At 65.1% G+C, this 56,437-nt stretch carries 49 protein-coding genes and 1 pseudogene (2 of these 50 cut by a window edge); 23 read left to right on the forward strand and 27 right to left on the reverse strand.

Going from position 1 to position 56,437, the window contains the following annotated elements; genetic code table 11:
- The 10 genes from SFA35_RS06385 to SFA35_RS06430 all read right to left on the reverse strand — a co-directional run.
- Positions 1 to 326, reverse strand: the start of a protein-coding gene (locus SFA35_RS06385; protein WP_320576360.1) for a glucan biosynthesis protein D. It extends 1,300 nt beyond the left edge of the window; 326 of the gene's 1,626 nt are visible here — the first part of the coding sequence; it begins with the start codon at positions 324 to 326; its stop codon lies beyond the left edge, outside the window.
- Between the two features lie 239 nt (positions 327 to 565).
- Positions 566 to 796: a type II toxin-antitoxin system VapB family antitoxin gene (locus tag SFA35_RS06390; protein ID WP_320576361.1), complete on the reverse strand. Its 231-nt coding sequence runs from the start codon at positions 794 to 796 to the stop codon at positions 566 to 568.
- Positions 797 to 865: 69 nt separating this feature from the next.
- The gene (locus SFA35_RS06395; protein WP_320576363.1) at positions 866 to 2,332 is read right to left on the reverse strand and encodes an APC family permease; all 1,467 of its coding nucleotides are present in this window, start codon (positions 2,330 to 2,332) and stop codon (positions 866 to 868) included.
- 164 nt (positions 2,333 to 2,496) lie between these two features.
- Positions 2,497 to 3,921: a gamma-aminobutyraldehyde dehydrogenase gene (locus SFA35_RS06400; RefSeq protein WP_320576364.1), complete on the reverse strand. Its 1,425-nt coding sequence runs from the start codon at positions 3,919 to 3,921 to the stop codon at positions 2,497 to 2,499.
- 13 nt (positions 3,922 to 3,934) lie between these two features.
- The gene (locus SFA35_RS06405) at positions 3,935 to 4,741 is read right to left on the reverse strand and encodes an ABC transporter permease (protein WP_320576366.1); all 807 of its coding nucleotides are present in this window, start codon (positions 4,739 to 4,741) and stop codon (positions 3,935 to 3,937) included.
- Positions 4,731 to 5,675: an ABC transporter permease gene (locus tag SFA35_RS06410; protein ID WP_320578875.1), complete on the reverse strand. Its 945-nt coding sequence runs from the start codon at positions 5,673 to 5,675 to the stop codon at positions 4,731 to 4,733. Before SFA35_RS06410 ends, SFA35_RS06405 begins: the two co-directional genes overlap by 11 nt.
- Positions 5,676 to 5,680: 5 nt before the next feature.
- The gene (locus tag SFA35_RS06415; protein ID WP_320576368.1) at positions 5,681 to 6,724 is read right to left on the reverse strand and encodes an ABC transporter ATP-binding protein; all 1,044 of its coding nucleotides are present in this window, start codon (positions 6,722 to 6,724) and stop codon (positions 5,681 to 5,683) included.
- Between the two features lie 169 nt (positions 6,725 to 6,893).
- Positions 6,894 to 8,045, reverse strand: coding sequence for a putative ABC transporter substrate-binding protein YdcS (gene ydcS / locus SFA35_RS06420; protein WP_320576370.1), 1,152 nt, complete (start codon positions 8,043 to 8,045; stop codon positions 6,894 to 6,896).
- A 104-nt stretch (positions 8,046 to 8,149) separates the two neighbouring features.
- On the reverse strand, positions 8,150 to 9,598 hold the full coding sequence (locus SFA35_RS06425; RefSeq protein WP_320576372.1) for a gamma-aminobutyraldehyde dehydrogenase: 1,449 nt from the start codon (positions 9,596 to 9,598) through the stop codon (positions 8,150 to 8,152).
- A gap of 124 nt (positions 9,599 to 9,722) precedes the next feature.
- Positions 9,723 to 10,637 (reverse strand): LysR family transcriptional regulator, encoded by a 915-nt coding sequence (locus SFA35_RS06430; RefSeq protein WP_320576375.1) that lies wholly within the window; start codon positions 10,635 to 10,637, stop codon positions 9,723 to 9,725.
- Between the two features lie 173 nt (positions 10,638 to 10,810).
- Here SFA35_RS06430 and SFA35_RS06435 point away from each other — a divergent pair, with 173 nt between their 5' ends.
- The 13 genes from SFA35_RS06435 (at position 10,811) to SFA35_RS06495 (ending at position 26,066) form a co-directional block, all read left to right on the forward strand.
- Positions 10,811 to 11,452, forward strand: coding sequence for a tellurite resistance TerB family protein (locus SFA35_RS06435; protein WP_320576377.1), 642 nt, complete (start codon positions 10,811 to 10,813; stop codon positions 11,450 to 11,452).
- 333 nt (positions 11,453 to 11,785) lie between these two features.
- Positions 11,786 to 13,408: a methyl-accepting chemotaxis protein gene (locus SFA35_RS06440; RefSeq protein WP_320576379.1), complete on the forward strand. Its 1,623-nt coding sequence runs from the start codon at positions 11,786 to 11,788 to the stop codon at positions 13,406 to 13,408.
- Positions 13,408 to 13,923, forward strand: coding sequence for a chemotaxis protein CheW (locus SFA35_RS06445; RefSeq protein ID WP_320576381.1), 516 nt, complete (start codon positions 13,408 to 13,410; stop codon positions 13,921 to 13,923). The genes SFA35_RS06440 and SFA35_RS06445 overlap by 1 nt, the downstream gene beginning before the upstream one ends.
- The gene (locus tag SFA35_RS06450) at positions 13,920 to 15,197 is read left to right on the forward strand and encodes a CheR family methyltransferase (protein WP_320576383.1); all 1,278 of its coding nucleotides are present in this window, start codon (positions 13,920 to 13,922) and stop codon (positions 15,195 to 15,197) included. The genes SFA35_RS06445 and SFA35_RS06450 overlap by 4 nt, the downstream gene beginning before the upstream one ends.
- A complete protein-coding gene (locus SFA35_RS06455) occupies positions 15,197 to 15,916 on the forward strand; it encodes a chemotaxis protein CheW (protein WP_414058500.1) in 720 nt (239 codons plus the stop codon). The genes SFA35_RS06450 and SFA35_RS06455 overlap by 1 nt, the downstream gene beginning before the upstream one ends.
- On the forward strand, positions 15,913 to 18,219 hold the full coding sequence (locus SFA35_RS06460) for a hybrid sensor histidine kinase/response regulator (RefSeq protein WP_320576385.1): 2,307 nt from the start codon (positions 15,913 to 15,915) through the stop codon (positions 18,217 to 18,219). Before SFA35_RS06455 ends, SFA35_RS06460 begins: the two co-directional genes overlap by 4 nt.
- Positions 18,216 to 19,226 (forward strand): chemotaxis response regulator protein-glutamate methylesterase, encoded by a 1,011-nt coding sequence (locus SFA35_RS06465; protein ID WP_320576386.1) that lies wholly within the window; start codon positions 18,216 to 18,218, stop codon positions 19,224 to 19,226. Before SFA35_RS06460 ends, SFA35_RS06465 begins: the two co-directional genes overlap by 4 nt.
- Positions 19,227 to 19,263: 37 nt before the next feature.
- Positions 19,264 to 20,277, forward strand: coding sequence for a PleD family two-component system response regulator (locus SFA35_RS06470; RefSeq protein WP_320576388.1), 1,014 nt, complete (start codon positions 19,264 to 19,266; stop codon positions 20,275 to 20,277).
- A 115-nt stretch (positions 20,278 to 20,392) separates the two neighbouring features.
- Positions 20,393 to 21,488, forward strand: a protein-coding gene (gene prfB, locus SFA35_RS06475) for a peptide chain release factor 2 (RefSeq protein WP_320576390.1) whose coding sequence is annotated in 2 segments (ribosomal slippage) — positions 20,393 to 20,464 and positions 20,466 to 21,488 — 1,095 coding nt in all. Because the reading frame shifts where the segments join, the coding sequence is not laid out codon by codon here.
- Between the two features lie 85 nt (positions 21,489 to 21,573).
- The gene (lysS, locus tag SFA35_RS06480; RefSeq protein WP_320576392.1) at positions 21,574 to 23,076 is read left to right on the forward strand and encodes a lysine--tRNA ligase; all 1,503 of its coding nucleotides are present in this window, start codon (positions 21,574 to 21,576) and stop codon (positions 23,074 to 23,076) included.
- A 97-nt stretch (positions 23,077 to 23,173) separates the two neighbouring features.
- The gene (locus tag SFA35_RS06485) at positions 23,174 to 23,887 is read left to right on the forward strand and encodes a TetR/AcrR family transcriptional regulator (RefSeq protein WP_320576394.1); all 714 of its coding nucleotides are present in this window, start codon (positions 23,174 to 23,176) and stop codon (positions 23,885 to 23,887) included.
- Positions 23,888 to 23,923: 36 nt separating this feature from the next.
- Complete coding sequence (locus SFA35_RS06490; protein WP_320576395.1) at positions 23,924 to 25,201, forward strand: flavohemoglobin expression-modulating QEGLA motif protein; 1,278 nt, start codon at positions 23,924 to 23,926, stop codon at positions 25,199 to 25,201.
- Positions 25,173 to 26,066 carry an alpha/beta hydrolase gene (locus tag SFA35_RS06495; protein ID WP_320576397.1) on the forward strand — a complete coding sequence of 298 codons (894 nt, stop codon included), beginning with the start codon at positions 25,173 to 25,175 and terminating at the stop codon, positions 26,064 to 26,066. Before SFA35_RS06490 ends, SFA35_RS06495 begins: the two co-directional genes overlap by 29 nt.
- A 33-nt stretch (positions 26,067 to 26,099) precedes the next feature.
- Here SFA35_RS06495 and SFA35_RS06500 read toward each other — a convergent pair whose 3' ends face one another.
- The 4 genes from SFA35_RS06500 to SFA35_RS06515 all read right to left on the reverse strand — a co-directional run bounded on the left by SFA35_RS06500 (position 26,100) and on the right by SFA35_RS06515 (position 32,655).
- Positions 26,100 to 30,656 carry an NEL-type E3 ubiquitin ligase domain-containing protein gene (locus tag SFA35_RS06500; RefSeq protein ID WP_320576400.1) on the reverse strand — a complete coding sequence of 1,519 codons (4,557 nt, stop codon included), beginning with the start codon at positions 30,654 to 30,656 and terminating at the stop codon, positions 26,100 to 26,102.
- Between the two features lie 127 nt (positions 30,657 to 30,783).
- On the reverse strand, positions 30,784 to 31,560 hold the full coding sequence (locus SFA35_RS06505) for an OmpA family protein (RefSeq protein ID WP_320576402.1): 777 nt from the start codon (positions 31,558 to 31,560) through the stop codon (positions 30,784 to 30,786).
- A gap of 47 nt (positions 31,561 to 31,607) precedes the next feature.
- Positions 31,608 to 32,021, reverse strand: a complete 414-nt coding sequence (locus SFA35_RS06510) for a DUF4398 domain-containing protein (protein ID WP_320576404.1) — start codon at positions 32,019 to 32,021, stop codon at positions 31,608 to 31,610.
- A 304-nt stretch (positions 32,022 to 32,325) separates the two neighbouring features.
- Positions 32,326 to 32,655: a pilin assembly protein gene (locus tag SFA35_RS06515; protein ID WP_320576406.1), complete on the reverse strand. Its 330-nt coding sequence runs from the start codon at positions 32,653 to 32,655 to the stop codon at positions 32,326 to 32,328.
- Between the two features lie 160 nt (positions 32,656 to 32,815).
- On the opposite strand from SFA35_RS06515, the gene ppc reads away from it, so the two are divergent.
- The 6 genes from ppc (at position 32,816) to SFA35_RS06545 (ending at position 39,246) form a co-directional block, all read left to right on the forward strand.
- The gene (ppc, locus tag SFA35_RS06520) at positions 32,816 to 35,476 is read left to right on the forward strand and encodes a phosphoenolpyruvate carboxylase (RefSeq protein WP_320576408.1); all 2,661 of its coding nucleotides are present in this window, start codon (positions 32,816 to 32,818) and stop codon (positions 35,474 to 35,476) included.
- Positions 35,477 to 35,767: 291 nt separating this feature from the next.
- Positions 35,768 to 36,415: an adenylate kinase gene (gene adk, locus SFA35_RS06525; protein WP_320576411.1), complete on the forward strand. Its 648-nt coding sequence runs from the start codon at positions 35,768 to 35,770 to the stop codon at positions 36,413 to 36,415.
- 81 nt (positions 36,416 to 36,496) lie between these two features.
- Positions 36,497 to 37,174 carry a tRNA (adenosine(37)-N6)-threonylcarbamoyltransferase complex dimerization subunit type 1 TsaB gene (tsaB, locus tag SFA35_RS06530; protein ID WP_320576413.1) on the forward strand — a complete coding sequence of 226 codons (678 nt, stop codon included), beginning with the start codon at positions 36,497 to 36,499 and terminating at the stop codon, positions 37,172 to 37,174.
- A gap of 184 nt (positions 37,175 to 37,358) precedes the next feature.
- Positions 37,359 to 37,658 (forward strand): hypothetical protein, encoded by a 300-nt coding sequence (locus SFA35_RS06535; protein WP_320576415.1) that lies wholly within the window; start codon positions 37,359 to 37,361, stop codon positions 37,656 to 37,658.
- 17 nt (positions 37,659 to 37,675) lie between these two features.
- On the forward strand, positions 37,676 to 38,542 hold the full coding sequence (locus SFA35_RS06540; RefSeq protein ID WP_320576416.1) for a DUF72 domain-containing protein: 867 nt from the start codon (positions 37,676 to 37,678) through the stop codon (positions 38,540 to 38,542).
- A gap of 23 nt (positions 38,543 to 38,565) precedes the next feature.
- Positions 38,566 to 39,246, forward strand: coding sequence for an extensin family protein (locus SFA35_RS06545; protein ID WP_320576419.1), 681 nt, complete (start codon positions 38,566 to 38,568; stop codon positions 39,244 to 39,246).
- Positions 39,247 to 39,253: 7 nt separating this feature from the next.
- On the opposite strand, the gene SFA35_RS06550 is transcribed toward SFA35_RS06545, so the two are convergent.
- Positions 39,254 to 39,871: an energy transducer TonB gene (locus SFA35_RS06550; RefSeq protein ID WP_320576422.1), complete on the reverse strand. Its 618-nt coding sequence runs from the start codon at positions 39,869 to 39,871 to the stop codon at positions 39,254 to 39,256.
- Positions 39,872 to 39,969: 98 nt separating this feature from the next.
- On the opposite strand from SFA35_RS06550, the gene SFA35_RS06555 reads away from it, so the two are divergent.
- Positions 39,970 to 40,749, forward strand: coding sequence for a class I SAM-dependent methyltransferase (locus SFA35_RS06555; RefSeq protein ID WP_320576424.1), 780 nt, complete (start codon positions 39,970 to 39,972; stop codon positions 40,747 to 40,749).
- 13 nt (positions 40,750 to 40,762) lie between these two features.
- Here SFA35_RS06555 and SFA35_RS06560 read toward each other — a convergent pair whose 3' ends face one another.
- The 6 genes from SFA35_RS06560 to dapE all read right to left on the reverse strand — a co-directional run bounded on the left by SFA35_RS06560 (position 40,763) and on the right by dapE (position 46,804).
- A complete protein-coding gene (locus SFA35_RS06560; RefSeq protein ID WP_414058501.1) occupies positions 40,763 to 41,452 on the reverse strand; it encodes a DUF4197 domain-containing protein in 690 nt (229 codons plus the stop codon).
- 30 nt (positions 41,453 to 41,482) lie between these two features.
- Complete coding sequence (locus tag SFA35_RS06565; RefSeq protein WP_320576426.1) at positions 41,483 to 41,875, reverse strand: YbaY family lipoprotein; 393 nt, start codon at positions 41,873 to 41,875, stop codon at positions 41,483 to 41,485.
- Positions 41,876 to 41,965: 90 nt separating this feature from the next.
- Positions 41,966 to 44,449, reverse strand: a complete 2,484-nt coding sequence (plsB, locus tag SFA35_RS06570) for a glycerol-3-phosphate 1-O-acyltransferase PlsB (RefSeq protein ID WP_320576429.1) — start codon at positions 44,447 to 44,449, stop codon at positions 41,966 to 41,968.
- A complete protein-coding gene (locus SFA35_RS06575) occupies positions 44,449 to 44,826 on the reverse strand; it encodes a hypothetical protein (protein ID WP_320576431.1) in 378 nt (125 codons plus the stop codon). The genes plsB and SFA35_RS06575 overlap by 1 nt, the downstream gene beginning before the upstream one ends.
- 8 nt (positions 44,827 to 44,834) lie before the next feature.
- Positions 44,835 to 45,653 carry a putative RNA methyltransferase gene (locus tag SFA35_RS06580; RefSeq protein ID WP_320576433.1) on the reverse strand — a complete coding sequence of 273 codons (819 nt, stop codon included), beginning with the start codon at positions 45,651 to 45,653 and terminating at the stop codon, positions 44,835 to 44,837.
- Positions 45,653 to 46,804: a succinyl-diaminopimelate desuccinylase gene (gene dapE, locus SFA35_RS06585; RefSeq protein ID WP_320576435.1), complete on the reverse strand. Its 1,152-nt coding sequence runs from the start codon at positions 46,802 to 46,804 to the stop codon at positions 45,653 to 45,655. The genes SFA35_RS06580 and dapE overlap by 1 nt, the downstream gene beginning before the upstream one ends.
- 243 nt (positions 46,805 to 47,047) lie before the next feature.
- On the opposite strand from dapE, the gene SFA35_RS06590 reads away from it, so the two are divergent.
- Complete coding sequence (locus tag SFA35_RS06590) at positions 47,048 to 48,193, forward strand: hypothetical protein (protein WP_320576438.1); 1,146 nt, start codon at positions 47,048 to 47,050, stop codon at positions 48,191 to 48,193.
- Between the two features lie 57 nt (positions 48,194 to 48,250).
- Here the strand turns inward: SFA35_RS06590 and SFA35_RS06595 are convergent, their stop codons facing one another.
- Positions 48,251 to 50,845 (reverse strand): glycosyltransferase, encoded by a 2,595-nt coding sequence (locus tag SFA35_RS06595; protein ID WP_320576439.1) that lies wholly within the window; start codon positions 50,843 to 50,845, stop codon positions 48,251 to 48,253.
- 200 nt (positions 50,846 to 51,045) lie between these two features.
- Between SFA35_RS06595 and tcdA the strand changes: the two genes are divergently transcribed.
- A complete protein-coding gene (tcdA, locus tag SFA35_RS06600; RefSeq protein WP_320576441.1) occupies positions 51,046 to 51,855 on the forward strand; it encodes a tRNA cyclic N6-threonylcarbamoyladenosine(37) synthase TcdA in 810 nt (269 codons plus the stop codon).
- Between the two features lie 12 nt (positions 51,856 to 51,867).
- Here tcdA and SFA35_RS06605 read toward each other — a convergent pair whose 3' ends face one another.
- The 5 genes and pseudogenes from SFA35_RS06605 to SFA35_RS06625 all read right to left on the reverse strand — a co-directional run.
- Positions 51,868 to 52,272: a SufE family protein gene (locus tag SFA35_RS06605; protein ID WP_320576443.1), complete on the reverse strand. Its 405-nt coding sequence runs from the start codon at positions 52,270 to 52,272 to the stop codon at positions 51,868 to 51,870.
- Positions 52,269 to 53,474 carry a cysteine desulfurase gene (locus SFA35_RS06610; RefSeq protein ID WP_320576445.1) on the reverse strand — a complete coding sequence of 402 codons (1,206 nt, stop codon included), beginning with the start codon at positions 53,472 to 53,474 and terminating at the stop codon, positions 52,269 to 52,271. Before SFA35_RS06610 ends, SFA35_RS06605 begins: the two co-directional genes overlap by 4 nt.
- Before the next feature lie 54 nt (positions 53,475 to 53,528).
- On the reverse strand, positions 53,529 to 54,563 hold the full coding sequence (dapD, locus tag SFA35_RS06615; RefSeq protein ID WP_320576447.1) for a 2,3,4,5-tetrahydropyridine-2,6-dicarboxylate N-succinyltransferase: 1,035 nt from the start codon (positions 54,561 to 54,563) through the stop codon (positions 53,529 to 53,531).
- A 60-nt stretch (positions 54,564 to 54,623) separates the two neighbouring features.
- Complete coding sequence (locus SFA35_RS06620) at positions 54,624 to 54,971, reverse strand: ArsC family reductase (protein ID WP_320576450.1); 348 nt, start codon at positions 54,969 to 54,971, stop codon at positions 54,624 to 54,626.
- Between the two features lie 116 nt (positions 54,972 to 55,087).
- A pseudogene (locus SFA35_RS06625) lies at positions 55,088 to 55,265 on the reverse strand (helix-turn-helix domain-containing protein); the annotation flags it as partial.
- A 151-nt stretch (positions 55,266 to 55,416) separates the two neighbouring features.
- On the opposite strand from SFA35_RS06625, the gene SFA35_RS06630 reads away from it, so the two are divergent.
- Positions 55,417 to 56,437 carry the 5' portion of a Na+/H+ antiporter gene (locus SFA35_RS06630; protein WP_320576452.1) on the forward strand. It continues 635 nt past the right edge of the window, so 1,021 of the gene's 1,656 nt are visible here — the first part of the coding sequence; the start codon lies at positions 55,417 to 55,419; its stop codon lies beyond the right edge, outside the window.

Consider the following 56,437-nt stretch of genomic DNA (forward strand, 5'->3'; position numbering starts at 1 on the left):
AAGTCCATGCCGACGTGGAAGAACTGCACGTCCAGTTGGCCATTGAGCTCTTTCCACAGCGAGTGGTTGGCGTCGTATTTGATGGCGTTGAATTGCAGCGGCTGCAATTTGGCCAGGGTCGGTGGCAGCACTTCTTTGCCGTTGACGTATGGCGCGCCGGCCATTTTCTTCGCCTCGGCCTGCAGCCAATCGAAGTCGAAGTGCTCGCTGTCGCCATTGGCGGCGGCGCCAGCGGCGAACACGCGCGCGCTCAGAAGGCCAGTAGCCGACAGCCCGGTGTAGGCGGCCAGGGCCATGGAGGCCTTGAGAATATTCCTGCGATGCATGGGTCAACCTGTCATGAATGAATCCGGCCGCTTCCTGCGCCCTGGAAAGATTGAAATGTAGGTTCGGGCATGCCCTCGTCCAAACTCGGCGAACTTTAAACAGATAACGTTCAGCTGAATCGGTTCGCAGGAAATTTAATTTTTTTGCCTGAGGCGGGCTTGTAAATGGACGGGCGCTTGACTGTCATCAGGATCAGGGCGACTGCACCCAGTTCTCCATAGGAGGTAGCGGGCCGGAATCAAAAGTCTTCTCGATCCTGAGGGTGGGTATAATCTCGACCATCGATCATGAAATCATCGGGAAGGCTGGCGAGCGCGTCGAATATTGCCGAGGCGTTAATCGTAATCTGGCGCAGGACTATCTCCTCGCCCCGTCGGAAGATTTCCACCCGGTCCGTATTGAGTCGAAACTCTTTTGGTAGCCTTACTGCCTGGCTGTTACCTGATTGGAATACTCGAGCGAAAGCCATGACCAGCACCTCTCTGGAAAAAATTTGCGTAAGTGTATACGCATCCAGAGGGTGCTAACCCTGCGGACTTTACCTCCCCACCTTCCACGCATCCCCAGCCGGCGCATTGCCGCGGTCATAGGGCTTGGCCACGACCATGTACACCAGCCCGAGGCCGATCACCACCAGGGTGCTGACCACCATCGCGTAGTTGACGTACCAGGGTGCGTCGGGGGTGCGTGGCCAGGCCATGTTGACGATCGCCGAAACGCCGTACAGCAGCGCGCCGATGTTGACCGGCAGGCCCCAGCCGCCGAGGTTGAACTTGCCGCTGGGTTTCCAGCCGCGGGTGCGGGCGTAGAGCGCGCCGAGGACGATCATCTGGAAGGCCAGGTAGATGCCGATGGCGGCGAAGCTGACGATGGTGGCCACGGCGTCCTGCAGGAAAAAGCCCATGACGATGATCAGCGCCGGCAGCACCCCGGCCACCAACAGCGCGTTGACCGGCACCTGGGTGCTGGCCGAGAGCTTTTTCAGCGCGCCGCTGCCGATCACCATTTCGTCGCGCGCGTAGGAGTACAGCAGGCGGCTGGCGGCGGCCTGCAGGCTGATCACGCAGGAGATGAACGAAACCATCACCACGGCCATGATCACCCGCGAGCCGACGCTGCCGAAGGCGTTGTTGAGCACGGTGGTCACCGGGTCCTTGTCGGTGCCGTTGATTACCGCCTGCATGTCCGGCACGGCGAGGATCAGCGCCAGGCAGGCGAACATCGCCGAGATGCCGCCGATGTAGATGGTCATGCGCATGGCCACCGGGATCTGCTTGCTCGGGTTGGGGGTTTCCTCGGCGACGTCGCCGCAGGCTTCGAAGCCGTAGTAGAGGAACATGCCGGCCAGGGAAGCGGTGAGGAAAGCCGGCAGATAGGAGCCGTCGACGCGGATGTCGAAGGTGTTGAACAGTACGCTGAAGGGCTGGTGACGCTCGAAGATCAGCAGGTAGATGCCGACGATCAACGCCCCGACCAGCTCGCAGACAAAGCCGAACATGGCGATGCGCGCGAGCATCTTGGTGCCGCTGAGGTTGACCAGGGTGGCGAACAGGGTCAGCACCAGGGCGATGACGATGTTGGTGTTGTTGCTCGGCTCGAAACCCAGCATCACCGCCAGGTAAGGCCCGGCGCCCACCGCCACGGCGGCGATGGTCACGCACAGGGCGATCGAATAGACCCAGCCGACCATCCACGCCCAGCGCTTGCCCACCAGGCGCCGCGCCCAGGGATAGACGCCACCGGAAATCGGAAACTGCGACACCACTTCGCCGAAGATCAGGCACACCAGCATCTGCCCGAAGCCCACCAGCAGGTAGGTCCAGAACATCGGCGGGCCGCCGGCGGCCAGGCACAGGCCGAACAGCGTGTAGACGCCGACCACCGGTGACAGGTAGGTGAAGCCCAGGGCGAAGTTTTCCCAGAGGCTCATGCTGCGATTGAAATTGGAGGTGTAGCCCAGCTGACGCAACTGCTCGGCGTCGCTGTCGTGCTCGAGGGTGCTCATGGATCGGTTTGCTCCGTAGGGTGGGGCGGCAGGTTTTTTATGGTTATGGCCAGGCGGCTCGTGGGAGCGGGCCAAGCCCGCGAGCTCTTTTTAGTCAAGCCGGCCTTGCGGCTCTCGCGGGCTGCGCCCGCTCCCACGATGGCCGCAAGATCCGTGGGCTTGCATCAATGTTTGAACATCACATGGCGGATCACCGTGTAGTCCTCCAGCCCGTACATCGACATGTCCTTGCCGTAGCCCGAGAGCTTCTGGCCGCCGTGGGGCATTTCGCTGACCAGCATGAAGTGCGTGTTGACCCAGGTGCAGCCGTACTGCAGGCGGGCGGTGAGGCGGTGGGCGCGGCCGACATCCTGGGTCCAGACCGAAGAGGCGAGGCCGTAGTCCGAATCATTGGCCCAGCCCAGCACCTGCGCCTCGTCGTCGAAGCGGGTGACCGAGACCACCGGACCGAACACCTCGCGGCGCACGATCTCGTCATCCTGCTGGGCATCGGCCAGGAGCGTGGGCTGGAAGAAGTAGCCATCGCCCTCGACCGCCTTGCCGCCGGTGACCAGGCGAATGTGCGGCTGCGCCACGGCGCGCTCGACGAAGCCGGCGACGCGGTCGCGGTGCTGGGCGCTGATCAGCGGGCCCAGCTCGGTGTCCGGGTCGTCCTGCAGCCCGACCTTGATGCTGCTGACCGCCGCGCCGAGCTTTTCTACAAAACGCTCGTAGATGCCGGCCTGGGCGTAGATGCGGCAGGCCGCCGTGCAGTCCTGGCCGGCGTTGTAGAAACCAAAGGTGCGGATGCCCGCGACTGCCGCGTCGATGTCGGCGTCGTCGAAGATGATCACCGGGGCCTTGCCGCCCAGCTCCATGTGCATGCGCTTGACGCTGTCGCTGGTGCTGGAAATGATGTTGGCGCCAGTGGCGATCGAGCCGGTCAGCGAGACCATGCGCACCTTGGGATGGTTGACCAGCGGCGCACCGACACTGGCGCCGCGGCCGAACACCAGGTTGAGCACGCCCGCGGGAAAGATCTCGCTGGCCAGCTCGGCCAGGCGCAGGGCGGTCAGCGGGGTCTGCTCGGAAGGCTTGAGCACCACGGTGTTGCCGGCCGCCAGGGCCGGGGCGATCTTCCAGGCGACCATCATCAGTGGGTAGTTCCACGGCGCGATGGAAGCGATCACCCCCACCGGGTCGCGGCGGATCATCGAGGTGTGGCCCGGCAGATACTCGCCGGCCGCCGAGCCGCCGAGGCAGCGGGTGGCGCCGGCGAAGAAGCGGAACACGTCGGCGATGGCCGGGATTTCGTCGTTGAGCGCCGCGTGGTAGGGCTTGCCGCAGTTGTTCGACTCCAGTTGCGCCAGCTCCTCGGCATGGGCCTCGATGGCGTCGGCCAGCTTGAGCAGCAGCAGCGAGCGGTCTTTCGGGGTCGTCTGCGACCAACTGTCGAACGCTGCGTCGGCGGCGCGCACGGCGGCGTCGACCTGGGCTTCGCTGGCCTCGTGAATCTCGACCAGCACGCTTCCCAGCGCCGGGTTGAACACCGCTTGCAGCGGGCCTTCGCCGGGCACCAGCTGGCCATTGATGAGCAATTGCGTCTGCATGAGCTTTCTCCTTTTATTTTTCGCTGCCGGCGACGGTCTCGCCGCCACGGGTCAGGTAATAGGCGCCGAGAATCGGCAGCATGGTCACCAGCATCACCAGCATGGCCACCACGTTGGTCACCGGCACGTCGCGCGGCCGGCTGAGCTGGTTGAGCAGCCAGATGGGCAGCGTGCGTTCGTTTCCGGCGGTGAAGGTGGTGACAATGATTTCGTCGAACGACAGGGCGAACGCCAGCATGCCGCCGGCCAGCAGGGCCGAGCCCAGGTTGGGCAGGATGATGTAGCGAAAGGTCTGCCAGCCGTCGGCGCCCAGGTCCATCGAGGCTTCCACCAGGCTGTGCGAGGTGCGCCGCAGGCGGGCGATGACGTTGTTGTAGACGATCACCACGCAGAAAGTGGCGTGGCCAATGACGATGGTGAACAGCCCAGGCTCGATGCCCAGGGTCTTGAACGCCGACAGCAGCGCCAGGCCGGTGACGATGCCGGGCAGGGCGATCGGCAGGATCAGCATCAGCGAGATGCCGTCCTTGCCGAAGAAATGCCGCCGATACAGCGCCGCCGACGCCAGGGTGCCGAGCACCAGGGCGATTGCCGTGGCCAGGCAGGCGACCTGCAACGACAGCTTGATCGCATCCAGCACGTCGGGCCGGCCCAGGGCCGCGCTGAACCACTTGAGGGTGAAGCCCCGGGGCGGGAAGCTGAACGCGGCGTCCTCGGTGTTGAAGGCGTAGACGAAGATGATCAGGATCGGGAAGTGCAGGAACACCAGCCCGCCCCAGGCAGCCAGGCGCAGGCCCAGTGGCGCTTTGTCAGAGTGCATCGAAGGCCCCCAGGCGTTTGACGATGGCGAGGTAGATAGCGATCAGCACGATCGGCACCAGGGTGAAGGCGGCGGCCATGGGCATGTTGCCGATTGCTCCCTGCTGCACGTAGACCATGCCGCCGATGAAGTAGCCGGGCGGGCCCACCAGCTGCGGCACGATGAAGTCGCCCAGGGTCAGCGAGAAGGTGAAGATCGAGCCGGCGGCGATGCCCGGCACCGCCAGCGGTAACACGATCTGCGCGAAGGTCTGCCGTGGCGTTGCACCGAGGTCGGCCGAGGCCTGCAGCAGCGACGGCGGCAGGCGCTCCAGTGCGGCCTGGATCGGCAGGATCATGAACGGCAGCCAGATGTACACGAACACCAGAAAGCGCCCCAACTGCGAGGTCGACAGCGTGCTGCCGCCAATCCCCGGAATGCCCAGCAGCCACTGGAGCAGCGGTTCCAGCCCGGCCTGCTGGACGAACCACTGGGCCACGCCGCCCTTGGCCAGCAGCAGGGTCCAGGCGTAGGCCTTGACGATGTAGCTGGCCCACATCGGCATCATCACCGCGATGTAGAAGAACGCCTTGGTCTTGCCGCGGGTGTAGCGCGCCATGTAGTAGGCGATGGGGAACGCCAACACGGCGCTGGCCAGTGACACCGCCACGGCCATCGCCAGGGTGCGCTGGAGGATGTCGAAGTTGGCCGGGGCGAACAGCCCGGCCAGATTCGCCAGGGTCAGGTCGGGGGTGACCGTCATGCTGAAGTCGTCGAAGGTATAGAACCCTTGCCACAGCAGGTTGAGCAGCGAGCCCAGGTAGATCGCCCCGAACCACAGCAGCGGCGGCACCAGCAGCAGTGCCAGGTACAGGTTGGGCTTGCGGTACAACAGGTTGCACAGCTTGCGCAGCGGGCCGCGCTGCACGCTCGGCTCGGCCTGGTCCAGGGTCAGGTTGATCACAGCGCACCGCCGGCGCTGCTGTCGTGCAGCGCGACCATGGCTTCACGCGGCCAGCGTGCGGTCAGGCGCAGGCCGGTGCGCAGCGGGTCGACGGCTTCCTGCCATTGGCTGTTGGCCTGGCTGACGCTGAGGGTCTGGCCGTTGTCCAGGCGCAGTTCGTAGCGCGTGGCGCTGCCCTGGTACTGAATGTCGTGCAACAGCCCGCTGACCCGCACCTCGTGGCTGTCGGCGGCCGGCTCGCTGCCCAGCAGGATGTGCTCCGGGCGAATCGAGAACGGCAGTGAAGAGCCGCTCAGCTGCTCGGCCAACTCGCCGCGCAGCACGTTGGAGGTGCCGACGAACTCGGCGACGAAGGTGGTCGCCGGGCGCATGTACAGGTTGCGCGGGGTGTCGACCTGCTCGATGCGGCCCTTGTTGAATACCGCCACGCGGTCGGACATCGACAGCGCCTCGGTCTGGTCGTGGGTCACGAAGATGAAGGTGATGCCCAGCTGGCGCTGCAGCTTCTTCAATTCGCCCTGCATCTGCTCGCGCAGCTTGAGGTCCAGCGCCCCCAGCGGCTCGTCCAGCAGCAACACCCGCGGCCGGTTGACCAGCGCCCGTGCCAGGGCCACGCGCTGGCGCTGGCCGCCGGACATCTGCGCCGGCTTGCGCTCGCCAAAGCCGTCGAGGGCGACCATCGCCAGCGCCTCCTCGGCGCGCGCCAGGCGCTCGGCCCGGGCCACGCCCTTGACCTTGAGGCCGTAGGCGACGTTGTCGCGCACGTTCATGTGCGGGAACAGTGCGTAATCCTGGAACACCGTGTTGACGTCGCGCTCGTAGGGCGGCACGCCGGCGGCCTCGGCGCCATGGATACGGATCGAGCCGCTGCTCGGTTGTTCGAAGCCGGCGATCAGGCGCAGGCAGGTGGTCTTGCCCGAGCCCGACGGGCCGAGCATGGAAAAGAACTCTCCGTCCTGGATATCGATGCTGACCCGGTCGACAGCCTTGACCTCGCCGAACAGTCGGGAAACGTGGGTGAACTGGACGGCGAGCGTCATGAGGCCTCCTGCTTGGGAAAGCTGGGAATCGGTTTCTGGAATCGGTTATTGGCCGGGCCTGCCCGGCAACAGCGACTGCTGGCCAGGTCCCGCAGGACCGGGCTTGCCCGGGAAGGCCATCACGCCGACCCCGAGCAACCTCTGTCCTGCACGACCGGCCCTGGGCGAATCAGCGCCCGCCCATGATCGCGATGTAATCCTGGGTCCAGCGCGAGTAGGGCACGAACTTGCCGCCTTCGGCCTGCGGGGTGGTCCAGAAGGCAATCTTGCCGAACTGGTCGAAGCCGTTGGTGGCGCAGCCCTCGGCGCCGAGCAGTTCGCTGGCCTTGCATGCCGCCGGCACCGCCGGCAACGAACCGAACCAGGCCGCGACGTCCCCCTGCACCTTGGGCTGCAGCGACCAGTCCATCCACTTGTAGGCGCAGTTGGGGTGCTTGGCGTCGGCGTGCAGCATGGTGGTGTCGGCCCACCCGGTGGCGCCTTCCTTGGGAATGGTCGAGGCCACGTGCTGCTTGTCGGCCAGCAGGCCATTGACCATGTAGCCCCAGGAGCTACTCGCGACCACACCTTCGTTCTTGACGTCGCTCATTTGCACCGTGGCGTCATGCCAGTAGCGGTGGATCAGCGCGTGTTGCTGGCGCAGCAGGTCGAGCACCGCCTTGTACTGGGTTTCGGTCAGCTGGTAGGGGTTGTTGATGCCCAGCTCCGGCTTGGCGCTCTTGAGGTACAGGGCCGCATCGGCGATGTAGATCGGCCCGTCATAGGCCTGCACGCGGCCCTTGTTGGGCTTGCCGTCGGGCAGGTTCTGCGGTTCGAAGACCACGCTCCAGCTGGTCGGCGCGGTCTTGAATACGTCGGTGTTGTACAGCAGCACGTTGGGACCCCACTGGTAAGGGGTGCCGTAGGTCTGCTTGTCGACCACGTACCAGCTGCCGTCCTTGAGGCGCGGGTCAAGGTTTTTCCAGTTGGGGATCAGCGCCGTGTTGATCGGCTGCACGCGCTTGCCGGCCACCAGCCGCAGCGAGGCATCGCCCGAGGCGGTGACCAGGTCGTAGCCGCCCTTGCTCATCAGGCTGACCATTTCGTCGGAGGTGGCCGCGGTCTTGACGTTGACCTTGCAGCCGGTTTCCTTCTCGAAGCCGGTGACCCAGTCATAGGCCTTGTCGCTCTCGCCGCGCTCGATATAGCCCGGCCAGGCGACGATATCCAGCTCGCCTTCGCCCGCGCCTACGGCCTTGAGCGGCTCGGCGGCCTGGACGCCACAGCTGCCCATCAGCAACGTGGTCAATGCGCTCAACAGTGCGGTCTTGTGCACAAACATGGTGATCCCTCTTCTTCAAATTATGTTCGGGGCAGTTGTGAACAGGTCAATCGGTGAAGTTGTTGTTATGGGTGCTGCAGGCCACGCGGGTCACGCACTGCCCCTCAGATCTGTGCAGCGCCGTGGCGGGCCATGATGTGGCGGACCACGCTGTAGTCGTGCAAGGAATCGCTGGACAGATCCTTACCATAGCCCGAGCGCTTGAGACCGCCATGGGGCATTTCGCTGACCAGCAGAAAATGGCTGTTGATCCAGGTGCTGCCGTACTGCAGGCGCGCGGCCACCTGCATGGCCTTGTCGAGGTTCTGCGTCCATACCGACGAGGCCAGTCCGTATTCCGAGTCGTTGGCCCAGTCCACTGCCTGGGCCAGTTCGTCGAAGCGAGTGACGGTCACCACCGGGCCGAACACTTCGCGCTGGACGATCTCGTCGCTCTGCTTGCAGCCGGCCAGCAGGGTCGGCTGATAGAAGAAGCCGGGCCCCGAATGCACCGCCGCGCCGGTGATCCGCTCGATGTGCGGCTGGCCCAGCGCACGCTCGACGAAGCTGGCCACGCGGTCGCGCTGGCGCGGGCTGATCAGCGGGCCCAGCTCGTTGTCGGCGTCACGTTTGCCGGCAAAGCGCAGGCTCGAGACGGCCGCACCCAATTCGGCCACCAGGCGGTCGTGGATGCCGGCCTGGGCATAGATGCGGCAGGCCGCCGTGCAGTCCTGGCCGGCGTTGTAGTAGCCGTAGTTGCGCACCCCCTCGACCACGGCGGCGAGGTCGGCATCGTTGCAGACGATCACCGGCGCCTTGCCGCCCAGTTCCAGGTGGGTGCGCTTGACCGTGCGCGCGGCGGCCTGGAGGATTTTCTGGCCGGTGACGATATCGCCGGTCAGCGACACCATGCGCACCTTGGGGTGGCTGACCAGGTGGCTGCCGACGCCCTCGCCACCGCCGCAGATGATGTTCAGCACGCCCTTGGGCAGCAGCTCGGCCAGCACCGGCGCCAGCGCCAGCACCGACAGCGGCGTATGCTCCGACGGCTTGAACACCAGGGTGTTGCCCGCCGCCAGGGCCGGGGCGATCTTCCAGGCCGCCATCATGATCGGGTAGTTCCAGGGGGCGATCGACGCCACCACGCCGATCGGGTCGCGGCGCACCATGCTGGTGTAGCCGGGCAGGTATTCGCCGGCCAGCTGGCCGGTCTGGCAGCGCACCGCGCCGGCAAAGAAGCGGAACACGTCGACCGTGGCGTTCAGGTCGTCCTTGCGCGCCAGGTGCAGTGGCTTGCCGCAATTGAGCGATTCCAGGTAGGCGAGCGAGTCGGCACGGCTCTCAATGGCATCGGCGATCGCCAACAGCAGGTTGGCGCGCTGCTGCGGGGTGGTGCGCGACCATCCGGCGAAGGCCCCTTGCGCGGCCTGGATGGCGGCTTCGACCTGCTCGACGCCGGCTTCGGCGACCTGAGTGATCACCTCGCCGGTGGCGGGGTTGTAGATGGCTTCGGCTATGCCCTGGCCGGCCACCAGCTGGCCATCGATCAACAGGGAAGTGTGCAGCTCGGTCATGGTGTTCGCTCTGGTCTCGGGCAGTCCACCGCGCGGCAGCCTGATGCAATCGAGACTAGTGCCTGGGCGAGGGGACCACAAATTCTAAATAACGAAGGCAGCGTTCGATAAAACAGATAGCTTTCTATAACGCTTGTCGTTTGCCACCGTGGGGCTGCTCGCGGGCCACGGCCAGGAATGGGTCCACCAGCGCCGGCCGCGCCGTCCCACGGCGCCAGGCCAGGCCTACGTCAAGGGTGCGGGTGAGGTCGGCCAGTGGTCGCGCCTCGATGATGTCGCCTTCCAGCGACCACGGCCGGTAGGTCATGTCGGGCTGTATCGACAGCCCCAACCCGGCCGCCACCAGGCTGCGCACCGCTTCGGTGGACGCGGTACGCAGGGTGATGCGCGGTTGCAGCCCGGCACCGGCCCAGATCCGCGTGGCATTGCGATCCATCTCGTCGACCTGCAGCTGGATCAGCGGTTCGCAGGCAACATCGGCCAGGTTGATCGTGTCGCGTTCGAGCAACGGATGCTGCGGCGGCAGCCAGAGCCGCTGCGGCGAATGGGTAAGCACTTCGGTCTGCAGCGCGTGGCGGTCTTCCAGGTTGGACAGGATCAACACTCCCACGTCGATCTCGCCGCTCACCAGCAGGTGCTCGATATAGGGCCGCTCGTCTTCCATGACGCGGATTTCGACATTCGGGTAGGCACGCTGGAAGCGCGTCAGCAGGTCGGCCAGGTAATAGCCGGCCACCAGGCTGGTGACGCCGATGACCAGGTGGCCGCCGACCTGGTCGGTGCTCTGCTGCAGGCTGCGCTTGGCGTTGTCCACCGTGGCAAGAATCAAGTGCGCCTGGCGCAGGAATTGGTGGCCCTGGTGGGTCAGGGTCATGCCTTTGGCGTGGCGGTTGAATAGGGTCACGCCGATTTCCTGCTCCAGCTGCTGGATCGCCAGGGTCAAGGTCGACTGGGAAATGAACACCGCCTGCGCGGCTGCCGAGATCGAACCCGTCTCGGCGATGGCGATGAAATGGCGGATCTGGCGCAGCGTCATCATGCGGATGCGGTCCGGTTGGCTGGGGCGATGGCTGCGAGTCTATATCTTTTTTACTGAGGGCTCGTCTGGCGTTTGCCCTTGCTTGAAACATCCTGATGCACATGCTCGCATCGTTCGCCCGCCGATGCCTTTAACCTCGTGGTTTGCCTTATTGGCCCTTCGGGAGAAATGCAATGAACACACGTGGCCTGCTCGACCAACTGCTTAAATCCGGCCAGCAACTGCTGCAGGGCAAGGGCACCGCCTCGCCTCTGAACGGCGCCTTGGCCGGCGGCGCCATTGGCCTGCTGCTGGGCAATCGCAAGGCGCGCAAGCTGGGTGGCAAGGCCTTGGCGTACGGTGGCCTCGCCGCGATCGGGGTGATGGCGTACAAGGCCTATGGCAACTGGCAGGCGCAGCAGCAGACCGCGCCGCGTGGCGAGCCGCAGACCCTGGATCGTCTGCCTGCGGCGGACATGGAGGAGCACAGTCTGGCCATCCTGCAGGCGCTCGTTGCTGCCGCCAAGGCCGACGGCCATGTCGACGCCCGTGAGCGGCAATTGCTGGACGCCGAATTCGCCCGGCTCGGCGCGGGCCCTGACATGCAGGCCTGGCTGCAGGCGCAGCTGAACCAGCCGCTGGACCCGGTTCAGGTCGCCCGCGCGGCGAAGACCACGGAAATGGCCGCCGAGATGTACCTGGCCAGCGTAATGATGGTGGACGAGGAGCATTTCATGGAGCGCGCCTACCTGGATGAGCTGGCGCGGCAGTTGGCGCTCGATCCGCTGTTGAAGGAGGAGCTGGAAGGGCAGGTGCGGTTGGGCGAGAAGGGCTGAGGTTCGCCGCAGAAGATCAAACCGGCCTGGCGGCCTCTCGGGGTCTATGACCCCTCCCACGTCGTGCGCAAATCCAATGTGGGAGGGGTCGCAGACCCCGAGAGGCCGCCAGGCCGGTCGCGAGATTCAATCACGGCCACCACCGGCCGCCCGCGCGGCCGATGGCGGCCATATTGGACATCACGCCAGGCACCCCCACCCACATCTAGCCCCCCTTTGGCCGAGGCCGCCGAGCGCAGCTGAGCGCGCCCAAGACCGCCCGGTAGATTGTTTCGGAGTATGTCTATACTCTGCGTTTTTTCGTGGCAGTCGAAGCATTTCCGAGGGGTTACCGTGAAGAACTGGACGTTGCGCCATCGCATTCTGGCGAGTTTCGCCGTGATCATTGCCATCATGCTGGCCATGGTCGTCGCTTCTTACACGCGGCTGCAGGTGATCGAGTCCAGCGAAACGGCGGTGCGTACCGACAGTGTCCCCGGGGTGTTCTACGGCTCGACGATTCGTAGTGCCTGGGTCGACAGCTACATCTATACCCAGCAATTGATCGGCCTGAGCTCGCAGCGCGAGCTGGTGACCGCCGATGACGACAACTACAAGGCCTTCGCCGACCGCCTTACCGAGCAGATGGGCCTGTACCGAGCGACCATCCAGGACGCCGGTGACCAGGCGCAATTCGACCAGTTCGGCGAAATGCGCAAGGCCTACGAAGCCAGCCTGAACAAGGTGCTCGACGCGTACCGGCACAAGCGCTTCATGGAAGCCCAGGACCTGTTCCGCGACGAGCTGACGCCGGCGTGGACCACCGGGCGCAAGCACCTCAACGTTATTATCGACGCCAATCGCAAGGCCGCCACCCAGGCCACCGACGCCATCGACCAGGCCGTCACCTCGGCCAAGTTGACCATGGCCATCTCCCTGCTGCTGGCTGTGCTCGCGGCGGCGATCTGCGGCCTGCTGTTGATGCGCTCGATCATGGAACCCATGCAGAAGATCGTCGGCATCCTCGAAACCATGCGCAGCGGCGACCTCAGCCGGCGCCTGAACCTGGCCCGCAAGGACGAATTCGGCGTCGTCGAACTGGGTTTCAACGACATGATGACCGAGCTCACCGGCCTGGTGTCCCAGGCCCAGCGTTCCTCCGTGCAGGTCACCACCTCGGTGACCGAGATTGCCGCCACCTCGCGCCAGCAGCAGGCCACCGCCACCGAAACCGCCGCCACCACCACCGAAATCGGTGCGACTTCCCGAGAGATCGCCGCCACCTCCCGCGACCTGGTGCGCACCATGGGCGAGGTCACCAGCGCCGCCGATCAGGCGTCCCTGCTGGCCGGCTCCGGGCAGCAAGGCCTGTCGCGCATGGAAGACACCATGCACCAGGTCATGGGCGCCGCCGAGCTGGTCAACAACAAGCTGGCGATCCTCAACGAGAAGGCCGGCAACATCAATCAAGTGGTAGTGACCATCGTCAAGGTTGCCGACCAGACCAACCTGCTCTCGCTGAACGCCGCCATCGAGGCGGAAAAGGCCGGCGAATACGGCCGTGGCTTCGCCGTGGTGGCTACTGAAGTGCGCCGCCTGGCCGACCAGACCGCCGTGGCCACCTACGACATCGAGCAGATGGTGCGCGAGATCCAGTCGGCGGTGTCGGCCGGCGTCATGGGCATGGACAAATTCAGCGAAGAGGTGCGCCGTGGCATGTACGAGGTCACCCAGGTCGGCGATCAGCTGTCGCAGATCATCGCCCAGGTGCAGGCGCTGGCGCCGCGGGTGCTGATGGTCAACGAAGGCATGCAGGCGCAGGCCACCGGCGCCGAGCAGATCAACCACGCGCTGACCCAGCTCGGCGACGCCAGCAGCCAGACCGTGGAGTCGCTGCGCCAGGCCAGCTTCGCTATCGATGAACTGAGTCAGGTCGCCACCGGGCTGCGTGGCGGCGTGTCGCGTTTCAAAGTCTGATGAACACTCCTTCGCCTGGCCACGGCGCGGCGCCGGCAGCGCGCAGTCAATTGTTCCTGGTGTTTCATGTAGGCCAGGAACGCTTCGCCCTGCCGGCGGTGGAAATCGCCGAAGTGCTGCCGCGCCTGCTGCTCAAGCCGATCGCCCAGGCGCCAGCCTGGGTCGCCGGGATCTTTGCCCATCGCGGGCGGATGGTGCCGGTGCTCGACGTGCGTCAGTTGATGTTCGACGAGCCGGCCGTGACCCGCACCAGTACCCGGCTGGTGCTGGTGCATTACCGGGTCGACCCGGCCCACCCGCAGCGGCTGCTCGGCTTGATCCTCGAGCAGGCCAACGAAACCCTGCGCTGCCGCGCCGACGAGTTTCGCCCCTATGGCCTCGCCGATCGGCAAACGCCCTATCTGGGGCCAGTGCGCGAGGACGCCCAGGGCTTGATGCAACGGGTGAGCGTGCAGGACCTGCTCGACGCCTCGGTGCGCGAGCTGCTGTACGCGGCCGCCGAGGAGGGCGCATGAGCGACGAGTCGCGATTCTTCGCCTACCTGCGCGATCGCATCGGCCTGGACGTCGCCTCGGTCGGCGCGCCGATGATCGAGCGCGCTGTGCAGCAGCGCTGCAAGGCTGCAGGCCAGGCAGATCTGCACGGCTACTGGCTGCTGCTGCAGAACACCCCGGCCGAGCAGCAGGCGCTGATCGAGGCGGTGATTGTCCCGGAGACCTGGTTCCTGCGCTATCCCGAGTCGTTCGCCGCCCTCGCGCGCCTGGCTCAGCAGCGCCTGGCCGGGCTCAAGGGCCTGCGCCCGTTGCGCCTGTTGAGCCTGCCGTGTTCCACCGGCGAGGAACCCTATTCGATCGCCATGAGCCTGCTCGACAGCGGCATTGCCCCGGCGCAGTTCAAGGTCGATGCAGTGGACATCAGCCCGCTGTCGGTGGCCAAGGCCCAGCGCGGCGTGTACGGGCGCAATTCCTTTCGCGGCCAGGACCTGAGCTTTCGCGAGCGGCATTTCCAGGCGGTCGACGACGGCTACCAGCTGCACCAGCGAGTCGCCGCCCAGGTGCGCTTGCAGTCGGGCAATATCCTCGACCCGGCGCTGCTGGCAGGCGAGCCGCCGTACGACTTCGTGTTCTGCCGCAACCTGTTGATCTATTTCGACGTGCCGACCCAGCAGCGCGTGTTCGAGGTGCTCAAGGGCTTCACCCAGGGCGACGGCGCGCTGTTCATCGGTCCGGCCGAGGGCAGCCTGCTGGCGCGCATGGGCATGCGCCCGATCGGCATTCCCCAGTCGTTCGCCTTTGTCCGCCATGAAGAGCCCGCGCCGGTGGCCACCGTCTTGTCCAGCGCCTTGCCCGTGCCACGCGCGGCGCCGTTGCCGCCGCGGCCGGAGCCGCAACCGGCAGCGCGGCGGCGACCGCCGCCGGCACCGTTGGCCAGCGTCAAGGCGGCGCCGACGGCGTTGCCCGCTGATGCCGCGCAACTGCTTGCGCACATTGCCAACCTCGCCAATGAAGGTCGCAGCGGCGAGGCCCAGGCGGCCTGCGAAACCTACCTGCGCCAGCACCCGCCCCAGGCCCAGGTGTATTACTGGCTCGGCCTGCTCAGCGACGTCGCCGGCAACGCCCTGCAGGCGCAGGGTTACTACCGCAAGGCGCTGTACCTGCAACCGCAGCACGCCGAAGCCTTGGCCCACCTGGCCATGCTGCTCGCCGCGCAGGGTGACAATGCGGGCGCCCGGCGCTTGCAGGAACGTGCTGCGCGCAGTGGCCACAGCGCTGACAAGGAGCCGCGCTGATGGCCGATCCTGTGCACAATCAAGCCACCCCCGGGCAGAACACGCTGGACATGATTCAGCAGGACGCCACCCCCATCGACGACTGCTGGAACCGCATCGGCGTGCTCGGCGACAAGTCCTGCCCGCTGCTCGCGGAGCATGTGCACTGTCGCAACTGCTCGGTGTATGCCGCAGCCGCCACGCGTCTGCTTGACCGCTATGCGCTGGCGCAGCAGGAGCGGCGCCAGCTGCCGGCCGAACAGAGTGCCGAGTCGGCCGAGGCCGCCAGCCAGTCGCTGCTGATCTTCCGCATGGGCGATGAGTGGCTGGCGCTTGCCACTCGCCGCCTGATCGAGGTGGCCACGGTGCAGCCGGTGCACTCGCTGCCGCATCAGCGTTCGCGCGCCCTGCTCGGCGTGGCCAATGTGCGCGGGGCGCTGGTGGCCTGCCTGTCATTGAGCGAACTGCTGGGGGTCGAGGTGGCCGCCGCGCCGCCGAGCACGGCCCGCGTCACACCGCGCATGCTGATCATTGCCGCCCAGGGCGGTTCGGTGGTGGTGCCGGTGGACGAGGTCGACGGTGTGCACCGCATCGCCGATCGCCAATTGGCTGCGGCATCGGTGGCGAGCAGCCAGGCCGGCGCGCGCTTTACCCGCTGCGTGCTGGCGCACAAGGGCCGCAGCGTGCGGGTCCTGGATGACGAACCGCTGCTGGCGGCCATGACCCGGAGCCTGACATGACCCCCGAGCAGATGCGCGACGCTTCCCTGCTGGAGTTGTTCAGCCTCGAAGCCGAGGCCCAGACCCAGGTGCTCAGTGCCGGGCTGCTGGCGCTTGAGCGCAACCCGACCCAGGCCGAGCACTTGGAAGCCTGCATGCGTGCGGCGCACTCGCTCAAGGGCGCCGCGCGCATTGTCGGCATCGATGCCGGGGTCAGCGTTGCCCACCAGATGGAGGATTGTCTGGTCAGCGCCCAGGAGCGTCGGCTGTTCCTGCTGCCCGAGCACATCGACGCGCTGCTGCAGGGCACCGACCTGCTGATGCGTATCGGCCAACCCGAGCACGCACCCAGCAGCGCCGAGATCGACAGTTGGGTGGTGCAGATGCAGGCCCTGCTCGACCCGGACAGCGTCGCGGCCGCGGCCATGGTGCCGCCGCCCGCCGCAGCTGCGGCTGTGACCCTGCCAGCTACGCCCGGGGCGGATAGCCCAGCGGTCCAGGCCACCCCCGCAGTCAGCGAGCAAGCGCTGGAGCTCAACACTGGCCTGGCGCCCGCCAGTCGCGGTCGCGTCGAAGGCGGCGAGCGGGTGCTGCGGGTCACCGCCGAACGCCTGAACGGTCTGCTCGACCTGTCCAGCAAGGCGCTGGTCGAAACCCAGCGCATCAAGCCCTACCTGACCGTGATGCAGCGCATCAAGCGGGTCCAGGCGCAGAGCCTGCAGGCCATGGACCGGGTCAAGGAGCGCCTGGAGGAGGGCAGCCTTGCCGAGGACACCCGCGAGGCCCTGGCCCAGGCCCAGAGCCTGCTGGCCGAGGCGCAGCAACTGCTGCTGCGCCAGACCAGCGAGCTCGACGAATTTGGCTGGCAGGCCAGCCAGCGCGCCCAGGCGCTCTACGACACCGCTTTGGCCTGCCGCATGCGGCCCTTCGCCGACGTGCTGGTCGGCCAGGAGCGCATGGTCCGTGACCTGGGGCGCACCCTGGGCAAGCAGGTCCGTCTGGAGATCGAAGGGGAAAAGACTCAGGTCGATCGCGACGTGCTCGAGCGCCTCGAGGCGCCGCTGACTCACCTGCTGCGCAATGCCGTCGACCACGGCATCGAGTCGCCCGAGCAGCGGGTGCTGGCCGGCAAGACCGCCGAAGGCCTGATCCGTCTGCGAGCCTCTCACCAGGCCGGCTTGCTGGTGCTGGAGCTGGTCGACGATGGCAACGGCGTCGATCTGGAAAAACTCCGGCGCGCGATCATTCAGCGCCAGCTTTCGCCCGCCGACACCGCCGCGCAGCTGAGCGAGGAAGAGTTGCTGTCGTTCCTGTTCCTGCCCGGGTTCAGCATGCGCGACACCGTCACCGAGGTGTCCGGGCGCGGGGTCGGCCTCGACGCCGTGCAGCACATGGTCCGCCAGTTGCGCGGCTCGGTGGACCTGCGCCAGGTGGCGGGGCAGGGCAGCCAGTTCCATCTGGAGGTGCCGCTGACCCTGTCAGTGGTGCGCAGCCTGGTGGTGGAGGTCGGCGACGAAGCCTACGCCTTCCCGCTGGCGCATATCGAACACATGCTGGACCTGCCGGCCGACGACATCGTCCAGCTCGAGGGGCGCCAGCACTTCTGGTACCAGGAACGCCACGTCGGCCTGGTGGCCGCCAGCCAGTTGTTGCAGCGCCCCGCTGCGCAGGGTGGCCAGGAATCGCTCAAAGTGGTAGTGATCCGCGAGCGCGACGCGGTGTACGGGGTGGCCGTGGAGCGTTTCATCGGTGAGCGCACGCTGGTGGTGCTGCCACTGGATACGCGGCTGGGCAAGGTCCAGGACATCTCCGCCGGCGCCCTGCTGGATGACGGCTCGGTGGTGCTGATCGTCGACGTCGAGGACATGCTGCGCTCGGTGGAAAAACTGCTCAACACCGGGCGCCTGGAGCGCATCGACCGGCGCAACCGGCACAACGAGGTGCCGCGCAAGCGCGTGCTGGTGGTCGACGACTCGCTGACCGTGCGCGAGCTGCAACGCAAGCTGCTGACCCATCGCGGCTACGACGTGGCGGTGGCAGTGGACGGCATGGACGGCTGGAACGCCCTGCGCAGCGAGGCCTTCGACCTGTTGATCACCGACATCGACATGCCGCGCATGGACGGCATCGAGCTGGTCACCCTGCTGCGCCGCGACAGCCGCCTGCAATCGCTGCCAGTGATGGTGGTGTCCTACAAGGACCGCGAAGAAGACCGACGGCGTGGCCTGGACGCCGGGGCCGACTATTATCTGGCCAAGGCCAGTTTCCACGACGATGCGTTGCTCGATGCGGTGGTCGAATTGATTGGGGGAGCGCAGGGATGAAGATTGCCATCGTCAATGACATGCCATTGGCGGTTGAAGCGTTGCGCCGGGCCATCGCCCTGGAGCCCGCGCATCAGCTGGTGTGGGTGGCCAGCAACGGCCTGGAGGCGGTACAGCGCTGCCTCGAGCTGACCCCCGACCTGATCCTGATGGACCTGATCATGCCGGTCATGGATGGCGTGGAGGCCACCCGGCAGATCATGGCCAATACCCCCTGCGCCATCGTCATCGTCACCGTCGACCGCCAGCAGCACATGAATCGCGTCTTCGAGGCCATGGGCCACGGTGCCCTGGACGTGGTCGACACCCCCGCCCTGGGCGCCGGCAATGCCCAGGAGGCGGCGGCGCCCCTGCTGCGCAAGATCCTCAACATCGGCTGGCTGATCGGCCCGCGCGGCGCGCCGGCCAAGACCCTCGCGCCGGCCACTCGCCAGCCCGAGCAGCGTCAGCGGCTGGTGGCCATCGGCTCCTCAGCCGGCGGCCCGGCGGCCCTGGAAATCCTCCTAAAAGGCCTGCCGCGCGACTTCTCGGCGGCCATCGTGCTGGTGCAGCACGTCGACCAGGTGTTTGCCGCGGGCATGGCCGAATGGCTGGCCGGTTCCTCGGGCCTGGCCGTACGGCTTGCTCGCGACGGCGAAAGGCCGCAAGCTGGCACTGTGCTGCTAGCGGGAACCAATCATCATATTCGTCTGTTGAAAAATGGTACGCTCGCGTACACCGCCGAGCCGGTGAATGAAATCTACCGGCCGTCCATCGACGTTTTCTTCGAAAGCGTCGCCCAATTCTGGACCGGCGACGCGGTAGGTGTGCTGTTGACCGGCATGGGTCGCGATGGCGCCCAAGGTCTGAAGTTGATGCGCCAGCAAGGTTACCTGACCATCGCGCAGGATCAGCAAAGCTGTGCTGTTTACGGAATGCCCAAGGCGGCTGCGGCGATTGACGCAGCGGTCGAAATACGTCCGCTGGAGCGGATTGCCCCACGACTGATGGACGTTTTTGCCCCATGAACCCAAGCCACCGAGCGCGCAGTAACCAGGTGAGAGCATGATTGACCTGCAGATCGAAGAATTCAAATCGTCCGATGCCTACAAGTCCATGGTGCTGCTGGTCGACGACCAGCCGATGATCGGCGAGGCCATCAGGCGCAGCCTCGCGCACGAGGAAAACATCGATTTCCACTTCTGCTCCGATCCCCAGCAGGCGATCAACCAGGCAATGCGGATCAAGCCGACGGTGATCCTCCAGGACCTGATCATGCCCGGGCTCGACGGTCTCTCGCTGGTGCGCGAATACCGCAACCACCCGGCCACCCAGGACATCCCGATCATTGTGCTTTCGACCAAGGAAGACCCGATGATCAAGAGCGCGGCGTTCGCCGCCGGCGCCAACGACTACCTGGTCAAGCTGCCCGACACCATCGAACTGGTGGCGCGCATTCGCTACCACTCGCGGTCCTACCTGACCCTGCTGCAGCGCGATGACGCCTACCGCGCCCTGCGTGTCAGCCAGCAACAGCTGCTCGACACCAACCTGGTGCTGCAGCGGCTGATGAACTCCGACGGCCTGACCGGGCTGTCCAACCGCCGTCACTTCGATGAATACCTCGAACTGGAATGGCGCCGCGCATTGCGCGACAAGACCCAGATCTCGCTGCTGATGATCGACGTCGACTACTTCAAGTCGTACAACGACAACTTCGGCCACCTGGACGGCGACGAAGCGCTGCGCCGGGTCGCCGACGCCATCCGCGAGGCCACCAATCGTGCCACCGACCTGCCGGCGCGCTACGGCGGTGAAGAATTCTCGCTGGTGCTTCCAGGCACCTCGCCTGGCGGCGCGCGGCTGATCGCGGAGAAACTGCGCCAGACCATCATCGGTTTGAACATCCCGCACATCGCTCCCGAGGCGGGCTCGAACCTGACCGTCAGCATCGGCCTGGCCACCCTGACGCCCAACCGCCCGGACAACTGCCGCGACCTGATCTCCATGGCCGACAAGGGGCTGTACCAGGCGAAGAACAACGGCCGCAATCAGGTGGTGGTGGGGCAGGATCTCTGATCCGGTCGCCCATGGCCGTCGTGCAGTTGCAGGTGTCGCTTGATTCCCACAGGCTTGTTCGGCTGCGTTATACTCTCCGGCTTTTGACACGCCTTTAGCACGAGTGCCGCCCGCCATGGAAATCAACCCGATCCTGAACAGCATCAAGGACCTGTCCGAGCGCTCCGAAACCATTCGGGGGTATCTTTGACTACGATCAGAAGAATGAACGTCTGATCGAAGTCAACCGCGAGCTCGAAGACCCCAGCGTCTGGAACAACCCGTCGTACGCCCAGGAACTGGGCCGTGAGCGCTCGACCCTGGCGCAGATTGTCGACACCCTCGACGAGATGCACGGCGGTCTGGCCGACGCCAAGGACCTGCTGCTGATGGCTGCCGAGGAAGAAGACCAGGGCGCTGTCGACGATGTCGCCGCCGAGGTCGAACGCCTGCGCGAATCCCTCGAGAAGCTGGAATTTCGCCGCATGTTCAGCGGCGAGATGGACGCCAACAACGCCTACCTCGACATCCAGGCCGGTTCCGGCGGCACCGAAGCCCAGGACTGGGCCAACATCCTGCTGCGCATGTACCTGCGCTGGGCCGACAAGCGCGGCTTCGACACCACCATCATGGAGCTGTCGGCCGGTGAAGTCGCCGGTATCAAAGGTGCGACCCTGCACATCAAGGGCGAATACGCCTTCGGCTGGCTGCGCACCGAAATCGGCGTGCACCGCCTGGTGCGCAAGAGCCCGTTCGACTCCGGCAACCGCCGCCACACCTCCTTCTCGGCGGTGTTCGTGTCGCCTGAAATCGATGACAACATCGAAATCGACATCAACCCGGCGGACCTGCGCATCGACACCTACCGCTCCTCCGGCGCGGGCGGTCAGCACGTCAACACCACCGACTCGGCGGTACGGATCACCCACGTGCCGACCAACACCGTGGTCAGCTGCCAGAACGAACGCTCGCAGCACGCGAACAAGGACACCGCCATGAAAATGCTGCGGGCGCGCTTGTACGAGCAGGAAGTGCAGAAGCGCAACGCCGCCTCGCAGGCCTTGGAAGACACCAAGTCGGACATCGGCTGGGGTCACCAGATCCGCTCCTACGTGCTCGATGCCTCGCGCATCAAGGACCTGCGCACCAGTGTTGAACGCAGCGACTGCGACAAAGTGCTGGACGGCGACATCGACGAGTACCTGGTGGCCAGCTTGAAACAGGGCCTGTAACCGCGCTCCCCGTGGGAGCAAGGCTTGCCCGCGATCCCCGCCGCCAGGCGGGGTGCAAAGAACCCCTGATGGAAATTTTGAAGACATGAGCGACCAACAACTCGATCCGCAAGACCTGCAACAGGAAGAAAACAACCTGATTGCCCTGCGCAAGGAAAAGCTCGCCGCCGTGCGCGCCCAGGGTCAGGCCTTCCCCAACGACTTCCGCCGTGACAGCTACTGCAACGACCTGCAGAAACAGTATGTCGACAAGACCAAGGAAGAGCTGGAAGCTGCAGCGATCCCGGTCAAGGTTGCCGGTCGCATCATGCTCAACCGTGGCTCGTTCATGGTGATCCAGGACATGACCGGGCGCATTCAGGTCTACGTCAATCGCAAGACCCTGTCGCCGGAAACCCTGGCCGCAGTGAAGACCTGGGACATGGGCGACATCATCGCCGCCGAAGGCACCCTGGCCCGTTCCGGCAAGGGCGACCTGTACGTCGAGATGACCCAGGTGCGCCTGCTGACCAAGTCGCTGCGCCCGCTGCCCGACAAGCACCATGGCCTCACCGACACCGAGCAGCGCTACCGCCAGCGCTACGTCGACCTGATCGTCAACGAGGACGTACGCGAGACCTTCCGCGTGCGCTCGCAGGTGATCGCACATATCCGCAGCTTCCTGATGAAGCGCGACTTCCTCGAAGTCGAGACGCCGATGCTGCAGACCATCCCGGGCGGCGCGGCGGCCAAGCCGTTCGAAACCCACCACAATGCCCTGGACATGGAAATGTTCCTGCGCATCGCGCCCGAGCTGTACCTCAAGCGCCTGGTGGTCGGTGGTTTCGAGAAGGTCTTCGAGATCAACCGCAACTTCCGTAATGAAGGCGTTTCCACCCGGCACAACCCCGAGTTCACCATGCTCGAGTTCTACCAGGCCTACGCCGACTACGAAGACAACATGGACCTCACCGAAGAGTTGTTCCGCGAGCTGGCGCAGCTGGTGCTCGGCAGCACCGACGTGCCGTACGGCGACAAGGTGTTCCACTTCGGCGAGCCGTTCGCGCGCATGTCGGTGTTCGACTCGATCCTGCACTACAACCCCGAGCTGACCGCCGACGACCTCAACGACCTCGACAAGGCTCGCGCCATCGCCAAGAAGGCCGGCGCCAAGGTGCTGGGCTTCGAAGGCCTGGGCAAGCTGCAGGTGATGATTTTCGAGGAACTGGTCGAGCACAAGCTGGAGCAACCGCACTTCATTACCCAGTACCCGTTCGAAGTGTCGCCGCTGGCCCGTCGCAACGATGACAACCCCAGCGTCACCGATCGCTTCGAACTGTTCATCGGCGGCCGTGAAATCGCCAACGCCTACTCCGAGCTCAACGACGCCGAGGACCAGGCTGCGCGCTTCATGGCGCAGGTGGCCGACAAGGATGCCGGCGACGACGAGGCGATGCACTACGACGCCGACTTCGTTCGCGCCCTGGAATACGGCATGCCGCCCACGGCGGGCGAGGGCATCGGCATCGACCGCCTGGTCATGCTGCTGACCAATGCCCCGTCGATCCGCGACGTGATCCTGTTCCCGCACATGCGTCCGCAAGCGTAACCGGACCGATACAAGCCGCCTCCCGTGAGGCGGTTTTTTTTTGGCCCTGGATTTGTAGGGCCATCAGCAATCCACAAGGCTCACAAGGAACCCTACAGTGAACCCTGCAACAACCCACCAATGCCCCGCCGGCATCGCCAATGCCGTGGCCCAGGCCGTGCGCTATCAGGGCCGCAAGGCTTCGCGCCAAGGCAGCGAGCTGCGCCGCCAGGAAATCCTCGATGCGGCCATGCGCGTGGTCGTACGCGACGGCGTGCGCGGCGTGCGCCACCGCGCCGTGGCCGCCGAGGCCGGTGTGCCGCTTTCGGCCACCACCTACTACTTCAAGGACATCGACGACCTGCTCAGCGACACCTTCGCCCAGTACGTCGAGCGTAGCGCGGCGTTCATGGCCAAGCTGTGGGAAAACACCGAGGTGCTGCTGCGCCAGCTGCTCGCTGAAGACGACGGCAGCCAGGCCGCCCGCGCGCGGCTGGCTGATGCCATTGCACGCATGACCGCCGATTACGTGCAGCGCCAGCTGCGCAGCCGGCGCAATCACCTGATGGCCGAGCAGGCGTTCCGCCAGGAGGCCCTGCGCAACCCGCGGCTGGCCGAACTGGTGGCCTCCCACGAACGCATCCTGCTGCAAGGCGCGCGCCGCCTGCTGGAAGTGTTAGGCTCGCGCGACCCACAGGAAGACGCGCAACTGTTGACGGCGATCATCGGTCGCATGGAGTATCAGGGCCTGCTACGGCCCGAGTCCCCGCAGCCTGATGCGCACTTGAGCTTGCTGGTGCGTTTCATGCACCTGGTGCTGGGCGCGGCCTGACGGCAACGGCGTTTTGATTTAAAGGAAGGAGGGCGGATGGACGAGTACCAGCAGACGATACGAGCCTTGTCCGATCGGATCGTGCAGGCGCAGACGCCGATCCGCGTACTGGACGCGGTGAAGTGGGACGACAACGTGCGCCAGGGTTTTCTCAAGGCCAAGGGCAAGGAGCTGCCGGCCATCGACCGGGCCTACTACCAGAGCCGCCCGCTGGGTTTCGATTCCAGTGCGGTGAAGCTGGAGTTCCAGAACATCGAGCGCGACATTACTCGCCAGCTCGGCCAGTTCAACCCGGTAGGGCAGATCATGCGGCGCATGTGCAAGGAGTACCGCATGGTGGTGCGCATGCTCGAAGCGCGTGGCACCGAAGACTTCGGCCTGATCTCACAGGAACTCTACGGCGCCGCCTCCGACGCCTTCCATGCCGGTGACCCGACCCTGGCCGACCTGGGCATGATGCTCTCCGACTACCTGAACAACATCGCCGGGCGTGGCGACCTCAAGGACGAGGCCAAGACGCTGACCGCCAAGGACGCCGTGGCCATGCTCCAGGGCCGGCTGAACCGCACCTTCGGCGAGGCCGAGGGCACCATCCGCGTGTTCGAGTCCGACGGCATCGTCGCCGACGCGGCAGCCGGTGCCGACTACATCAAGGTGCGTTCGGACGCCATGTTCAACGAGCGCGACGTGCGCGCGCTGGAGGTACATGAAGGCCTGGTCCACGTCGGCACCACGCTCAACGGCCTGAGCCAGCCGATCTGCACCTTCCTTTCCAAGGGGCCGCCCTCCTCGACGGTGACCCAGGAAGGCCTGGCGATTCTCATGGAAGTGATTGCCTTCGCCTCCTATCCCAGCCGCCTGCGCAAGCTGACCAACCGCACCCGCGCCATCCACATGGTCGAGCAGGGTGCGGATTTCCTCCAGGTGTTCGACTTCTTTCGCGAGCAGGGCTTCGAGATGGCCGAGAGCTATGGCAACGCCAGCCGCGTGTTCCGCGGTTCGACGCCGACCGGGCTGCCATTCACCAAGGACCTGTCGTATCTGAAAGGCTTCATCATGGTCTACAACTACATCCAGCTAGCGGTGCGCAAGGGCAAGCTGGAGCAGGTGCCGCTGCTGTTCTGCGGCAAGACCACGCTCGAAGACATGCGCACCTTGCGCCAACTGGTCGACGAAGGCCTGGTCGTAGCGCCCAAGTACCTGCCCGAGCAGTTTCGCGACATGAACGCGCTGAGTGCCTGGATGTGCTTCTCCAACTTCCTCAACCACCTGAGCCTGGACCGGATTGAAGCCGACTATTCGAACATTCTGTAAGGCCGCGCTGCTGGCCGTCAGCCTGGGCCTGGCGGCGTGCAGCTCGCTGCTGTTCTACCCAGAGCCGGGTCTGCCGTTCACTCCCGAGCGCGCTCACCTGGCCTACCGCGACGTCACCCTGACCGCCGCCGATGGCACGCAGTTGCGCGGCTGGTGGCTGCCGGCCAAGGCCGGGGTGCCCGTCAAGGGCACCGTCCTGCACCTGCACGGCAACGGCGGCAACATGGCCATGCACCTGGGTGGCAGCTGGTGGCTGCCGGAGCAAGGGTATCAGGTGCTGCTGATCGACTACCGCGGTTACGGGCTGTCCCAGGGCAAGCCGAGCCTGCCGGCGATCTATCAGGACATCGATGCGGCCTTTGCCTGGTTGCAGGCGCAACCCGAGGTGCAGGGCAAGCCGCTGGTGCTGCTGGGGCAGAGCCTGGGCGGAGCCATGGCCGTGCATTATCTGGGCGAGCATCCAGCGCAGCTGGCGCGGCTCAAGGCACTGGTGTTCGATGGCGTGCCCGCCAGCTACCGGGATATCGGCCAGCACACCTTGAGCACCTCATGGCTGACCTGGCCGCTGCAGGTGCCGCTGTCCTGGGCGGTGCCCGATGGCGACAGCGCGATCCGCTCGGTGGCACGGCTCAAGGGTGTGCCGCAATTGTACTTCCAGAGCATCGATGACGAGGTGGTGCCGCTGGCCAATGGCATCAGCCTGTTCAAGGCGGCGCCGCCGCCACGGGTCCTGCAGCTGACCCGCGGCGGCCATGTCCAGACGTTTGCCGACCCTACCTGGCGCCAGGTGATGCTTGGGTTCCTCGAAGACCCCGAGCACTTCAACGGCCTGCGCCGGCTGGCGATGGTGCCGGACTATCCATGAAACGAATGCCCGGCAGCCCCGGCCGATTGCCGATCATTGCCGCCAGGAAGGCCCGGGCTGCGGTTCCCGGACGATCGCCCGGGTGATTTCCAGGCGCGCCTGCCCCACTCGCTCCTGCAGTACATCGTAGGCACGCACGTAGGCGCCGCTGTCCAGCCGCACCACCGTCGGCAGCTCGTCAGCCACGCCTAGCTGGCCGATGTCGACCAGCAGTTGGCGCAGGCGTTGACGATCACTCTCACCCAGCTCCGGCAGCAGATCATCCTCGCTTGCGGCCGCATCCAGGTATCCACCGATGCTGGCACGCCATTGGTCGATCTCGGCGATGCGCGTGGCATATGCCGTTTCCAGAAACCGCTGCCAGTAGGCCTGCGCATTCAGGTAGGCCGGCAGCAGGACGTCCTGCTGGGCAATCACCGCCTGGTAGGCCGTTTCGAGCATCTGCGCCGTGACCCATTGCGTATAGCTGGTGAAAACCTGAGTTGACGGCTGATCGCGCAGGTTCAACCGAGTGGCCAGGGCGATCCGAAAATACAGCTCGATCTCGCTGTAGTCGATGCTGTAGCCCTGGTGGCGCCAGGCCCGGACATTGGACGCGACGTGCTCGCGCAATCGCGCCGCGCGCCAGTGGCTGGTACCCAGTGCAACCAGTTCATGCATCGCGTGTTCGTCATCGGCGCGGGCCAGGGCCTGGTCGGCGTGCAGGGTGTTCTCCATTTGCGAGAACACCAGAGCGTCGCGGTCGACGCAGCTCATGGCCTGCTGCGCCTGTTCGAACAGGGTGCGGCGCAAGTCGGCATTGAAGGCGCCGCGAATCATCGCCTGGATGCGCTGACGCATGCGTCCGGCGGGTTGGCGCGCGGCGTACGAGACGTCGATGCGCAGCAGCAAGGCGAAGAACTCGGCGGTGGTCGAGCCCGTGGTGGCGAGCAGTGCCTCGGCACGCGCGAGGTCGCCATCGTTCATGCCTTCGAACAGCCGCGAGCCGTCTCGCAGGGCGTTGGCGGTGCGTACGGCGGCAGTCTCTGCGTCCGATGAGGTGGAGGATGCATCACCGCTGCTGCTGTCCTCGTCGTCGTTATAGCGATTGCCGGCGGTGCGCATTTCTTGTTCGAAACGCTGACGATGGGCCTCTTCGAGATGCACGCTGGACATCCGCAGGCCCTGCGTCAAACCTGCCCCAGCGGGCACCTCGGCGATGCTCAGGTAGCTCAGGTCGGCCACTTGCAGTGCCGGCAGGAATTCCAGCCCGAGCGGCCACTGGAGGATTCCACTGTGGGACAGGTCGAGCTCTTCGAGGTCGATCATCTGGCGCAGGTCCGGCGTGTGCTGCAAAGGATTGCGCGAGAGATCGAGCACGCGCAGCTCGGTCAGGCCGGCGAGTTCGGCACTGCTGCGCTGATCCAGGGCAATCTGGTTCTGCGTCAGATTCAAGGCGTGCAGATGGCCGCGTGCGAGCACCTCGAACACGCCCGTGTCGAAGCGTACTTGGGAATTCTCCATGGTCAGGGTGCGCAAGTTGCCGCCGGCCATGATGCGTTCCATGTGCCGGGCTGTCCAGGTCGACTCGGGGTTGTCCTGATTGCTGATCACCAGCGTATTCAGATTGCGCAATCGGCCGACCCTGGCCAGGCTGCCGGGCGTCAGGCGGGTGCGCGAAAGATCCAGCCAGCGCAGCTGCTGCAGTTGGGCGAGCGACTCGGGTAGCTCGGCCAGCGGCAGGTTGGTCAACTCCAGGCGGTGCAGGTTGGGCAACTGTTCCAGCATCTGCGCCAGACCGTCGAGGTTGTGCATGTCGGCCACCCGCAGGGAGATCACGTCCGGTAAAGGGCAAGGCAGCGGCGGCATTCCCGCCATGGCCGAATCGGTGAAGCTCAGGTTGTAGCCGTGACGGCTGAGCTCCGACTCCCAGGCCTGTTGCAGCCGGTCGCCCACACGTTCCCGGGCGATGCGCGCGGCAAGGTCGGCACTCTGGTTGATCCAGGTTTGCACCGCACCATCGAGCAGTTGGCGCTGCTGCTCGAGATCGCTGACGATGGCGTCGATTGGCCTGGCCTGACGAGTCATCGTCGCCAGCCAGGTCTGCACCGCTGTCGAGCGCCAGAACGCGGTATGGGTGAGCAGTCTTTCCACGCGCGTCTGCGCGCTTTCTCGTTGCATCAGTGCGCTGTCGCTATGGGCCGACGCCAGCAGGCCGGCGCGGCTGCGGCGCTGTTGCACGCCAAGCTCCGGCGGGCTGAGCCAGTTGCGCGGCACTGGCATCCCGAGCAGCAGACGGGCACGCTGGGGTCGGGCCAGCGCCATCTCGCTCAAGCGTTGCTGCAGGCGCGCCGGTTCGTTGATGCCAAAGCCCAGGGCGATGCGCTGGCTTTCGCCAAGGGCATGCAATACGGCGCGGTAGAACCCCAGGTCGGTCAGGTCCTGAGCCAGCAGTACGCCGTTGGCGCTGACGGCAAACCAGCCTTCGTCTTCATCGCGATAAATGCAGGTGGTGTCGACGTCGGTCTCCCCCAGCTCGGCGAGCGGGTCGCCGAAGCGTCCGCCGCGCCGCAGCAGCAGGGGCGTGCCGGGGACCCAGCCATGGTGGTATTCGAGCAGACGAATGGCGAGGATGAAGGTGTCCTCGTGGTTCGACCAGCGTTGGTTGAAACCCTCCAGTGCACGGGTCAGTCGCGCATCGTGCTCCATGACTTGCAGCTGTTCGGCGGGTATCAGCGGCAAGGCCGCATAGGGGTTGTTCAGCTGCCTGTCGACCAGCGCGTGATTCTCGTCGACGTAGCGCTGTGCATAGCTCAGGGGCAGCAGGGGGAAGCGCCGTTGCAATTCGTGCACCACCGTATCGGCGGGCAGTTGCGCCGCTTCATAGCGATGCACGCCAATCGCCATGGCCAGACGCAGGTTCCAGATCGTCAACAGGTCGCTTCGGGGGGGTACGCACTCGCCGGTGCAGTCTTCGGCGGGGGCAGGGGGGGCCGGCGGATCGTCGCTGCGCCGATTGCGCGAGTGCGCCTCGGGCTCGCCATTGGCCACCGCCAGGGCGCGGTAGAACGCTTTGACCTCGGGGATCAGGTCGATGCCAGGCACTGGTTGGCCACGGCTGATGCGCAGCATCGTGGCGGCGGTTTGATCTTCGATCCGCGCGCGCAGCAGGGTGTCCTGCAGGGCGATGGGTATCGGCTTGTCGAGCAGGTACACCTGACGCAGTTGGTCGTTGCTCGCCGATGCTGCGCGCGCAAGCCGCAGCAGGCGTTGGTCATCCAGGCCCGCGCTGATCGGCCCGAGCCGGCGCAGCAGGGCCAGGCGATTCCAGCGCTGCGGTTGTTCGAGGTCGTGATGCCAGGCCCCCGCGCCGTTGTGCTGCAAGCGTGGCTGAAAGCCGTTGGCGGCGCCGGGGGCAACGATGCGCCATTGTTGGTCCGAGTCTTGTTTCACGCGATAGAAGCTGCCGTTGATAGCGATCAGCGTAGCTTCGTCCTGTCGATACAGACCCTGGTGATCGGCGGCCACCGACGGATGCTCGGCGGGCGGCAGCCGATAGGCGCCGAGGTCGACCATCCAGTGCTCACGGCCGCCGCTTTCGCGCCGCACCCAGCGCCGCTGGGCCAGCCAGTCGGAGGGTGCGCGGCCTTCATCTTCTTCGCTCGCACCCAGGCCTGCACCCGCGCCTTCATTGAGGTGCGCCTGCACATGTTCGGCGTAGTCGGGCAAGGCCGCTTTCAGTGTGGCTGCCTCCTCGGGGCTGGTCGCGATCAGATACTCGGCATCGTCCCGCAGCCGCGCGCTCATCTGGTCGACCAGGTGGCCGCGCAAGCCTTGCTGGAGGACTTCGGTGCCAAGGGTAGCCAGGTTGAGCGACTGGCGCTGGCGCAGGGCGATGAAACGGCTGAAGTAGGCCTGAAAGGCAAAGTCCTGCAGTTCCCGGCGCAGGCTGACATAGAAGCTGGCAGGGCTTGGGTATTGCCTGAGCGGGTGCTGTGGATGGCCGGGCATGTACACCACGCAGGGCAGGTCCGGGCCGCTCAGCAGGACGATCACCTCGGGTGCGGCGACCGAGTCATTCAATACCAGATGCGCACATTCGGCCAAGTGAGTGCCGGTAAACGGACCCTGTTGCCTGAACTCCGCGGACCCCGACGGATAGGCATCGATGATCCAGTCCAACAGGCGACGGCCCTCTTCGCGCAGCTGCTGACCCTTGATCAGGGCAATCGTGTATTCCTCGCGCAGGGTCGCCAACCAGGCGTCCTGCTTGGCATTGCGCAACTCGCGATCCTCAAGCGACACCTGCAGGTAGGTCGAGTAGCGCTCATCCAGCTGGTGGCGCTGCTGCACTTGATAGAACACCTGCGGCGAGACCGTGGCTGCATCCAGCGCGCCGAGGTCCGCTTCGTTATAGGCATAAAGGCTCTGCAGTTGGCCGAACCGCTGCTGGGCATTGCGCCGCTGAGCGCGTCCTTGGGCCTGGTGCCGGGCAAGCTGGTGGCGCTGCTCGGCGCTGGCCTGCTGCAGCCACTGCGGCTGGCCGGCGCTTTCGAGTGGCGAGACAAGGGTGTCGTATTGTTTGACGTAGTCTGTGCTGAAAGTGGGCATGGTTCGATTCCATTGCTGTGCGGGGGGGCAATGGATAACGCGGACGTGCGGCCACGCAGGGCTATTTATAGCTGCGGGCATAAAAAAACCCGCCAACAGGCGGGTTTTTCTACAGCGGGTGCGGCACTCAGTGAGTGCGCGGTGCCACCGGCTGGTTGTCGTTGGAAATGGTCACTTCCACACGACGGTTCATGGCGCGGCCCGAAGCGCTGTTGTTGTCAGCCACCGGGTATTCCTTGCCGTAGCCCTGGGAGACGATGCGCGCCGGATCCACGCCCATTTTCACCAGTGCTGCCTGTACCGAAGTCGCACGGCGCTCGGACAGGCTGACGTTGTAGCTGTCCGAACCGGTGGAGTCGGTGTAGCCCTCGACGATCACCTTGCGCTCAGGGTTCTGCTGGAGGAACTGCGCCAGCTGGCTGACGTTGTTCAGGCCGCTGGATTTCAGGTCAGCCTTGTTCAGGTCGAACAGCACGTCGCCGAAGGTAACCACGGTGCCGCGGTCGGTCTGTTTGGCGTTGAGGCTGTCCTGCAGCTTCTTGATCTGCGCGTCACGGGCAGCCAGCAGCGCCTTGGCACGGTCGGCAGAAGCGTTTTTCAGCTGGTTCTCGGCCGAGTGCAGGGCGATGGTTTCCTTGGCCACTTCAACGCGCTGGTTGGTCAGGTAGGCCAGTTGGTCGACCTTCTTGCTGTCTTCCTTGTTGCGGAAGGCCATGTCAGCCTTGTTCAGCCAGTCGGAAGCATCCTTGGTTTCCAGTGCGGCCAGGGTGCTGGCCTGCGGGTTGGTCTGCAAGGAGGTGAAGTTTGTGCGTGCCTGTTCCAGGTTCTGGTTAGGCGGGGTGGCGCAGGCAGCCAGACCAACGCTCAGGGCCAACAGGGCAGGAATCATCAATTGTTTACGCATGGTGTTCGTCCTTTAAATCAAATTCGGATGGCAAAGGGGCTGGAGGCTTATTGCGCCTGGCGCATGCCTTCGTTCTTCAGGTCCTGAACCCCTTGCTGAGAGTCCTTGACGGCGCGCTGAGCTTTTTCGGCCTGGGCCTTGCGCTCGGCTACACGGGCATCCCACTCGGCCTGTTCGGCGAGGATGCGCGCTTTGTCATAGTTCTCGTCATGCATGGCCATCTCGGCAGCCTTGAACTTGTCCTGGGCGGCTTTCATTTCCACCGGAGCGTACTCGGTACCGCCAGCGCTGACGGCGCTGTTGACGGCCGATTGGGTCACGGCGTATTGCTCGGTCGGAGGGTTGCCGGCACAACCGGCCAGCAGCAGGCTGCTACCCAGGGCCAATGCAGCCAGTTTCAAAGAGCCCATTTTGTGCAGCGATTGTTTGGCAGTGCTGATGTTCATGGTCTTCAACTCCATTGGATAACTCCCGAAATACTTCAACGTCCATGGCAGTCGAAGAGTCCTGCGTGCCGGGCCTTTTTCAGGCCTTCAATCCACGTTGGCGACGACTCGTCCTGCGATGGCTTACAACGTCGGACCAAACGGTTTTTTGAATAGTTCAGTGTTTTGTTTGTACACGAACAATTTGTCATGACAGGAATTTTGCGCGGGGTAGAAGGTCTGGCGGGGGGCAGGGGAGAGGGTGCGCAGCCCCGATCCATTGATCTTCAGCAAAGACTCGGGGGCTGCGCGCCCCTCCCACCGTTGCGATTTGCAGCCGTTATTCAGCGGCAGAAAGGCCTGCCAGGTGGCGCTTGGACAGCTCCAGAAAACGGGGGGTCGGCCCGACGTCCTCGTACAGCGGGTCACCTTCCTCGTCGGTGGCAATCACCTTGGCGCCCTTGACGTAAGGGAAGCTGGCTTCCAGTTCTTCCAGGGCCGCGCCTATCAACTCACCGAGCAGCTCCTCGGGGTGGTGCTTGGGGTACATCTCGGCGAGCGCCGCCAGGCGTGCGGCGGCTTCGACGTCCAGGTGTATGGTGTAACCGGTCTTGGTCAGGCGACCCTTGGCGGTGTCTTCCCAATGCGTTGCCAGTTCGCGGATCTTCATGAACAACCTCCCAGGTTGGTGGACAGCACGCTTGCAGGTTCAAGCTAGCATCTAACAAGATAGAGCGGTTTTGCCGCCGCTTGTTCAGTCATCACCGCGCCGGGTTCATGTTGGCTCATGACGCCAGTGACCCTTAATAACAACATCAGGGAGAAAGCCGATGAGTGATATCGACGCGCGCTTGCGCGAGGACGTCCACTTGCTGGGCGAATTGTTGGGCCAGACCGTGCGCGAGCAGTACGGCGATGCGTTTCTCGAAAAGATCGAGGGCATCCGCCGCAGTGCCAAGGCCGATCGCGGCGCCCAGCCGCGCGGTTCGTTGTTCGATGGCGAGGGTTCTGTCGAGCGCTTGAGTTCCAGCCTCGACGCGTTGGGTGAGGACGATCTGCTGCCGGTGGCACGGGCGTTCAACCAGTTTCTCAACCTGGCCAACATCTGCGAGCAATACCAGCTGATCCGCCGTCGCGACGAAAGCCAGGGCCAGCCGTTCGAAGCCACGGTGCTGCCCGAGTTGCTCGAACGCCTCAAGCAGGCTGGCCACAGCGCCGAGTCCCTGGCGCGCCAGGTGGGCCGGCTGGACATCGAGCTGGTGCTCACCGCGCACCCCACCGAAGTGGCCCGGCGTACCCTGATCCAGAAGTACGACGCCATTGCCGCGCAACTGGCCCTGCAGGACCATCGCGACCTGATCCCGGCCGAGCGCGAGCAGATCAAGCAGCGCCTGCACCGGCTGATCGCCGAGGCCTGGCATACCGAAGAAATCCGTCGCGTACGACCCACTCCGGTGGACGAGGCGAAGTGGGGCTTCGCGGTGATCGAGAACTCCCTGTGGCACGCCGTCCCCAGCCATTTGCGCAAGGTTGACCAGGCGCTGCACGCCGCCACCGGCCTGCGCCTGCCGCTGGAGGCGGCGCCGGTGCGCTTCGCTTCGTGGATGGGCGGCGATCGCGACGGCAACCCCAATGTCACCGCGGCGGTGACCCGCGAGGTGCTGCTGCTGGCGCGCTGGATGGCCGCCGACCTTTTTCTCGGCGACGTCGACCACCTGGCCAGCGAGCTGTCGATGCAGGAAGCCAGCCCGGCGCTGCGGGCCAAGGTTGGTGACAGCGCCGAGCCCTATCGCACGCTGCTCAAACAGCTGCGCGAGCGCCTGCGCGCCACCCGCAACTGGGCCCAGGCTTCGCTGCAGGTCACGCAGCCCGCAGGGGAGGAAGTGCTGCACCACAACCGCGAGCTGCTCGAGCCGCTGCAACTGTGCTTCCAGTCGCTGCACGAATGCGGCATGGGCGTGATCGCCGACGGCCCGCTGCTCGACTGCCTGCGCCGCGCGGTGACCTTCGGCCTGTTCCTGGTGCGCCTGGACGTGCGCCAGGATTCCACCCGGCATCGCTCGGCCATGACCGAAATCACCGATTACCTGGGCCTGGGCCGTTTCGAGGACTGGGACGAGTCGGCGCGCATCGAATTTCTGCTGCGCGAGCTGAACAACCGCCGGCCGTTGCTGCCGGCTCATTACAGCCCATCGGCCGACACCGCCGAGGTGCTGGCCACCTGCCGTGAAATCGCGGCAGCGCCGGCGGCATCGCTCGGCTCCTACGTGATCTCCATGGCCGGCTCCGCCTCGGACGTGCTGGCGGTGCAACTGCTGCTCAAGGAAGCCGGAGTGTTGCGGCCAATGCGCGTGGTGCCGCTGTTCGAAACCCTCGCCGATCTCGACAACGCCGGCCCGGTAATCGAACACCTGCTGCAGCTGCCCGGCTACCGCACGCGCCTGCACGGCCCGCAGGAGGTGATGATCGGCTACTCCGATTCGGCCAAGGACGCCGGCACCACCGCGGCCGCCTGGGCGCAGTACCGCGCCCAGGAAACCCTGGTGGACATCTGCCGCAGCCAGGACGTCGAACTGCTGCTGTTCCACGGCCGCGGTGGCACCGTCGGGCGCGGCGGCGGCCCGGCCCACGCGGCGATTCTGTCGCAACCACCGGGGTCGGTGGCGGGGCGGTTCCGTACCACCGAGCAGGGCGAGATGATCCGCTTCAAGTTCGGCCTGCCGGACATCGCCGAGCAGAACCTCAACCTGTACCTGGCCGCCGTGCTCGAAGCCACCTTGCTGCCGCCGCCCAGGCCTGAGCCGGCCTGGCGCCTGCTGATGGACGAACTTGCCGCCGACGGCGTCAAGGCCTACCGCAAGGTGGTCCGCGAGCACCCGCAGTTCGTCGAGTACTTCCGCCAGTCGACCCCCGAACAGGAGCTCGGTCGCCTGCCTCTGGGCAGCCGCCCGGCCAAGCGCCGCCAGGGCGGTATCGAAAGCCTGCGGGCCATCCCGTGGATCTTTGGCTGGACCCAGACGCGCCTGATGCTGCCAGCCTGGCTGGGCTGGGAAACCGCCCTGGGCAAGGCGCTGGAGCGCGGCGAGGGCGAACTGCTGGGGCAGATGCGCGAACACTGGCCGTTCTTCCGCACTCGCATCGACATGCTGGAGATGGTCCTGGCCAAGGCCGACAGCGACATCGCGCGGTTCTACGACCAGCGCCTGGTGGACGATTCGCTCAAGCCTCTGGGTGACGAGCTGCGCGACCTATTGTCGCAGGCCTGCCAGGTGGTGCTGGGCCTCACCGGCCAGACTCACCTGCTGGCGCACAGCCCGGTGACGCTGGAGTTCTTCCGCCTGCGCAATACCTACCTTGACCCCCTGCACCTGTTGCAGGCCGAGCTGCTGGCGCGCTCCCGGCAACGCGAAGCGGCGCTCGACAGCCCGCTGGAACAGGCCTTGCTGGTGACCGTGGCCGGCATCGCGGCGGGCTTGCGCAACACCGGCTGAGGGCGTGCCGCAGTGCCCGCCGCTGACCCTGACCCAGCCGTCAGTCAGTGGCCGGCGCGTGCGGGTGCAACCCTGATCGGGTTGCACCCGGGGGTGCTGCCGCAGGGCGCGGCCATAGGCCACAGGTGGTTGCGACTTTAGCCGTCTTGTGTGGCCAGAGCGCGCTGTGTATCTTGATCAGCCTTTGGCCGTTTTTCGCGGCCGCGAATACATTTTTGGGAAGGGTGTCAGGCAGTTACAGCGTCTGGCACAGTTTCAACGGTTTTCTATAAAAAATTGAGGAGCACATCGATGCGCGTGATTCTGCTGGGAGCTCCCGGGGCCGGTAAAGGTACTCAGGCAAGTTTCATCACCACGAAATTCGGTATTCCGCAAATTTCCACTGGCGACATGCTGCGTGCAGCAGTCAAGGCCGGCACCGAGCTGGGCCTGGTCGCCAAAGGCGTGATGGACAGCGGTGGCCTGGTGTCCGATGACCTGATCATTGCCCTGGTCAAGGAGCGGATCGCGCAGCCCGATTGTGCCAAGGGTTTCCTGTTCGACGGTTTCCCACGCACCATTCCCCAGGCCGAAGCCTTGGTCAGCGCCGGGGTGGAGCTGGACTTCGTGGTGGAAATCGCCGTGGCCGACGAGGAGATCGTCAAGCGTATCGCCGGTCGCCGGGTGCACGAGGCCTCCGGTCGCGTCTACCACACCGAGTTCAACCCGCCAAAAACTGCGGGCAAGGACGACCTGACCGGGGAAGACCTGGTGCAGCGCAAGGACGACACCGAAGAAACCGTGCGTCACCGCCTGTCGGTCTACCACTCGCAGACCGAGCCGCTGGTCAAGTTCTACCAGGAACTGTCGGCCAGGCAGGGCAAGCCCAGGTTCAGCCACATCGAAGGTGTCGGCAGTGTCGAAGACATCACCGCCAAGGTGCAGGCTGCCCTGAGCTGAGTGTGAAAGCTTGAGTCGACGGCCCGCTTGCGGGCCGTTGGCGTTTATAATGCCCCCTTTTTCTCGCTGATGGATCTGTAGATGACCACCTTGCTGGCCCTGGACACCGCCACCGAAGCTTGCTCCGTGGCCTTGCTGCATGACGGCAAGGTACTGAGCCACTATGAGGTGATCCCGCGGCTGCACGCGCAGAAGTTGCTGCCAATGATCCAGCAATTGCTGGGCGAGGCGGGGATTGCATTGTCGGCGGTGGACGCCATCGCCTTCGGCCGCGGCCCTGGAGCGTTCACCGGCGTGCGCATCGCCATCGGCGTGGTCCAGGGCCTGGCGTTCGCCCTCGAGCGGCCGGTGCTGGCGGTGTCCAACCTGGCCCTGCTGGCCCAGCGCGCCTGGCGCGAGCACGGCGCCGCGCAGGTGGCCGCTGCCATCGACGCGCGCATGGATGAAGTGTACTGGGGCTGCTACCGCGAGCAGGCGGGCGAGATGCGACTGGTCGGCGAAGAAGCCGTGCTGGCGCCACCAGCGGTGGCCTTGCCTGACGATGCGACCGGTCAATGGTTCGGTGCCGGCACCGGCTGGGGCTATGCTGAACGTCTGGCAGTGCAGCCGTCGGCGGTGGATGCCAGCCTGCTACCCCATGCCCTCGACCTGCTGACCCTTGGCCAGTTCGCCTGGGAGCGCGGCGAAGGGGTGGCGGCAGATTTCGCTCAACCGGTCTATCTGCGGGACAAGGTTGCCGTGGCAAAAGCGCAGAAATAACCGCCATTTTTGACGTATCTTCGTTATATAGCCGCAACTGCCGAAAAAAAAACCGGTGATTCATCGGCTCGATGTGACCTGCGGCAAACCTTTTGCAATACTTGCGGTCTAGTTATCAATCGGGTAATTGCGTCGCGTGCTACCGCGACGCTAGATTGCCATCACTGATACCGAGACGTAGCTGATGCGCATAGACGGCCTGTCCACTTCTTCGTACCCCATCAAGCGCAAGCCTCGCAAGGCGGCTGCGCGGGTGGAAGACGATATCGAAGATGGCGAAGTGGTCTTCGAAGGCATGGGCGAGATCGTCCGACCGCGCTCCGGCGGGGGTGGCAACGTTACCAATCTGCCGGCCCGTCAGCAGGATCTGTTGTTCCAGCGCGCCATGAGCCGCACCGCCGCCCACGCCTTGGCCAGCTACATGACCACCTCGAGCTTCGTCGATTGGGACATGGAAGTGCTGGGGCTGGACGTGCACATCTAAGGGGTACGCAGCTGAGCGTGCCACCATCGCCTGGACTTCCCTATTTCATTGGCTGCCCGTCGTGGAGCGAAAGCGCCTGGCGCGGATCGCTGTACCCGGCCGATGCGGGTTCCGGCGAGTTTCTCGAACTGTACTGCCGGGTCTTCAACGCCGTTGAAGGCAATACCACGTTCTACGCGCGGCCGTCGCCCGCCGTGGTCGAGCGTTGGGCGCAGGCGTTCCCCAGGCACTTTCGTTTCACCGCTAAATTTCCCCGGGAAATCAGCCATGGTGGCGATCTGAGCCAGCAGCTGGCAGCCGCCGAGACCTTTGCCGCGCTGCTCGCGCCCCTGGGGAGCCGGGTGGCGCCGTTCTGGTTGCAGCTGCCAGCATCCTTCGGCCCGCAGCGCTTGAACGAATTGCAGTCCTTTATCGAGGGCTGGCAGCGCCCCTTGGCAATCGAAGTTCGCCACCCGGCCTTTTTCGCCCGAGGCGAAGAGGAGCGCCAACTCAACCGGCTGCTGCTGGCCCACGGGGTGGAGCGCATTTGTCTGGATTCACGGCCATTGTTCAGCTGTGTGAGCACTGACCCGGCTGTGCTGCATGCGCAATCGAAGAAGCCGCGCGTGCCGCCTCGGCCCACGGCCTTCAGCCAGGCGCCCCAAGTGCGTTTCATCGGCGGTCCCGACCTGGCAGCCAACGACCACTACCTCGGCCAATGGCTGGACAAGGTGGCCGGTTGGATAGAGCAGGGGCGCACGCCCTATGTGTTCCTGCACACTCCGGACAACCACCTGGCGGCAGCCCAGGCGCGGCGCTTTCACGAACAGCTGATGCAACGCCTGCCGGGGCTGGCGGCGTTGCCGCAGATCGACCTGGCGGTGCAGCAGCTGGATCTGCTCTAGCGGCTTGAGGGGAGCGCATGCCCATGGGCAAATGGCTGGCGTTGGCGATATTGACGATGTTGGCGCTGGCACTGTGGCAGGGCTGGCTCAGGCCGCCGCCCGCCTGGAATCCCTGGTCGCCGCTGGATTTGCGGGAACCGGCGAACGCCCTGACCCGCTGGAAGCTGGCACGGCTGCGCCACCAGCCCCAGCTGTGCGCTGCGGCGCTGGCCACGTCGACCTTGAAATATCATGCCCAGGCCGACACCCCGGGGCCTTGCCCCTTGAGCGATGTAGTGCGGGTGAGTGGTGGTGAGCAGGCCCTGAGCAGCAGCTTCATCGCCAGTTGCCCGATGGCGGTGGCGTTCGCCCTGTTCAGCCAGAACGCCGTACAGCCGGCGGCGCAGCGGGTGTTCGGCCAGGCGGTTGCGCGCATCGATCACCTCGGCAGTTTTGCCTGCCGCAATATTTATGGGCGCGTTGACGCCCGGCGCAGCCTGCACGCGAGCGCCAATGCCATCGACATCGCCGGTTTTCGCATGGCTGATGGTCGGCAGATCTCGGTGTTGCACGATTGGGGGCAGGACACGCCCGCCGGGCGCTTCCTGCGCGAGGTGCGCGACGGCGCCTGTGACAGTTTCGGCACGGTGCTGGGGCCGGACTACAATGCCGCCCATCGCAATCATCTGCACATGGATACGGCAGGCTGGGCACTGTGCCGATAAACCCGCTTCAGGCAGCGATGCGGATGTTCTGCAGCACCACGGGCGCGGCCCAGTGATGGTCGAAGTCCAGGTCGGTTTGCTGGCGGGCCAGGGTCTGGCTGTCGAAAGGCTCTGCGGGCTTGTCGGCAAGGTCCCATTCGAACTCGGCGATCGGCAGGTTGAGCGGGCGCGGGCGCGGCGCAGGGCCAGGTTCCGGCAATGGCTGGCCGGCGTTCAAGACGATGGGGCGCACCCAGCCGCTTTCGAAGTCGAGCTGCTTCTGCTGCGCGACGAGCTCTTCGCTGGAAAATGGCGGGGCGGCCTTCTCGAGCAGTTCGGTGTCGAACTCGGCGATCGGCAGGAACAGTGGCTCGGCGGGCTTGACCTCGGTACCCTTGACGTCGCACAGACGCTGCGCATTGATCTGCGCCAGCCAGTCGCTGCCGGCGGTAGGCTCGGCGGCGGGATCGGTGACGGCAGGGGTGGCAGCAGCGTCAGTGCTGGTCTCACCGTGCTGCTCTTGCATCGCGCGGGCGAAAAAATCCTGCCACAGGTGGCTGACGCCGCCCAGGGCCTGGGTATTTTTCAGGGCATAGTCGCCTACAGGCGAGATATAACCGAGCGATGTAGGTTGCAGGTTTGACATGGCGGTCGCTGCGAGCAGGTGGAAGGTCAATGTCCGGATACCTGGCTTATCGGCGAGTGCGGCAATTCTTTTAATTTTTTTTGTATGGGATTTGACCGGTGGAGTACCAGGCGCACAGTCGTATAGAAGTTCAGGCGCTCGGCCTGGGCAACCAGCCAGCGGCCCAGGCCTGGGCGCAGCGCCTGGGGCTGGCCTTGCAGGTGGACAACGCCGAGTTTGCCTTGCAGGCCACCGACCAGGGCCTGCAGCTGCAGCAGCTGGGCGACGATGCGCCGGGGCCGGTACGAGTTGACTTTCTCGAGGGCGGCGCAGCGCACCGCCGTCTGTTCGGTGGCGGCAGCGGGCAGATGATCGCCAAGGCCGTGGGCTTGCAGCCGGGGGTCAGGCCGCGAGTGCTGGATGCGACGGCCGGGCTGGGCAAGGACGCATTCGTGCTGGCCACGCTGGGTTGCCAGGTCAGCCTGATCGAACGCCAGCCGATCATCGCCGCGCTGCTCGAGGATGGCCTGCGGCGCGCCGCAGGTGACCCGCAAGTGGCGCTGATCATGCAGCGCATGCGCCTGCTGGCAGGCAATTCCATCGAACTGCTGGGCAACTGGAGCGACGAGCCGCCGCAGGTGATCTACCTGGACCCGATGTTCCCCCACCGCGAAAAGAGCGCGCTGGTGAAAAAGGAAATGCGCCTGTTCCGCCCCCTGGTCGGCGACGATCTCGACGCCCCGGCCCTGCTGGCCGCCGCGCTGGCCCTGGCCAGCCACAGGGTGGTGGTCAAGCGCCCGCGCAAGGCTCCCTGCATCGAGGGCGCCAAGCCCTCACATACGCTGGAAGGCAAATCGAGCCGCTACGATATCTATGCGAAGAAGGCGCTCAAGGGCTGAACGCCTGGGCGCATCACAACGCGCCAAACACCTGCTTGGCCAGGCTGGTGGCGGCTGCCGCCGGGTTGGCGCGGATGGTTTCTTCCTGTTTGGCGATCATCTTGAACAGGCCGTCCAGGGCTTTTTCGGTCACGTAGCCCTCGACGTTGGCGTCCTTGCTGTCGACCACGCCCAGGCTCGCGGCCTGGCCGGCGAAGTTGTTGTACTTCTGCGCCACGCCGACCTTGTCGGTGGCCTGTTTGACGATCGGCAGGAATTTCGCGCGAATCTGCTCGCGGCTGGTCTTGCTCAGGTACTCGGTGGCCGAGTCCTTGCCACCGGTGAGGATGCCCTTGGCATCGCTGAGGGTCATTTTCTTCACGGCGTCCACCAGCAGCGCCTGGGCCTGCGGCATGGCCGCTTCTGCCGCCTGGTTCATGCTGGTTTCCAGGGCCTGCACCTGCGCGCCCATGCCCAGTTTCTCCATGGTCTTGGCCACCTTGCCCAGCTTGCCCGGCAGTTCGATGCGCACCTCGGGGTTGTTGCTGAAGCCGCCCGGCACGCCCAGCTGCTGCACCGCCACCTGGGCGCCTTGGGTGAGGGCGTCCTTGAGGCCGCCACCGGCCTGCTGTTGCGACAGGCTGGAGAGAGAGGCGGCCAGCACATTGGCAGACAACAGCAAACCGGCACACAGCCCGGTGACAAACAGGGAACGACGAATCATGAGTGAATCCTTGAGCAGTCAGAAGAACGGTTATTGCGCCAGGTCCACGCGGATGCGCAATGGCTGTGGGTCCTGACTGTTCAACTGTACGTCATGGCGCTCGGTGGTGACGAATAACAAATGCCCCTGCGCCTCGATTCGCGCACTCACGGCATAGCGATGGCCGGCTTTGACGTCGTTTCGGTTGTACTGCAGGTGGAAGGGGATCGGCACCTGGCCGGTGATCGGGCCGTCGTATTCGGCCAGGGCGATGGCCGGCGCGTCGGCCAGCGACACGTCCTGCAACTTGACGTTGAGGGTCGCCGAAGGCGGCAGGGCCAGGCGCTGCAGGTAGACGACTTCACCGTCGAGGCTGGCCTTGGGGGCGAACGTCGAGCAGCCGCCGAGGGTCAGCGCGCAGGCCAGGAGCAGGGTCTTATGCATGGGAGGTACCACCGAAGCGTGAGGGATACCTCTGAGGCTAGCGCATTTTCCTGGAGGAATTTTCTGAAAGATGTGTGAGGGCGACGCGGGTTAAATGACCACCTCGGCTTCGTCCCCCCGGTGCAGCGCCACCTGACGGATCGACAGCCTGATCTCCGCTGGCAGCACGCGCTTGGCCGCGCCTTCGGCCAGTTCGCCCAAGGCTGGGTGATAGCCCAGTCTGCCGTCCTCGTTGCGCCGCAGCACGCCTTGTTCGAGCAGGGTCTGGATGAAATGGCGGAACAGGCTCTTGTCGAAGAACTCCGGGGCGTTGAGGCCGTGCAGTATCGACAGGCGCTGGGCCATGACCACGCAGAGGTTCTCCAGGGCCTGGGCGTCGAGGCTGTCCTGGCCGCTGTTGAGCAGCAGCGAGGTGGCCATGTAGAAGCGCTGCAAGGTCTGCGCGATGGCCCGCGACAGCAGGGTCAGCAGCACGAAGTGCCGCGAACTCGGCGCCGGGCGCAGATACACGCCGTTGTCGTAGCGCAGCAGCCCCTGTTCGACCAGGGCCAGCAGCCACTGATCGACCACTTCGTCCAGCGCTTGCACCTCCCATCTCAGGAACAGCTCGGCTTGCAGGTAAGGGTAGAGCGCGCGGGTGTAGCGCAGGATCTGCTCGCGGCTCATGCGCGAGGTGCTCTGGAAGAAGCATGCCAGCAAGGATGGCAGGGCAAAGATGTGCAGCACGTTGTTGCGGTAGTAGGTCATCAGCACCGCGTGCTGCTCGTCCAGGTAGAGGATCCGCCCCAGGGCATCGCTCTGCTCGCTGAGCAGGTTCATGCCCAGCACGTGGTCGATCAGCGCCTTGCCGTCACCTTCGGGCAAGGTGGTGTGCGGCGAGTAGGGTACCTGGCGCAGCAGGCCCAGGTAGAGGTCCAGCACGCGGGTCAGGGCGCGCTCGTCCAGGGCCAGCCTGCTGGTGGCCAGCAGCGCTGTGGCCACCAGGTTGACCGGGTTGATCGCCGCCGCCTCGTTGATGCGCCGGGCCACGCTCAGGCCTAGTTGCTGGGTGGCCGCGTTCAGCCAGGCCGGCTTGAAGTCGGCGGCCTGAGGCTGGTCGCGCCAGCCCGGCTGTTGGCCGTCGAGGAACTGCGCCAGGCGAATCGGTTCGCCGAAGTTGACCGCCACCTGGCCGAAGCGCTGCTTGAGCGCGCCGAAGACCTTGAAGATGTCGAAGATCGATTCCTTCTTCTTGCTTGCGCCGCGCAACTCGCCCAGGTAGGTGCGGCCCTCCAGCACGCGCTCATAGCCAATGTACACCGGCACGAACACCACGGGCATGCCTGACGAGCGCAGAAAGCTGCGCACGGTGATCGCCAGCATGCCGGTCTTGGGCTGCAGCATGCGCCCGGTCCGCGAGCGGCCGCCCTCGACGAAATACTCCACCGGGAAGCCCTTGCTGAACAAGGTGTGCAGGTACTCGTTGAACACCGCCGTGTACAGCGGGTTGCCTTTGAAGGTACGGCGCATGAAGAACGCGCCGCCGCGACGCAGCAGGCTGCCGATTACCGGCATGTTGAGGTTGATCCCGGCGGCGATGTGCGGCGGGGTCAGGCCGTTGCGAAACAGCAGGTAGCTGAGCAGCAGGTAGTCGATATGGCTGCGGTGGCAGGGTACGTAGATGATTTCGTGGCCCTGGGCGACCTGCTGCACGCCCTCCAGGTTGTTGACCTTGATGCCGTCGTAGATCTTGTTCCAGAACCAGCTGAGCACCACTTCGAGGAAGCGGATCGCCGTGTAGGTGTAGTCCGAAGCGATCTCGTTGCCGTAGTGCAGGGCCTTGGCCTGAGCCTTTTCCACAGACACATTCTCGCGCTGGGCTTGGCTGGCGATCGCCTCGCGCACCTGCGGGGCGTGGACCAGGCCCTTGACCAGGTGGCGACGGTGCGAGATGTCCGGGCCGATGACGGCGGTCTTCAGGTGGCGAAAATGCACCCGCAGCAGGCGCTGGGTCATGCGCACGGTGCGCTCGTGGCCTTTGTTCTGCTGCACCAGCTCGCGCAGATGGATCGGTGCGGAGAACTGCACGCGGGTCTTGCGCCCCAGGATCAGGATGCTGACCAGCCGCCGCAGGCGCCCGGTGACGGCCCAGCTGTCGGCGAACAGCAGCTTCCACGGACTCGACTCGCTGGCCGGCGATTGACCCCAGAACACGCTCACCGGAATGATCTGGGCGTCCTGCGCGGCGTCTTCGCCGAGCACCGAGACCAGCCGCTCCAAGGCCGGCGGAGCACCGCGCTTGTCCTGGCGGCCTAGCCAGTCGGGGCCTGGGGTGAGGTAGAAGAACGCCGCCGGCTCCATCAGCCCGCCCACCGCCACGGGCAGCACCGGGCGCGGCAGGCCGGCCTTGCTGCACTCATGGTCGAGCACCGCCAGTTCGCTCAAGGATGGCGAGGGCAGGGCGTAGAACACCGGACGTCTGCGGTCCAGTTCCAGGTTGAACGAGGACTGATTGATGGTCTCGGAACGCACCCAAACGTACAGCAGGCGGCGCAGGCCGCCGAACAGCATGCGACGCAGCGGCGAGGGACCCATCAGGCGGTGCGCCAGGTGATCTCTTCTTCACCGTCGCTGCTGATACGAATCCAGCGGTCGGCGTTTTCTTCACCTTCTTCCTCGACCCAGCTGCCAGGGGCGCAACGCACCTCGACATTGAGCGCGGCGAAGGCGGCACGGGCGCAGGCGATGTCGTCTTCCCAGGGCGTCTGGTCGCTCTCCAGGTAAAGGCTGTTCCATTTGCCCACGGCCTTCGGCAGCCAGGTCACCGGTACGCCCCCGGCCACGCATTTGTACGTTTGGCCTTTCTGCTGCCATTCGCTGCACGGGCCCAGCACGGCGCCCAGCCAGGCGGTGATTGCCTTGTGGTCGACCTCGGCATCCTTCAGGTAAATCTCGATATCGGGTTGGCGCATGCGGGGGCTCACTTGACGTCGGACAGCAGAAAATAATCGTAGCGCATCGATACAGTGACCACGAAGGGTTTGGCCTGTTCGATGACGGCGGCGCGGCGTTCGGCGCTGGCGCGCCAGCCATGGGGGGTCATGGCCAGCAGGTGTGCGCGCGACTGCGGGTCGATCAGCTTGATCTTGTAGGTCAGGGTCTCGCTGTGGGCCAGGTGCATGCCGGGGGGCACCTGCAACAGATGCTTGTCGTCGACGTACTCGCGCACCTCGTCGTACAGCCGCTCGCGCAGCTCCATCAGGTGTTCGCGGGTCGGGCCGACGCGCATCAGTCCGCCGCCCGGGGCCAGCAGGCGCTTGGCTTCGGTCCAGTCCAGCGGGCTGAAGACGCTGGCGAGAAACTGGCAGCTGGCGTCGGGCAGCGGGATACGCGCCATGCTCGCCACCAGCCAGGTAACCTGGGGCGCGCGCTTGCACGCACGCTTGACCGCCTCGCGCGAGATGTCCAGGGCGTAGCCCTGCGCGCGCGGCAGCGCCTGGGCGATCTGCGCGGTGTAATAACCCTCGCCGCAGCCGATGTCCAGCCAGCGCTCGGGCTGGCGTTCGGCGGCCAGTTCGGCCAGGCGCTGCGCCACCGGGGCATAGTGGCCGGCATTGAGAAAGTCGCGGCGCGCTTGGACCATGGCCTGGTTGTCACCGGGGTCGCGGCTGTTCTTGTGTTGCACCGGCAGCAGGTTCAGATAGCCTTGGCGGGCACGATCGAAACGGTGGCCGGCAGCGCAGACCACGCCGTTTTCGGCGTTGGCCAGGGGAGTCAGGCACAGAGGGCAGGTGAGCATCAGGCGAGCAACTTGACCAGGGTCTGGTAGTAGATCTCGGTCAGCAGGTCCAGATCGCTGGCCAGGATGCGTTCGTTGACCTGGTGGATGGTTGCGTTGACCGGACCCAGTTCGACCACCTGGGTGCCCAGGGTGGCGATGAAACGGCCGTCGGAGGTGCCGCCGCTGGTCGAAGCCTGGGTCTCGCGGCCGGTCACCTGACGGATGCTTGCCGCCACGGCGTCGAGCAGGGCGCCGGGCTCGGTGAGGAACGGCAGGCCCGACAGGGCCCAGTCGACGTGCCAGTCCAGGCCATGCTTGTCGAGAATCGCGGCAACACGCTGCTGCAGCCCCTCGACCGTGGACTCGGTGGAGAAGCGGAAATTGAACAACGCGGTCAGGTCACCAGGAATGACATTGGTGGCGCCGGTGCCGCTGTTGAGGTTGGAGATCTGGAAGCTGGTCGGCGGGAAAAAGGCATTGCCCTCGTCCCAGTGCTCGGCGGCAAGCTCGGCCAGGGCCGGCGCGGCCAGGTGGATCGGGTTGGCGGCCAGGTGCGGATAGGCCACGTGACCTTGCTTGCCACGCACCGTCAGGGTGGCGCCAAGCGAGCCGCGGCGGCCGTTCTTGACCACGTCACCGACCAGCGTGGTGCTCGACGGCTCGCCGACGATGCACCAGTCCAGGCGCTCGTTGCGCGCCTTGAGGCGCTCGACCACGGCCTTGGTGCCATGGTGGGCCGGGCCTTCCTCGTCGCTGGTGATCAGAAAGGCCACTGCGCCCCGGTGATCCGGGTAGTCACCGACGAATTTCTCCGCCGCCACCAGCATCGCCGCCAGGCTGCCCTTCATGTCGGCGGCGCCGCGGCCATGCAGCATGCCCTCATCGTCGATCAGCGCCTCATAGGGCGCGATCTGCCAGTTCTGCACCGGGCCGGTGGGCACCACGTCGGTGTGCCCGGCGAAGCACAGCACCGGGCCGTCGGCGCGGCCGTGGCGGGCCCAGAAATTGTCGACGTCCTCGATGCGCATCGGCTCCAGGGTAAAGCCGGCGGCGCCCAGGCGCTGCATCATCAGCTTCTGGCAGTCGGCATCCAGCGGCGTCACCGAGGGACGGCGGATGAGGTCGCAGGCCAGTTGCAGGGTCGGCGAGAGATCGGCGGGGGCGGTCATGGTGATATTTCCAACGGGGGCCAGGAACAGACGTGGGCAAAGGGGCGATATGTTAAAGCAAAAGCGCGTCGAATGCGTTGCGCGGTTGGAATTCAGCTTGCTGGACAGGGCCGGCATCAACGCTTTTGAGGATCCCATCCTTGTAACATTTTGTACTTACATATCAATGAGTTATCTTGCTTTATGAACCGTTTATTTCTTCTATGGTGAGTGTTCTACCCACGAGCACTGGAGATCCATAGCATGCTGAAATTGCCCGCACAGCCTGGTGATGCCGACGAAGATTTTGGTCAGCGCGGTTCGCTGGCATTGAACAAAGGAGAGATCATTGATTTTCTGGTGGCGCAAGGCCCCTCGACGCTGGCCCTGGCCCGCTACCGTCAGCGCTACGTGATATGCCGGTTCAACCAACAGGGCGAGCTGGATACCTCCTTTGCCCACTCGGGCTATCTGGACGATACCTTCGATCCCGCAGGCCACTCGACCGTGTCTGCGCTGTTCGTCGATGAGCGGTCGGGCGTCATCAGCGTCTGCGGTCGAGTCCGCCTTGGGGGCGTATGGCAGTCGGCGATTGCACGCTACGATGCCGATGGCCACGCCCTGGCCGCCGCTGGGGGCTCTGGGCGCACCGTCTTCAGCTTTTACAGTCCCGAAACCGAGCATGCCGGGTTCGCCTCTTTTCTGCTGGCCGTGACCGACAGCGGGCAACCTGATACCTCTTTCAACGGCTCCGGGTCCCTGGAGTTGCGCCATCAGGGTGAGCCGCTGCAGATCCGCAGCTTGACTGTGCAAGCCGACGGCTATCTGATCACTGCCAGTCAGCCACGCGGCAATGGCGTGGCCAGTGCTCTGGTGGGCAAAGTCGGGCTCGACGGCACCTTGGACACCAGTTTTGGGCCGCAAGGCGATGGGTTTTGCAGCTGGTCGCCGCCCGGTGAGCTCTGTGCGTTCAGCAGTCTGGTGTCAGCCAGCGGTTTTCTGATCGCCATCGGCACGGCGGCGCGCAACGGTGAGCCGAATATCGTCAGCTGGTCGCTCACCGAGCAGGGTCGTCCGGTCACGCTGCAGCCGCAGGCTTTGGCCGCGCACCTTGCCTATCCCCAGGTCGCCACGGCCGTGTGCTTGCCCAGTGGCAAGCTGGTGGTCGCTGGCAGCAGTCAATACCCGGGCAGTTTCGAACGCGGCGGACTGCTGCTCGGGCTGACCAGTCAAGGGCTGCTGGATCCCGGTTTCGCCGACGATGGTGTGCTGCTCAGCGAGCCGTATCGCGAATACCTGGCGCTACTGCCCGACAGCAGAGGGGGAGTGCAGGTGGCGGGGCATCAGTTCGATCTCGATGATTTCGTATCGACGCCAACTGCCTGGCGGTATTGGGTGGCCGCCGAGTGAAGCCACCACCGGCCACGGAAGTGGCCGGTGGTTTTGATGCGCTTCAGCGTGGCCGGGTCAAACGTTCGGCACCGGCTCGTCCTGGGTCACCGATGGCTTGGGCAGTGACGACAGGAAGGCCATGACCAGTGCGGCCACGTAGGGCAGCGATTGCACCAGCAGCATCGCCACCCAGAACCGCATGTCATTGCTCGGCAGGCCCTGCACCAGGCAGATCCCCCCTGCTGCGCTCCACAGCAGCAGCATGATGAACAGTTCTTCCCTGGCTTCCGAGATGGCCACCAGCAGGCCGTGGCTGTCGGCGTTCTTCGGCGTGCGGAAGAATGGGATGCTGGTGGTGAAGAAGCCGTACAGCACCGCCTTGGCGATGGTGTGCGACAGCGCCAGGCCCGCCAGCGCAGCGCAGAAGGCATCCGTCAGGTTGACCCCCACTGCGCGGCGGTACAGGAAGATGATCTTGCCGACCTTGAAGAAGAACAGCGCCAACGGCGGGATGGCAAAGATCATCAGTGGCGGGTCGACCCGTTGCGGCACGATGATCATCGCCGCAGACCACAGCAGCGCGCCCACGGTGAAGAAGATGTTCATGCCGTCCGCAACCCAGGGCAGCCAACCCGCCAGGAAGTGGTAGCGCTGGCCGCGGGTCAGCTCGGTGCCCTTGCCGCGCAACAGTTGCGCGGTGTGGCGCTTGATGATCTGGATCGCGCCATAGGCCCAGCGGAAGCGCTGCTTCTTGAAGTCGATGAAGGTGTCGGGCATCAGGCCCTTGCCGTAGCTGTTGTGGTAGTACGCCGCGCTGAGGCCCTTCTCGAATACGCGCAGGCCCAGCTCGGCGTCTTCGCAGATGCACCAGTCGGCCCAGCCCAGCTCCTCGAGGACCGAGCGCCTGGTCATGGTCATGGTGCCGTGCTGGATGATCGCGTCACGGTCGTTGCGGGTGACCATGCCGATGTGGAAGAACCCCTTGTATTCCGAGTAGCAGAGTTTCTTGAACAGGCTCTGGTCCTGGTCGCGGTAGTCTTGCGGCGACTGCACCACGGCGATCTTCGGGTCGCTGAAGTGCGGCACCATGTGTTTCAGCCAGTTGCGGTCGACACAGTAGTCCGAGTCGATCACCGCGATCACTTCGGCGTCCTGGGCCGTGTGCGGAATCAGGTAGTTCAGCGCACCTCCCTTGAAGCCGGCCAGAGGGGCGACGTGGAAGAACTTGAAGCGCGGGCCGAGGGTCTCGCAGTAGTCGCGTACCGGCTCCCAGACTGCCGGGTCCTTGGTGTTGTTATCAATGATCAAGACCTCGAAATCCGGGTAGTCGAGGTTGGCCAGGGCGTTCAGGGTCTGCATGACCATCTCTGGCGGCTCGTTGTAGCAAGGTACGTGCACCGAGACTTTCGGCCGATAGGCCTGGTCGTCATGCACCGGCAGGAATTCGCGCCGGCGCTTGTGGGTCCAAACCGCCTCGGCCAGCTCGTGGGCTTCGGTCAGCAGGACGATGAACACGCCCATGGCGCCCAGCGCCAGCAACACGCCGACGGTCAAGCTGAACCAGGTACTGTACTGCTGACTGTAGTCATAGCCGATGTACACCAGCACCGAACCACAGAGAAAGGCGATAAACGTCAGGAAGGTGCGCCCGCGCTGACGCAGCGCCGAGCCATCGATCAGCAGCAGGGTCAGTGCCAACAGCGCCAGAACCACCGAGCCGACGGCCAGCACGCGCCATTGCTGGATCGCCACGACCGGGCCTTCGAGGTTGAATTTCTGCTGACGGGCAGCGTTGAACACGCCCCAGTACGCGCCCACCGAGCCTTCGTCGCTGGCTTTCCAGGGTTGGTCGTAGGCTTCGATGACGAAATAGTTGTAGCCGTTGCGGTTCAGTCGATTGACCAACGTGCGCAGGTAGATGGCCTGGTCGGCCTGGCTGGCGTCGGCTCCGCCGCGCATGTGGCCATTGCTCGGCCAGCCCACTTCGGATAGAAGCAGGGGTTTTTTCGGGAACTGGTGCTTGAGTTCGCGCGCCCGGTCGAGGACGAACTGCTGGGCCTTGTCCACCGGGATGTGCTCCCAGTACGGCAGGATGTGCGCAGCCACCAGGTCGACGTGCTTGGCCAGGGAGGGGTTGTCTTTCCAGATGTGCCATTGTTCCGAGGTGGTCACCGGCACCTTCACTGCAGCGCGGACCCGGTCCAGGTAGTCGCTCAGCGCCTGTACCGTGACTTCTTCACGGAACAGCGCCTCGTTGCCGACCACTACGCGCACCACGCTACGGGTGCTGTTGGCCAGCTGGATGGCGGTGGCGATTTCGCGCTCGTTGCGTTCCAGGTCCGGGCTGATCCAGATGCCCAGCGTCACCCGCAGGCCGAATTCCTCAGCCAGCTTGGGGATGTCAGCCTGGGTGCCGTCTACCGAGTAAATGCGGATATTGTCGGTAAACTTGCTCATCTGCTCCAGGTCCTGGCGGATTTCGTCATCCGTCGGGTACTGGTCTTTCTGCGGGTTCTGGCCCAGGCGAAAAGGCGAGTAGGAGAAGCCGGAAATGTGTTCAGGCCAGTTGGGTGCGGTGACGGGGCGATTGACCAACGCCCAGAAACCGGTGAACAACGCCGCGATCGCCACCACGACGACCAGGTTGATGCCAAATTTACGCGAGGACATAAGCAGTTCGGGTTCCGAAAGGTGGAACAAGGCAGGACCGGCGACCGCCGGTCGGCGCGCATCCTACTCCGCGCTGTGTAGGACTGTACAGAAAATGGCGTAGGACATTTCCTTAGAGTGTTTATTTTCACGGAGTTCGCCGGGGTGCTTGAGCAGGACCGGAGGCGTATACTGCGCGCCGGTTTTTCGAGGTGTTGGTCATGACTACAGAAGATCCACGGTTCGCCGGCGTTGCCCGCCTGTATGGCCGTGAAGGCATGCAGCGGTTGCAGGCGGCACACGTGGCGATCGTCGGTATCGGTGGCGTTGGTTCCTGGGCGGCGGAAGCGATTGCCCGCTGCGGGGTAGGGGAGATTTCCCTGTTCGACCTGGATGACGTCTGCGTCAGCAACACCAATCGGCAGTTGCATGCCCTGGACGGCAACGTCGGGCGGGCCAAGGTCGAAGTCATGGCCGAGCGCATCCGCGCCATCAACCCGGCCTGTACCGTGCATGCGGTCGCGGACTTCGTGACCCGCGAGACCATGGCCGAGTACATCGGCGAGCATCTGGACTGCGTGATCGACTGCATCGACAGCGTCAACGCCAAGGCGGCGCTGATCGCCTGGTGCAAGCGGCGCAAGGTGCAGATCATCTGCACCGGTGGCGCCGGCGGGCAGATTGACCCGACGCAGATCCGGGTGGGCGATCTGAACCGTACCCACAACGACCCACTGGCGGCCAACGTGCGCTCGACGCTGCGTCGCGACTACGGATTCTCCCGCAATGTCAGCCGCCACTACAGCGTGCCCTGCGTGTATTCCACCGAACAGCTGCGCTACCCGGCGGCAGATGGCAGCGTTTGCCTGCAGAAGAGCTTCGTCGGCGAAGGGGTCAAGCTGGACTGTGCCGGAGGCTTTGGCGCGGTGATGATGGTCACGGCGACCTTCGGCATGGTGGCGGCGACCAAGGCGGTGGAGAAGATCGTCGCGGGAGGGCGACGGCCGAGCGAGCGGGCCAAGGCCGTCTGAGGCCGGCAAGCCCTACGCTACCAGCTGCGCCATCCGCTTGAGCACTGCATTGAGGCCGTTGCTGCGCGACGGCGATAATTGCCGCCCGAGCCCCAGCTGATGGAACCAGTCGGCCAGGTCGAGCGTTTGCAGCTCCTGGGTGCTGGCGTCCTCGACTCGCACAAGAAGCAACGCCAGCAGCCCGCGGATGAGGCGGGCATCACTGGCCGCGCGAAATTGCCAGCGTTCGCCCTGCCGTTGCGCCACCAGCCATACCACGCTTTCGCAGCCCGACACACGGTTGGCCTCGCAGCGTTCGCTGTCGCTCAGCGGCGCCAGCTGCTCACCCCATTGCATCAGCAGGCGCGCGCGCTGTTCCCAGCCTTTCGCTGCGGCGAACACCGCCAGTGCCTGTTCGGCAGCGGGCGGCAGGCTCATCGCAGGATCTCCAGAGCCTTGTCCAGCGCCTGGAAGAATTGCTCCAGGTCTTGCGAATCGTTATAGAGCCCCAACGACACGCGGATCGCGCCGCCCAGGCCAAAGCGCTTGAGCAGCGGCATTGCGCAGTGATGGCCGGCGCGCACGGCGATCCCCTGTTCGGTCAGCAGCGAGGCAAGGTCTGCGTTGTGCACGCCCTCGACCACAAAGCTGGCCAGCGCCACCTGCGGCTCGCCCAGCAGCTTGATGCCTTCGCGGTCGTTGAGACCGCGCAGCAAATGGCCGTGCAGCGCTGCTTCATGGGCCTGCACGGCGTCGGCATCGAGGCCGGCCAGGTATTCGAGGGTGGCGCCCAGGCCGATCACGCTGCCGATTGCCGGGGTGCCGGCCTCCAAGCCCAAAGGTGCGCGATGGAAGGAAGCGGACTGATAGTCGGCCATCTGCACCATCTCACCGCCAAACTGCCAGGGCCGCAGCCGCGCCAGCGCCTCGGCCTTGCCATAGAGCACGCCGACGCCGTCGGGGCCGTACAGTTTGTGGCTGGAGAAGGTATAGAAGTCGCAGTCCATGGCGGCAACGTCATGGCGGCCGTGGACCACGCCCTGAGCGCCGTCGACCACGGTCAACGCGCCATAAGCCTGGGCCATAGGCAGCAGCTGATGCAGCGGTTGCCAGGCGCCGATCACGTTGGACAACTGGCTGATGGCGAGCAGCCGGGTGCGCGGGCCGATCAGCGAGCGCGCCGACTCGACGTCGATCAGGCCATGGCGGTCGAGTGGAAGCACCACCAGGTCGAGCTGCCTGCGCAGCGCCAGTTGCTGCCAGGGCAACAGGTTCGCGTGGTGTTCCAGGGCGCTGATGACGATGGCATCACCGGGCTCGAACAAGTGCTCGAGGCCGTAGGCCAGCAGGTTGATCGCGCTGGTGGTGCCGTGGGTAAAGACCACCTGCATCAGGCTGGGCGCATTGAGCCACTGCGCCACGCGTTCGCGGGTGGCTTCGAACGCCTGGGTGGCCAAGGCCCCGGGCAGATGCTGGGCCCGGTGTACATTGGCGGCACCGTGGCTGTAGTAGTGGTTCATGGCATCGAGCAGCGCCTGTGGCTTCTGCGCCGTGGCCGCGTGGTCGAGGTAGGTCTGGTGCTGTCGTTGCAGTGCGGCGATGGCCGGAAAATCGGCACGCCAGGGGGAGGGCTGGAACATGATCGTCTGGCTCACAGGGTGTCGAGCCCGGGCTGCGCCGGGCTCGACGGGCCATTAGTTATGAGCGTGCAGCGCTTCGTTCAGCTCGATGGCCGACTTGTGGGACTTGCACTCCACCGCACCACTTTGCGAGTTGCGACGGAACAGCAGGTCCGGCTGGCCGGCCAGCTCGCGAGCCTTGAGCACTTTGACCAGCTGGTTGTTCTCGTCCAGCAGCGTCACCTTGGTGCCGGCGGTGATGTACAGGCCAGCCTCGACGGTGTTGCGGTCGCCCAGCGGGATACCGATGCCGGCATTGGCGCCGATCAGGCAGCCTTCGCCGACCTTGATGATGATGTTGCCACCGCCCGACAGGGTGCCCATGGTCGAGCAGCCGCCGCCCAGGTCCGAGCCCTTGCCGACGAATACGCCTGCGCTGACGCGGCCTTCGATCATGCCCGGGCCTTCGGTGCCAGCGTTAAAGTTGACGAAACCTTCGTGCATGATGGTGGTGCCTTCACCGATGTAGGCACCCAGACGCACGCGAGCGCTGTCGGCGATGCGTACGCCGGTCGGCACTACGTAGTCGGTCATTTTCGGGAACTTGTCCACCGAGAATACTTCCAGCAGTTCGCCGCGCAGGCGCGCTTCAAGCTGCAGGCCAGGCAGTTCGGTCAGGTCGACCGCACCCTGGCTGGTCCAGGCCACATTGGGCAGCAGCGGGAAGATTCCGGCCAGGCTCAGGCCGTGCGGCTTGGCCAGGCGATGCGAGAGCAGGTGCAGCTTGAGGTAGGCCTCGGGGGTTGAGGTCAGCGCGGCGTCTTCGGCCAGCAATGTGGCCACCAGCGGCTTGTGGCTTTCAGCGAGGCGGGTCAGCAGGGCGCCTTGCGCGGCGTCGATGCCCTTGACGATTTCGGCCAGCTGCGAAGCCTGGGTATTGCTGAAGGTGATGGCCTGGTTGCCGCCGGTGTAGCCCAGCACTGGCGCGATGGCGGCGACCAGCTCGGCCGAGGGGTTGAGCAACGGCTGGGCGTAGAACACTTCCAGCCAGCTGCCTTGACGATTCTGGGTGCCGACGCCGAAGGCCAGGCTGAACAATGGGTTGGACATGGAGTTACCTCTTGAATAAAAAACGGGGCCCGGTTGCCAGTGCTTGTTGTTACTGGACAGTTACTGGACGGCCGCCGTGTACAGGTCTGGCTTGAAGCCAATCAGGGTTCTGTCGCCGAGATCGAGCACCGGGCGCTTGATCATCGACGGTTGCGCCAGCATCAACTCGACAGCCTTGGCCTGGTCGATATCGGCCTTCTGGGCGTCGTCGAGCTTGCGGAAGGTGGTGCCCGCGCGGTTGAGCAGTACTTGCCAGCCATGTTCGTCGCACCAGCGGTTCAGGTGCTCGCGGTCGATGCCAGCGGCCTTGTAATCGTGAAAGTCGTAGCTGACGGCGTGTTCGTCAAGCCAGCTGCGGGCCTTCTTCATGGTGTCGCAGGCTTTGATGCCATAAAGGGTGTAGGTCATGAATGTCTGAGGCGAGCCGGTTTCCCCGACGCTCCCTCGCTGCTCCTTCCTGTCGAATCGCCGAATTATGCGACATCGATTCTTTCAATGCCATGACTAGGTGGTGACAGGGCTGCCTAGCGGTGCAGCTGTTCAGGTTTGATCGCGAACGCCGCTGCGATGCGTGACAGGGTAGCCTTGCGCGGGGGCGACGCTCTCTTGCTGAGCGTAGGCCGATTGACTGATTCCCAGCCGCCCTGCGACCTCGGCCTGGGTCAGGCGCGAGTACTCGCGCCATTGGCGTATGGGCGTGGCTTTTTGGTGGCGTGAGGTTGGAGACCTTATCAGCAAATAAGTCATTGTTGCGCATGCGGCTTTTCGGCGCACCGCTCGATCTGCAACCTAAGCGCTTGGCAAGGCTCTAAACCGGGCCATATTGCCAGCCGATCCAAGGATTCGCCGTCTCATGCAAAGCGCCTACACCGTTCTCATCCTGCTGATGCTGGTCAGCGTCTCGCGTCTGGTCGCGCGTTTGCTGCCGTTGCCCCTGCCGCTGGTGCAGATTGCCGCCGGGGCCATTCTGGCGGTGCCGACCCTGGGCTTGCACGTAGCCCTCGACCCTGAATTGTTTCTCTTTCTGTTCTTGCCGCCGTTGCTGTTCTCCGACGGCTGGCGCATGCCCAAGCGTGACCTCTGGCGTCTGCGCAGCTCGATCCTGACCCTGGCGGTGGGCCTGGTGCTGTTCACGGTGATCGGCGCCGGTTATTTCATCCATTGGCTGTTGCCGAGCATCCCGCTGCCGGTGGCTTTCGCCCTGGCCGCAGTGCTTTCGCCGACCGATGCCGTGGCAGTGTCGGCGATCGCCCAGGACCGCCTGCCGACCAACCTGATGCGTCTGCTGCAGGGCGAGGCGCTGATGAACGACGCCTCGGGCCTGGTGACCTTCAAGTTCGCTATCGCGGCAGCGATGACGGGTTATTTTTCCCTTGCCGAGGCCAGCGTCACCTTCCTTCTGGTGGCGCTGGGCGGTTTGGCGGTCGGCGTGGCGCTGAGCTGGGTGGTGGGCAAGGGGCGAGCCTGGATGATCGCGCGTGGCTGGGATGATCCGGCCACCCATGTGGTGCTGATGTTGCTGTTGCCGTTCGCCGCCTATGTACTGGCCGAGCGCCTTGAGCTGTCGGGCATCCTCTCGGCCGTGGCCGCTGGCATGATGCAAAGCTGGCTGGACCTGCTGCCGCGCCAGACCAGCACGCGGTTGCTCAACCGCAGCGTCTGGGCCCTGCTGGAGTTCGTGTTCAACGGCTTGATCTTTCTCATGCTGGGGCTGCAGTTGCCCGACATCCTCAAAGCCGTGGCCAGCCACGAACCCTCGCTGTGGCCGACGCTGCTGTGGCGCTGCCTGGATGTGCTGGCAATCTTCGCAGTGCTGGTGCTGCTGCGCTACGTGTGGGTGCAGAGCACCTGGCGCATGATTGGTCGGCTGCGCC

The sequence above is a fragment of the Pseudomonas sp. HR96 genome (assembly GCF_034059295.1).
Taxonomy (GTDB): Bacteria; Pseudomonadota; Gammaproteobacteria; order Pseudomonadales; family Pseudomonadaceae; genus Aquipseudomonas.

What these genes read in the sequence shown, in the direction of transcription:
- SFA35_RS06390 (WP_320576361.1), bottom strand. Translation starts at nt 796, where the DNA reads ATGGCTTTCGCTCGAGTATTCCAATCAGGTAACAGCCAGGCAGTAAGG.
- SFA35_RS06395 (WP_320576363.1), bottom strand. Translation starts at nt 2,332, where the DNA reads ATGAGCACCCTCGAGCACGACAGCGACGCCGAGCAGTTGCGTCAGCTG.
- SFA35_RS06400 (WP_320576364.1), bottom strand. Translation starts at nt 3,921, where the DNA reads ATGCAGACGCAATTGCTCATCAATGGCCAGCTGGTGCCCGGCGAAGGC.
- SFA35_RS06405 (WP_320576366.1), bottom strand. Translation starts at nt 4,741, where the DNA reads ATGCACTCTGACAAAGCGCCACTGGGCCTGCGCCTGGCTGCCTGGGGC.
- SFA35_RS06415 (WP_320576368.1), bottom strand. Translation starts at nt 6,724, where the DNA reads ATGACGCTCGCCGTCCAGTTCACCCACGTTTCCCGACTGTTCGGCGAG.
- ydcS (WP_320576370.1), bottom strand. Translation starts at nt 8,045, where the DNA reads ATGTTTGTGCACAAGACCGCACTGTTGAGCGCATTGACCACGTTGCTG.
- SFA35_RS06425 (WP_320576372.1), bottom strand. Translation starts at nt 9,598, where the DNA reads ATGACCGAGCTGCACACTTCCCTGTTGATCGATGGCCAGCTGGTGGCC.
- SFA35_RS06430 (WP_320576375.1), bottom strand. Translation starts at nt 10,637, where the DNA reads ATGATGACGCTGCGCCAGATCCGCCATTTCATCGCCATCGCCGAGACG.
- SFA35_RS06435 (WP_320576377.1), top strand. Translation starts at nt 10,811, where the DNA reads ATGAACACACGTGGCCTGCTCGACCAACTGCTTAAATCCGGCCAGCAA.
- SFA35_RS06445 (WP_320576381.1), top strand. Translation starts at nt 13,408, where the DNA reads ATGAACACTCCTTCGCCTGGCCACGGCGCGGCGCCGGCAGCGCGCAGT.
- SFA35_RS06450 (WP_320576383.1), top strand. Translation starts at nt 13,920, where the DNA reads ATGAGCGACGAGTCGCGATTCTTCGCCTACCTGCGCGATCGCATCGGC.
- SFA35_RS06455 (WP_414058500.1), top strand. Translation starts at nt 15,197, where the DNA reads ATGGCCGATCCTGTGCACAATCAAGCCACCCCCGGGCAGAACACGCTG.
- SFA35_RS06460 (WP_320576385.1), top strand. Translation starts at nt 15,913, where the DNA reads ATGACCCCCGAGCAGATGCGCGACGCTTCCCTGCTGGAGTTGTTCAGC.
- SFA35_RS06465 (WP_320576386.1), top strand. Translation starts at nt 18,216, where the DNA reads ATGAAGATTGCCATCGTCAATGACATGCCATTGGCGGTTGAAGCGTTG.
- SFA35_RS06470 (WP_320576388.1), top strand. Translation starts at nt 19,264, where the DNA reads ATGATTGACCTGCAGATCGAAGAATTCAAATCGTCCGATGCCTACAAG.
- lysS (WP_320576392.1), top strand. Translation starts at nt 21,574, where the DNA reads ATGAGCGACCAACAACTCGATCCGCAAGACCTGCAACAGGAAGAAAAC.
- SFA35_RS06490 (WP_320576395.1), top strand. Translation starts at nt 23,924, where the DNA reads ATGGACGAGTACCAGCAGACGATACGAGCCTTGTCCGATCGGATCGTG.
- SFA35_RS06500 (WP_320576400.1), bottom strand. Translation starts at nt 30,656, where the DNA reads ATGCCCACTTTCAGCACAGACTACGTCAAACAATACGACACCCTTGTC.
- SFA35_RS06505 (WP_320576402.1), bottom strand. Translation starts at nt 31,560, where the DNA reads ATGCGTAAACAATTGATGATTCCTGCCCTGTTGGCCCTGAGCGTTGGT.
- SFA35_RS06510 (WP_320576404.1), bottom strand. Translation starts at nt 32,021, where the DNA reads ATGGAGTTGAAGACCATGAACATCAGCACTGCCAAACAATCGCTGCAC.
- SFA35_RS06515 (WP_320576406.1), bottom strand. Translation starts at nt 32,655, where the DNA reads ATGAAGATCCGCGAACTGGCAACGCATTGGGAAGACACCGCCAAGGGT.
- ppc (WP_320576408.1), top strand. Translation starts at nt 32,816, where the DNA reads ATGAGTGATATCGACGCGCGCTTGCGCGAGGACGTCCACTTGCTGGGC.
- adk (WP_320576411.1), top strand. Translation starts at nt 35,768, where the DNA reads ATGCGCGTGATTCTGCTGGGAGCTCCCGGGGCCGGTAAAGGTACTCAG.
- tsaB (WP_320576413.1), top strand. Translation starts at nt 36,497, where the DNA reads ATGACCACCTTGCTGGCCCTGGACACCGCCACCGAAGCTTGCTCCGTG.
- SFA35_RS06535 (WP_320576415.1), top strand. Translation starts at nt 37,359, where the DNA reads ATGCGCATAGACGGCCTGTCCACTTCTTCGTACCCCATCAAGCGCAAG.
- SFA35_RS06545 (WP_320576419.1), top strand. Translation starts at nt 38,566, where the DNA reads ATGGGCAAATGGCTGGCGTTGGCGATATTGACGATGTTGGCGCTGGCA.
- SFA35_RS06550 (WP_320576422.1), bottom strand. Translation starts at nt 39,871, where the DNA reads ATGTCAAACCTGCAACCTACATCGCTCGGTTATATCTCGCCTGTAGGC.
- SFA35_RS06560 (WP_414058501.1), bottom strand. Translation starts at nt 41,452, where the DNA reads ATGATTCGTCGTTCCCTGTTTGTCACCGGGCTGTGTGCCGGTTTGCTG.
- SFA35_RS06565 (WP_320576426.1), bottom strand. Translation starts at nt 41,875, where the DNA reads ATGCATAAGACCCTGCTCCTGGCCTGCGCGCTGACCCTCGGCGGCTGC.
- plsB (WP_320576429.1), bottom strand. Translation starts at nt 44,449, where the DNA reads ATGGGTCCCTCGCCGCTGCGTCGCATGCTGTTCGGCGGCCTGCGCCGC.
- SFA35_RS06575 (WP_320576431.1), bottom strand. Translation starts at nt 44,826, where the DNA reads ATGCGCCAACCCGATATCGAGATTTACCTGAAGGATGCCGAGGTCGAC.
- SFA35_RS06580 (WP_320576433.1), bottom strand. Translation starts at nt 45,653, where the DNA reads ATGCTCACCTGCCCTCTGTGCCTGACTCCCCTGGCCAACGCCGAAAAC.
- dapE (WP_320576435.1), bottom strand. Translation starts at nt 46,804, where the DNA reads ATGACCGCCCCCGCCGATCTCTCGCCGACCCTGCAACTGGCCTGCGAC.
- SFA35_RS06590 (WP_320576438.1), top strand. Translation starts at nt 47,048, where the DNA reads ATGCTGAAATTGCCCGCACAGCCTGGTGATGCCGACGAAGATTTTGGT.
- SFA35_RS06595 (WP_320576439.1), bottom strand. Translation starts at nt 50,845, where the DNA reads ATGTCCTCGCGTAAATTTGGCATCAACCTGGTCGTCGTGGTGGCGATC.
- tcdA (WP_320576441.1), top strand. Translation starts at nt 51,046, where the DNA reads ATGACTACAGAAGATCCACGGTTCGCCGGCGTTGCCCGCCTGTATGGC.
- SFA35_RS06605 (WP_320576443.1), bottom strand. Translation starts at nt 52,272, where the DNA reads ATGAGCCTGCCGCCCGCTGCCGAACAGGCACTGGCGGTGTTCGCCGCA.
- SFA35_RS06610 (WP_320576445.1), bottom strand. Translation starts at nt 53,474, where the DNA reads ATGTTCCAGCCCTCCCCCTGGCGTGCCGATTTTCCGGCCATCGCCGCA.
- dapD (WP_320576447.1), bottom strand. Translation starts at nt 54,563, where the DNA reads ATGTCCAACCCATTGTTCAGCCTGGCCTTCGGCGTCGGCACCCAGAAT.
- SFA35_RS06620 (WP_320576450.1), bottom strand. Translation starts at nt 54,971, where the DNA reads ATGACCTACACCCTTTATGGCATCAAAGCCTGCGACACCATGAAGAAG.